This is a genomic window from Streptomyces sp. NPDC043867 (assembly GCF_056435845.1).
Map to the genome: position 1 here is coordinate 1 of NZ_JBWKDS010000020.1, position 57671 is coordinate 57671.

47 protein-coding genes and 5 pseudogenes (1 of these 52 running past the window's edge) are annotated in these 57671 nt (G+C 68.6%); 23 read left to right on the forward strand and 29 right to left on the reverse strand.

Annotated elements, in window-relative coordinates; all coding sequences use genetic code 11:
- Positions 1–1074: 1074 nt before the first annotated feature.
- A complete protein-coding gene (locus AC069T_RS20495) occupies positions 1075–2712 on the forward strand; it encodes a sodium:solute symporter family transporter (RefSeq protein WP_478784103.1) in 1638 nt (545 codons plus the stop codon).
- Between the two features lie 64 nt (positions 2713–2776).
- Here AC069T_RS20495 and AC069T_RS20500 read toward each other — a convergent pair whose 3' ends face one another.
- The 3 genes from AC069T_RS20500 to AC069T_RS20510 all read right to left on the reverse strand — a co-directional run bounded on the left by AC069T_RS20500 (position 2777) and on the right by AC069T_RS20510 (position 8507).
- Positions 2777–3607: a TetR/AcrR family transcriptional regulator gene (locus AC069T_RS20500; protein ID WP_478784104.1), complete on the reverse strand. Its 831-nt coding sequence runs from the start codon at positions 3605–3607 to the stop codon at positions 2777–2779.
- A 313-nt stretch (positions 3608–3920) separates the two neighbouring features.
- The gene (locus AC069T_RS20505; RefSeq protein ID WP_478784105.1) at positions 3921–6047 is read right to left on the reverse strand and encodes a SpoIIE family protein phosphatase; all 2127 of its coding nucleotides are present in this window, start codon (positions 6045–6047) and stop codon (positions 3921–3923) included.
- 717 nt (positions 6048–6764) lie between these two features.
- Positions 6765–8507: a CocE/NonD family hydrolase gene (locus AC069T_RS20510; protein WP_478784106.1), complete on the reverse strand. Its 1743-nt coding sequence runs from the start codon at positions 8505–8507 to the stop codon at positions 6765–6767.
- Positions 8508–8624: 117 nt separating this feature from the next.
- On the opposite strand from AC069T_RS20510, the gene AC069T_RS20515 reads away from it, so the two are divergent.
- Together AC069T_RS20515 and AC069T_RS20520 are read left to right on the forward strand one after the other, a co-directional pair.
- Positions 8625–9269 (forward strand): TetR/AcrR family transcriptional regulator, encoded by a 645-nt coding sequence (locus AC069T_RS20515; RefSeq protein ID WP_478784107.1) that lies wholly within the window; start codon positions 8625–8627, stop codon positions 9267–9269.
- Positions 9266–10330 (forward strand): magnesium and cobalt transport protein CorA, encoded by a 1065-nt coding sequence (locus AC069T_RS20520; RefSeq protein WP_478784108.1) that lies wholly within the window; start codon positions 9266–9268, stop codon positions 10328–10330. Before AC069T_RS20515 ends, AC069T_RS20520 begins: the two co-directional genes overlap by 4 nt.
- A 42-nt stretch (positions 10331–10372) precedes the next feature.
- On the opposite strand, the gene AC069T_RS20525 is transcribed toward AC069T_RS20520, so the two are convergent.
- Positions 10373–11023 carry a TetR/AcrR family transcriptional regulator gene (locus AC069T_RS20525; RefSeq protein ID WP_478784109.1) on the reverse strand — a complete coding sequence of 217 codons (651 nt, stop codon included), beginning with the start codon at positions 11021–11023 and terminating at the stop codon, positions 10373–10375.
- Between the two features lie 114 nt (positions 11024–11137).
- Here AC069T_RS20525 and AC069T_RS20530 point away from each other — a divergent pair, with 114 nt between their 5' ends.
- Positions 11138–11842, forward strand: coding sequence for a hypothetical protein (locus AC069T_RS20530; protein WP_478784110.1), 705 nt, complete (start codon positions 11138–11140; stop codon positions 11840–11842).
- Between the two features lie 619 nt (positions 11843–12461).
- Positions 12462–13052, forward strand: a complete 591-nt coding sequence (locus AC069T_RS20535; protein ID WP_478784111.1) for a hypothetical protein — start codon at positions 12462–12464, stop codon at positions 13050–13052.
- Between the two features lie 473 nt (positions 13053–13525).
- On the opposite strand, the gene AC069T_RS20540 is transcribed toward AC069T_RS20535, so the two are convergent.
- The 7 genes from AC069T_RS20540 to AC069T_RS20570 form a co-directional block, all read right to left on the reverse strand.
- Positions 13526–13837 carry a YciI family protein gene (locus tag AC069T_RS20540; protein WP_478784112.1) on the reverse strand — a complete coding sequence of 104 codons (312 nt, stop codon included), beginning with the start codon at positions 13835–13837 and terminating at the stop codon, positions 13526–13528.
- Between the two features lie 64 nt (positions 13838–13901).
- Positions 13902–15194, reverse strand: a complete 1293-nt coding sequence (locus AC069T_RS20545; RefSeq protein ID WP_478784113.1) for a YhgE/Pip domain-containing protein — start codon at positions 15192–15194, stop codon at positions 13902–13904.
- A 146-nt stretch (positions 15195–15340) separates the two neighbouring features.
- Entirely contained in the window at positions 15341–16108 is a 768-nt protein-coding gene (locus tag AC069T_RS20550; RefSeq protein WP_478784114.1) for an SDR family NAD(P)-dependent oxidoreductase, read from the reverse strand.
- 25 nt (positions 16109–16133) lie between these two features.
- Positions 16134–16757, reverse strand: a complete 624-nt coding sequence (locus AC069T_RS20555; RefSeq protein ID WP_478784115.1) for an acyl-CoA-like ligand-binding transcription factor — start codon at positions 16755–16757, stop codon at positions 16134–16136.
- Between the two features lie 143 nt (positions 16758–16900).
- Complete coding sequence (locus AC069T_RS20560) at positions 16901–17398, reverse strand: MarR family winged helix-turn-helix transcriptional regulator (protein WP_478784116.1); 498 nt, start codon at positions 17396–17398, stop codon at positions 16901–16903.
- 10 nt (positions 17399–17408) lie between these two features.
- Positions 17409–18341: a TIGR03620 family F420-dependent LLM class oxidoreductase gene (locus AC069T_RS20565; protein WP_478784117.1), complete on the reverse strand. Its 933-nt coding sequence runs from the start codon at positions 18339–18341 to the stop codon at positions 17409–17411.
- Positions 18338–19345 carry an Ldh family oxidoreductase gene (locus AC069T_RS20570; protein ID WP_478784118.1) on the reverse strand — a complete coding sequence of 336 codons (1008 nt, stop codon included), beginning with the start codon at positions 19343–19345 and terminating at the stop codon, positions 18338–18340. Before AC069T_RS20570 ends, AC069T_RS20565 begins: the two co-directional genes overlap by 4 nt.
- A gap of 116 nt (positions 19346–19461) precedes the next feature.
- Between AC069T_RS20570 and AC069T_RS20575 the strand changes: the two genes are divergently transcribed.
- The 4 genes from AC069T_RS20575 (at position 19462) to AC069T_RS20590 (ending at position 23706) form a co-directional block, all read left to right on the forward strand.
- On the forward strand, positions 19462–19974 hold the full coding sequence (locus AC069T_RS20575) for a flavin reductase family protein (protein ID WP_478784119.1): 513 nt from the start codon (positions 19462–19464) through the stop codon (positions 19972–19974).
- Positions 19975–20001: 27 nt separating this feature from the next.
- Entirely contained in the window at positions 20002–21027 is a 1026-nt protein-coding gene (locus AC069T_RS20580; RefSeq protein ID WP_478784120.1) for an LLM class flavin-dependent oxidoreductase, read from the forward strand.
- Between the two features lie 77 nt (positions 21028–21104).
- The gene (locus AC069T_RS20585; protein ID WP_478784121.1) at positions 21105–22721 is read left to right on the forward strand and encodes an AMP-binding protein; all 1617 of its coding nucleotides are present in this window, start codon (positions 21105–21107) and stop codon (positions 22719–22721) included.
- A 49-nt stretch (positions 22722–22770) separates the two neighbouring features.
- A complete protein-coding gene (locus AC069T_RS20590) occupies positions 22771–23706 on the forward strand; it encodes a beta/alpha barrel domain-containing protein (protein ID WP_478784122.1) in 936 nt (311 codons plus the stop codon).
- Positions 23707–24012: 306 nt separating this feature from the next.
- On the opposite strand, the gene AC069T_RS20595 is transcribed toward AC069T_RS20590, so the two are convergent.
- Positions 24013–24654, reverse strand: coding sequence for a hypothetical protein (locus AC069T_RS20595; protein WP_478784233.1), 642 nt, complete (start codon positions 24652–24654; stop codon positions 24013–24015).
- Positions 24655–24656: 2 nt separating this feature from the next.
- Positions 24657–25334, reverse strand: coding sequence for an ISL3 family transposase (locus AC069T_RS20600; RefSeq protein WP_478784123.1), 678 nt, complete (start codon positions 25332–25334; stop codon positions 24657–24659).
- Here AC069T_RS20600 and AC069T_RS20605 point away from each other — a divergent pair.
- The 3 genes and pseudogenes from AC069T_RS20605 to AC069T_RS20615 all read left to right on the forward strand — a co-directional run.
- On the forward strand, positions 25324–25524 hold the full coding sequence (locus tag AC069T_RS20605) for a hypothetical protein (protein WP_478784124.1): 201 nt from the start codon (positions 25324–25326) through the stop codon (positions 25522–25524). The genes AC069T_RS20600 and AC069T_RS20605 overlap by 11 nt on opposite strands.
- Before the next feature lie 26 nt (positions 25525–25550).
- Entirely contained in the window at positions 25551–27032 is a 1482-nt protein-coding gene (locus AC069T_RS20610) for an aminotransferase class I/II-fold pyridoxal phosphate-dependent enzyme (protein WP_478784125.1), read from the forward strand.
- Between the two features lie 60 nt (positions 27033–27092).
- Positions 27093–27272, forward strand: a pseudogene (locus AC069T_RS20615) (hypothetical protein); the annotation flags it as partial.
- Here AC069T_RS20615 and AC069T_RS20620 read toward each other — a convergent pair.
- From AC069T_RS20620 to AC069T_RS20655, 8 genes and pseudogenes are all read right to left on the reverse strand, one after another.
- Positions 27272–27463: pseudogene (locus tag AC069T_RS20620) on the reverse strand (hypothetical protein); the annotation flags it as partial. The pseudogenes AC069T_RS20615 and AC069T_RS20620 sit on opposite strands and share 1 nt — an antisense overlap.
- Positions 27464–27551: 88 nt before the next feature.
- On the reverse strand, positions 27552–28631 hold the full coding sequence (locus AC069T_RS20625) for an aldose epimerase family protein (protein WP_478784126.1): 1080 nt from the start codon (positions 28629–28631) through the stop codon (positions 27552–27554).
- 63 nt (positions 28632–28694) lie between these two features.
- Positions 28695–29702, reverse strand: coding sequence for a LacI family DNA-binding transcriptional regulator (locus tag AC069T_RS20630; protein WP_478784127.1), 1008 nt, complete (start codon positions 29700–29702; stop codon positions 28695–28697).
- A 143-nt stretch (positions 29703–29845) separates the two neighbouring features.
- Positions 29846–30904: an ABC transporter permease gene (locus tag AC069T_RS20635; protein ID WP_478784128.1), complete on the reverse strand. Its 1059-nt coding sequence runs from the start codon at positions 30902–30904 to the stop codon at positions 29846–29848.
- Entirely contained in the window at positions 30901–31899 is a 999-nt protein-coding gene (locus tag AC069T_RS20640) for an ABC transporter permease (RefSeq protein WP_478784129.1), read from the reverse strand. Before AC069T_RS20640 ends, AC069T_RS20635 begins: the two co-directional genes overlap by 4 nt.
- Positions 31896–33521 carry a sugar ABC transporter ATP-binding protein gene (locus tag AC069T_RS20645; RefSeq protein ID WP_478784130.1) on the reverse strand — a complete coding sequence of 542 codons (1626 nt, stop codon included), beginning with the start codon at positions 33519–33521 and terminating at the stop codon, positions 31896–31898. The genes AC069T_RS20640 and AC069T_RS20645 overlap by 4 nt, the downstream gene beginning before the upstream one ends.
- A gap of 122 nt (positions 33522–33643) precedes the next feature.
- Complete coding sequence (locus AC069T_RS20650; protein ID WP_478784131.1) at positions 33644–34729, reverse strand: ABC transporter substrate-binding protein; 1086 nt, start codon at positions 34727–34729, stop codon at positions 33644–33646.
- A gap of 812 nt (positions 34730–35541) precedes the next feature.
- On the reverse strand, positions 35542–38877 hold the full coding sequence (locus AC069T_RS20655) for a LamG-like jellyroll fold domain-containing protein (RefSeq protein ID WP_478784132.1): 3336 nt from the start codon (positions 38875–38877) through the stop codon (positions 35542–35544).
- 917 nt (positions 38878–39794) lie between these two features.
- Here AC069T_RS20655 and AC069T_RS20660 point away from each other — a divergent pair.
- The gene (locus AC069T_RS20660; protein WP_478784133.1) at positions 39795–42662 is read left to right on the forward strand and encodes an RICIN domain-containing protein; all 2868 of its coding nucleotides are present in this window, start codon (positions 39795–39797) and stop codon (positions 42660–42662) included.
- Between the two features lie 91 nt (positions 42663–42753).
- On the forward strand, positions 42754–45105 hold the full coding sequence (locus AC069T_RS20665) for an AbfB domain-containing protein (RefSeq protein WP_478784134.1): 2352 nt from the start codon (positions 42754–42756) through the stop codon (positions 45103–45105).
- Between the two features lie 260 nt (positions 45106–45365).
- On the opposite strand, the gene AC069T_RS20670 is transcribed toward AC069T_RS20665, so the two are convergent.
- Positions 45366–45893: a hypothetical protein gene (locus AC069T_RS20670; protein ID WP_478784135.1), complete on the reverse strand. Its 528-nt coding sequence runs from the start codon at positions 45891–45893 to the stop codon at positions 45366–45368.
- Between the two features lie 403 nt (positions 45894–46296).
- On the opposite strand from AC069T_RS20670, the gene AC069T_RS20675 reads away from it, so the two are divergent.
- The 4 genes and pseudogenes from AC069T_RS20675 to AC069T_RS20690 all read left to right on the forward strand — a co-directional run bounded on the left by AC069T_RS20675 (position 46297) and on the right by AC069T_RS20690 (position 49899).
- Complete coding sequence (locus tag AC069T_RS20675) at positions 46297–46797, forward strand: MarR family winged helix-turn-helix transcriptional regulator (protein WP_478784136.1); 501 nt, start codon at positions 46297–46299, stop codon at positions 46795–46797.
- 83 nt (positions 46798–46880) lie between these two features.
- The gene (locus tag AC069T_RS20680) at positions 46881–48350 is read left to right on the forward strand and encodes a DHA2 family efflux MFS transporter permease subunit (protein ID WP_478784137.1); all 1470 of its coding nucleotides are present in this window, start codon (positions 46881–46883) and stop codon (positions 48348–48350) included.
- Positions 48351–48471: 121 nt separating this feature from the next.
- Positions 48472–49467: pseudogene (locus AC069T_RS20685) on the forward strand (aldo/keto reductase); the annotation flags it as partial.
- A gap of 120 nt (positions 49468–49587) precedes the next feature.
- A complete protein-coding gene (locus AC069T_RS20690; RefSeq protein WP_478784234.1) occupies positions 49588–49899 on the forward strand; it encodes a DUF2316 family protein in 312 nt (103 codons plus the stop codon).
- Between the two features lie 199 nt (positions 49900–50098).
- Here AC069T_RS20690 and AC069T_RS20695 read toward each other — a convergent pair whose 3' ends face one another.
- Complete coding sequence (locus tag AC069T_RS20695; RefSeq protein ID WP_478784138.1) at positions 50099–50251, reverse strand: hypothetical protein; 153 nt, start codon at positions 50249–50251, stop codon at positions 50099–50101.
- A 329-nt stretch (positions 50252–50580) separates the two neighbouring features.
- Between AC069T_RS20695 and AC069T_RS20700 the strand changes: the two genes are divergently transcribed.
- On the forward strand, positions 50581–50766 hold the full coding sequence (locus tag AC069T_RS20700) for a hypothetical protein (RefSeq protein ID WP_478784139.1): 186 nt from the start codon (positions 50581–50583) through the stop codon (positions 50764–50766).
- Between the two features lie 649 nt (positions 50767–51415).
- Positions 51416–51741 (forward strand): annotated as a pseudogene (locus AC069T_RS20705) (transposase); the annotation flags it as partial.
- A 177-nt stretch (positions 51742–51918) separates the two neighbouring features.
- Here AC069T_RS20705 and AC069T_RS20710 read toward each other — a convergent pair.
- Positions 51919–52335, reverse strand: coding sequence for a hypothetical protein (locus tag AC069T_RS20710; protein ID WP_478784140.1), 417 nt, complete (start codon positions 52333–52335; stop codon positions 51919–51921).
- An 85-nt stretch (positions 52336–52420) separates the two neighbouring features.
- Between AC069T_RS20710 and AC069T_RS20715 the strand changes: the two genes are divergently transcribed.
- A complete protein-coding gene (locus AC069T_RS20715; protein ID WP_478784141.1) occupies positions 52421–53017 on the forward strand; it encodes a TetR/AcrR family transcriptional regulator in 597 nt (198 codons plus the stop codon).
- Between the two features lie 58 nt (positions 53018–53075).
- Here AC069T_RS20715 and AC069T_RS20720 read toward each other — a convergent pair.
- A pseudogene (locus tag AC069T_RS20720) lies at positions 53076–53356 on the reverse strand (YnfA family protein); the annotation flags it as partial.
- 154 nt (positions 53357–53510) lie between these two features.
- Between AC069T_RS20720 and AC069T_RS20725 the strand changes: the two are divergent.
- Positions 53511–53792: a metal-sensitive transcriptional regulator gene (locus AC069T_RS20725; RefSeq protein WP_010358257.1), complete on the forward strand. Its 282-nt coding sequence runs from the start codon at positions 53511–53513 to the stop codon at positions 53790–53792.
- A gap of 113 nt (positions 53793–53905) precedes the next feature.
- Here the strand turns inward: AC069T_RS20725 and AC069T_RS20730 are convergent, their stop codons facing one another.
- The 4 genes from AC069T_RS20730 to AC069T_RS20745 all read right to left on the reverse strand — a co-directional run bounded on the left by AC069T_RS20730 (position 53906) and on the right by AC069T_RS20745 (position 57126).
- Positions 53906–54481, reverse strand: a complete 576-nt coding sequence (locus AC069T_RS20730; protein ID WP_478784142.1) for a rhodanese-like domain-containing protein — start codon at positions 54479–54481, stop codon at positions 53906–53908.
- Positions 54482–54617: 136 nt separating this feature from the next.
- Entirely contained in the window at positions 54618–55361 is a 744-nt protein-coding gene (locus AC069T_RS20735) for a sulfite exporter TauE/SafE family protein (RefSeq protein ID WP_478784143.1), read from the reverse strand.
- Positions 55358–55723, reverse strand: a complete 366-nt coding sequence (locus AC069T_RS20740) for a rhodanese-like domain-containing protein (RefSeq protein WP_478784144.1) — start codon at positions 55721–55723, stop codon at positions 55358–55360. Before AC069T_RS20740 ends, AC069T_RS20735 begins: the two co-directional genes overlap by 4 nt.
- Positions 55724–55761: 38 nt before the next feature.
- A complete protein-coding gene (locus tag AC069T_RS20745; protein ID WP_478784145.1) occupies positions 55762–57126 on the reverse strand; it encodes an MBL fold metallo-hydrolase in 1365 nt (454 codons plus the stop codon).
- Between the two features lie 179 nt (positions 57127–57305).
- On the opposite strand from AC069T_RS20745, the gene AC069T_RS20750 reads away from it, so the two are divergent.
- A protein-coding gene (locus tag AC069T_RS20750; RefSeq protein ID WP_478784235.1) for a DUF302 domain-containing protein crosses the window boundary here: on the forward strand, positions 57306–57671 show its 5' portion. 21 nt of this gene lie beyond the right edge of the window; 366 of the gene's 387 nt are visible here — the first part of the coding sequence; it begins with the start codon at positions 57306–57308; its stop codon lies beyond the right edge, outside the window.

Here is a 57671-nt window from a genome sequence, read left to right on the forward strand (position 1 = left end):
CGAGCCTGTCAGCCTTGGCCTGCTCATACGCCTCCGCGGTGACATTGGCGTTCGCGGCCAGGTCGGCGGGCGGCGCGAACCTGCGCTCTTCCTTCGCCAAAGCGGCAACCGACGCACCGCCATTGGCTGCTCCACCGTCCTGTGATGCAGGCATATCTGCTCTCATTCATCTTCGGGGGCTTGCCGCGCCAGGCAGTGACCGCGGTTGTTGGTGCGCCGCGAGGTCTCGCCCCGCATGCCACGCGGTCACACCTGCCATCGCTCGGTCGACGGCCCGCGGTGCGGAGGAAGTTGTCTGCCGCCGCCTGGGCCATGGCGCCCAGCACTTCCCTGCACTTGGTACTTCGGTAAATCTATCCTGTAGTCGAGTTTCGGTCCAGAGTTAGAAGCTCATTGAAGAGTATTTGCAGGTCAGACGGGGTGCGGAGCGCGCGGATGCCGCCACCGGTCGTGTAACGAGAGCGTTACGTGCTGTTGCGCAGCTCTTGGCACTGACGCTCAGTACCGCCATGCTGACCCCCGGCGCGGCCCCTCCTCAGGCGTGAACCGTCTCTGTGCCGATGCCTGTGTGCGCCTGTCGCGGCGGCACCGCGCAGTCCACGCGTGCCAGATCCGCTGTTGTCAATCACCCTTCCGCAGGGCGCCCTTTCCCCTTGCTTCCAGCCGGGCCAGCTACCGGCAGACACTTCCCTGAACGTGATCAGGAGACATCGTGGAACCTCTCAGGTTTTCGTCCTCCAAGGCGAGACCGCCCTTCGCCTCATCACTCCCACCGGAGCGGGACGATCCCGGCCTCGTACAACTGCGGGCGGCCATCGGACATTCACGTCGGCGCTTCATCACCGTCAACGCCTTCGGCTGGGCAGTAGCCGTTGGGGCTCCCACGCTCGCTCGGGTGCCGATGGGCGCGGCCGTCGTGGGTGAACTGACGGTCAGCATCATGATCATCGCGCTGCAGAGCTGTCTTGTGCTCGCATCCTCGATACGTCTGGACCGAGCCCAGGGCCGAGCGTACAAGGCATGGAACGAGGGGCGGGGCGCTGCATCGTCCTCCGCGAGCGGAGCGAGTGGACGATGACGCACATAGCCGAACAGTTCCAGGCTGCCCAGGCGTTGGGCGCCGCACCGCTGGTGGCCTTCCTCCTGGTCGTCTGTCTCTCCGTCCTTCTTTACCTGATGTACGGAGCGGACTCTGAGGGCACCACGGACGTCTACGTGGCCGGCAGATCTCTCCGGCCAGTGGGCAACGCCCTCGCCCTGGCAGGGGACTACATCACGGTCATCACCTTGTTGACCGTCACAGGCTCAATAGCATTGGCCGGGTACGACGGCATGGCCCTGGCTGCCTGCGGCGTCGCAGCCGTGGGAGTGCTCCTGTTGCTCGCGCATCCCCTGCACAACATCGGTGGGTTCACGCTCGGTGCCACATGGAGTGCGCGGTTCCCCGGTGCTGCGGCACGCGTCGCAGGCACAGTAGCGACGTTCTGCTTCTGCCTCCCGCTGACGGTGGTGCAGCTGGTGGTGGCCGGCGCGGCGGTCTCCTATCTCCTGGGTCTGTCCGACATCGGTTCGGCGGCGCGTATCTGCACCGCCTTCATCGGCGTGATCATGATCTGCGCCGCGTCCCTCAGTGGGATGAGGGGCAACACGGTTCTGCAAGTGATCAAGACAGTCCTTTTGCTTCTCGCCATGTCACTGCTCGCCGGTCAGGTCCTGGACGTTTTCGGCTGGGACCCGAACCGCCTTCTCGACGCGGCATCCCGCAACAGCGCCGACCCCGCGCAGTTCTACGAAGGCGGCCTGCTCAACGGTGACGGGCCCGCGGGGGCTCTGTCTCGGCTCTCCACATACATCACCGTGACACTCGGATCCGCGGTAGCCCCTCATATGCTGATGCGGCTCAAAGCCTCCGATCGGGGCGCTTCGGCACGCCGCACCGTCAGATACACCGTGGGCCTGGTCGCCGTCTTCTTCGGACTGACGATCATCCTCGGGCTGGGCGCGACGGCGATCGTGGGGGCCAAGAACATCGTGGCTGCCGACCCGGAGGGTATGGCCACCGTTCCGCTTCTCGCCCTGCAGCTGGCCGCCGACGGATCGGGAGGAGGCGCAATCCTTGCTCTGACGGTGTCCATGGTCTTCCTGACCAGTCTCACGGTCGTGGCCTCCCTGACTCTCTCGTCAGGAGCCGCGCTCGCACACGACATCTGCGCTTATACGGTCGGACGAGAATGGTCGATGGCCGCCGAGATCCGGGCAATGCGGTGGTTCAGCGCGGTCATCGGGGCGCTGGCTGTCATGATCGCGGTCGGCCTGCAGGGGAAGAACATTGCCTTCCTCGCCCACTTCGCCGTTGCGTCCGCAGCCGCTGCCATCTTGCCCACACTCGTCTTTGGTCTCTTCTGGTCGGGTTACACGCGCCTCGGCATGCTCTGGAGTGTTTATGGGGGGCTCAGCTGCTGCGTGGTGCTCCAAGTATTCGGGCCGGCCGTGTCAGGACGAGCAGCTTCCACCTTTCCCGACACCAACTTCGCCTGGTTTCCCTTGGAAACGACGGGCCTGGTGTCTATCCCCGTAGGTTTCCTCCTTGGATGGGCGGCGAGCAGGGCAACAGCATCCCGGACCTCGGCAGCCCGACGCGACTTCAGCCAAATTGCAGAACGCGCTCTGACCGGCTCCGCTGCCACATCCCGAGAGCCGGGGGAGGCATAAGTTCTCAGCCTGGGGCGGCGTATGCCCGGCCCCGCACTGGGCACACGCCCGTTCCAAGGCGGAGTCAACTCTCCCTCTCAGGGGCGGGCACAGAAACGGCTCGCAGGAAGGCTTGCGTGAACGTTTGGAGGGTTTCCTCCCTCGTCGGCAGGTCGGCCGAAGCCACTTGGCTCGTGACGGGACGCAAGAGAAAGTGCAGGAGGATCGGGCTGGTCATCTGCTGCACGAGCAGAAGCGGTGGCAGGTCACGAATACGGCCGGCGGCGACTTCTTCCGTGAGCCATGTCCCAAGTCCGGCCAGCATCCGAGGGGTGACGCTTTGGAACACACTCTGGACGTTCTTGTCACCAGGACGGGCAAAGACCTCTGCGAGGAGGGCAGGCAGAACGCGCGGCTCTCTCTCCAAAGCGTCGGCCAGCAACCGGTGGAACCGGCGAACCATGTCCTGCAAGTCGCCACGCGGCCCGGCCAGGAGGGCTTCGACATCGAGAATGGGGCTGTACCGGTCGAACACGGCGCGCATGAGTTCGTCGCGGCCGCCGAAGGTCACATAAAGGCTCGGCACGGAGCACTCAGCCGTGCTCGCGACCCGTTCGAAGGTCAGTGTCCCCAAGCCCTGCTTGCTGATGATGTCGGCCGCGGCCTCGATGGCACGTTCCCTCACCGGCGGCCTTCCCCCCGGTTCAACACCGGCGGCTCGCAGAGCGTCGTTCAGGGCCTGCCGCGTGCCGCCGAGCCGACGCAGCAGTGTGCTGCGGGACATACCGGCCGCTTTGGCAATGTCGCGCAGAGACACATCCGCTACCGGCACGCTGCGTTCCTCCGCGGCCCGCACAGTGGCTTCGAGAATTTCCTGCGGCACAAGAGCCGGTGACACTTTGCTGGCATCTGGCATAGGCTTCAAGTTACTGTCTACTCGAAATCCGGTCCAGGCTCGTGGAAGGCGTCCCGTCGGGCCCTGCTGTGCCGAATCCTGCTGGCGGGCCGTCCCGGCAAGGCCGCGATCCCGCTTCGCTCCACGCCGCCCGAAAGGACGTCCGCAGGTGCTCGCCGGCCGGCCGCCTCGGCGGCAATGCCGCCTCCTTGCAGGTGTCTCCTAATTTCGCCGCAGCAGCGTGCGAGACGCGGCACGCACCCGTGTGACCGTTGCGAACGGCATGCCCCGGTCTCTGGCTGGACGAGAAGGGAACGTGTTTTCGCCCCGCCGGTCAGTGAGCCGGGAGTGACTGCTCGGCCCAGATCGTCTTTCCTGAGTGGCCGTAGCGACTGCCCCACCGGCTGCTGAGCTGCGCGATGAGAAAGAGACCTCGTCCTCCCTCGTCGGTGCTGCGTGCTCGGCGCAACCTTGGCTGGGTGTTGCTCGGGTCGGTCACCTCGCAGATGAGCCCGACGTCGTAGATCAGTCGCAGGCCGACGGGGCCGCCCGCATAGCGGATGGCGTTGGTGACGAGTTCGCTGACAATGAGCTCGGTGGTAAAGGCGGCTTCCTCCAGTCCCCAGGCGGCGAGTTGGCGGGCGGTTGCGCTCCGGGCATCGGCAACCGCTGCCGGATCGGCTGGGAACATCCAGTGAGCCGTGGCCCCTGGCTTCAGCGCATGGATGCGAGCAAGGAGCAGGGCGATGTCGTCCCGCGGCGGCGGTTCGGCGACTCCGGCGAGAAGTCCGAAGCTCAGCGCCTCCAGGGGCTGGGCAGGGCAGTCCAGCTCGGCGAGGCGGCCGGCAAGGTACTGGGCGGCTGTGTCCACGTCCGGTCCGCACCGTTCGAGCAGACCGTCGGTAAAGAGGGCAAGCACGCTGCCGGGGGGAAGGTCGATGGTGGTGGTCTCAAAGGGCAGCCCGCCGACGCCCAAGGGCGGGCCGGGTGAAAGCGGCACCGGGGTGGCAGAACCGTCTGTTCCGACGACGATGGGCTGCGGATGGCCTGCGGTGGCCAGCGTGCACTGCCCGGCAATCGGGTCGTGGACCGCGACAAGACAGGTGGCTCCCACTGTGTCGCGGTGCTCGGGTTCGGCCTCGGCGGCGAGGCGGGTGACCAGGCCGTCCAGGTGCGTCAGCAGCTCGTCGGGCGTCAACTCCAGGTCGGCAAGGGTTTGCACGGCGCTGCGCAGCCTGCCCATGGTGGCGGTGGCGTGCAGGCCGTGCCCTGTGACGTCACCGACGACGAAGGCGGTCCGAAGCGAGGGCAGAGGGATGACGTCGTACCAGTCACCGCCGATTTCCGCGCCCCCTCCGGCCGGCAGGTAGCTTCCCCTGCTCTCCACTGTGGTGGTGACCGTGCGGGTGCGGGGCAGCAGGCGTTGTTGCAATTTGACAGCCGTGCGGTGCTCCCGGGTATAGCGGCGGGCGTTGTCTACGCTCACTGCCGCATGTGAGGCGATACCGGTGAGTAGTTCGGCGTCCTCCGCACTGAACGGTTCCTGCTGTTCGGTGCGCCAAACCGCGACGACGCCCAGGAGCAGGCCACGGGCGTGCAACGGAGCCACGGCGAAGGAGTGACCGTCTTCGGGGACCGTCTGCGGGGCAAGGTTCGCCTCGCGGTGCCGAGCGATGACGGCGCGCCGGTCGAGGATCGCAGCCTTGCCCGCTTCCAGATCCCGGATGAAAGGGGCATCGAGCAGCGCAGGGACCGCTTCTCCGACCTGGACCAGTGCTTGTGGCCAGGAGCCGGACGCCGAGGCCACGGCTACCCGGCGCACATGCGGATCCTGCCCGCCGAAGCCTTTGGCAGGCTCGTCTCCCTGGAGTACGGCTTCTGCAAGATTTACCCAGGCCAGGTCACCGAAGGCCGGCACGAGGATATCCGCAAGATCCTGGGCGGTGCGTACGACATCGAGGGAGCGGCCGGTGTTCTGGGAGGCCAGCTGTCTCAGCTCCTGCCTGCGGCGCGCTTCCCAGTGCTCCGTAGCATCGGTGAGAAAGGTGGCCACGCCCATGGCGCGCCCCTGAGCATCGTCCAGCCGGACAGACGTCGCAGACAACGACCACTGCTGGGCGGGTTCTGTGGACGACCGTACCCGCTCTTCCCGTGCGACCAGGGGGACACCTGTCTCGATGACTTGCCGCATGGCGGCGTCCGCCTTCTCTCCATGCCGCGCGGACAGTGCTTGGTCGAGGCGGGAGCCCACCGGGAAGGTCGGGCCTTCAAAGAGATCGGCCGTGATGTTGCTCCGTACGATGGTCAGCCCCAAGTCCTGGATGAGCACTCCGATCTTGTCCTGTGCATACAGTGCATGTAGGAGGGCGGTTCCCTGCTCCCAATCGGCCGTGCGCTCAATAGGGGCCGCCATGATGAGGACGTCGGTGGAGTCCTCGAGGTCCACAATGTGGAAGGCCACCGGAACCGTGGTTCCGGATCCGTGTCGCAGCACGGTGCGACCCGAGCTGGGGAAGTGACCAGTGCACGGCCCCACGGCCCCACGGCCCCGCCTGGGTCCGTCGGCTTCGCGAGCAGTTGCGTCACGGACCTGCCGCAGACCTCCGCGCCACTACGCCCCGCAAGTTCGGCAGCTGGGCGCGACCACCGCAGCACGACACCGTCGGCGTTGATCAGGGCAGTGGCCACCTCTCCGAAGAGGGAGGGCCTACCGGCTTCATGACTGCCAGAGGAGTTCATCCACTTCACCACCGTTAGACGCGCCCCGCCCGGCATCCCCTTTGCACCAGTATGAACGCCGAAATGCTTGAATAGTCCGTTTTGCTTGGCTGTGGTTCCGTGAGGGTGTTCGAGCGCAGCTTTCGTCGGCCCGGCTCCCAGCTGTCTCATCGATACGGTCAGCTGTCCGCGACGGGTGCCGAACCTCCCGGTGTTGAAGGAAAGCGTGAGGGCCAGCGTGCGACGGCAGCACGGCCGGCTCGGGTGGCGGACCGCTTGCCCACTCAAGTGGAGAGCGGGTCCACGAGGCCCTGCGGGCGCCAGTGTGGGGTGAGCTGCGCGGCGGCGAGCCGTTTGTGGATCCGATCCAGATCCGGATGTCTGCACCACCCCTGCGGAGGGGCAGATGAAGCGCCGCGCGGCTTCGGCCCGCCCCGCGCCCAGGGGCGGGCCACCGGGTTCACGCCTGCTTGACGGGGAGCAGCAGGTGCGAGGCGCGCTCGCCACCGGTGTGGATGATGTGCTGTCCGCTGTTGGCGGGGGTGTACTCGCGGATTCCGGGCATCATCGTACCCAGCAGTGACCGGCCGCTGATGACGAGGCGCAACTGCTCGCCGGGGTAGAACGTAAGCCCGATGGGGAGCAGGTCGATCTCAACGTCGACGACCTCGCCGCAGGAGAGCTTCTCGGCGCGGTCGAAGGTGTGGACCGGGATGTCCTCGGTCGAGAGCTTGTCGTCCAAGTGGCGCAGCGAGACGCGCAGACGTCCGTCCGTTCCCTTGTACCGCAGGATCGAGCCGCCGCGTTCAGTGACGTCGTGGACCCGCGCGCTCTGGTTGGGCACGGTGAACTGCTGCAAGGGCGTGCCGTACACGTCGAGTTTCTGGACGAGGAGGAACAGGTCCATGTCGTTCGCGCCGTCCGCTTCGACCCACAGGTGCGCTTTCGGGTACCCGACGAGCACGGTCTCCTTTTCGAAGCGCGTCACGAACGACACCTCGTCCGGGTTGGAACCGATGGTGTAGTCGGCCGTCGCCCCGTCGGTGGGCGCTGCCGTGCCCAGGGTCCGGGAGCGGCCGTCGAGGTAGTACTTCACCGGTGTGACGTCTGCCGGCGGGAACTGGTCCGCGGGGATGTTGACCTGGTCGCCGCCCTGGAGGTCGAGGAGGGAGTAGCGCACGCGGGGCGTCTGCTCCCATCCGTTGTCCTCGCCCTTGAGGAAGTGGTCGAAGAAGCGGCGCAGGTCCTCGACGTTGGCCTCGTCGTAGTAGTCGGGCCACTCCTGGGTGTTGTGGATGCGCAGCCACTTGTCCTCGGACGCGATCCGGCGCCAGGCGCGGAAGGTGCCGGCTGTGTGGAGCGTGTTGGAGTAGCTCGCGACCACGTACGCGGGCACGTTGATCTTGTCGAACTGGGGGATCTTGTTCTCCCACAGGTCGTTCATCAGCGGATAGCGGTCGGCTTCCGCGATGATGTCTTCCTTGCGGCCCTTGCCCCAGAAGCTGTAGTCCCGCAGCTGCTGGGCGAACCCGTGATCAGGCATGCCGCCGCGCAGCACCAGGTCGCGGTAGACGTCGCTCACGCCTTCCCACGGGTTGATCGCCGCCAGGTGGGGCGGCTGTTCGGCCGCGGTGAACCACTGGGAGACGGCGAGGTAGGACGTGCCGCTCATGGCGACCTTGCCCGTGCACCACTCCTGGACGCCCAGCCATTCGATCAGGTCATGGCAGTCCCGGCCCTCCTGCCGGTCCCACAGGACGCTGTCGCCTTCACAGTTGGCCACACCCCGGATGTCCGGGTTGCAGATGGCGTACCCCTGAGCACACCAGTAGGCGGGGTCTGGGCCTTCGAACTTTGAGAGTCCGGACACGATGCCGTTGTCCAGGCCGACCAGGTTGAACACGCCCATGACGCTGGCGGACGTGCCCTGGCCTTTGCCGTACGGGCTCCATGCCACGATGACCGGCACCCGCTCTTCCCCGGCGGGACGGAAAACGTCGACGTAGATCGTGACGCCGTCACGCAGCGTAACGGGTACGTCCTTGTCCAGCACGATGTCGACGGGCAGCGGCTTGAACGGCGGAGCGATCTGGAAGCCCGCCTCCAGTGTCCGGGTCGCGGGCTCGAAGTCGCTGAGGACTCCGTACCTGGCGCCGGGCTCCAGGGGGCGAGACGGCATGAACACCTTCTGGACGTCACTCATGGTGAGCTCCTTGCTCTCTCCGTCTGCGGACGCGCTCTGCAAACAAGGCGAGCGTACGACTGTGAATCCTTTAAATCAACAGCGGTTGATATTCGACCCGGGAGGTAGTTTCAGGGCATGACCGCGCACACGAATCCGGCTTCTCCCACGCGCCGTGGACGCCGACCGGGGACGAACACGACCCGCCAGGCGATACTCACCGCGGCCCGCGCCCGGTTCGCAGCCGACGGGTTCACAGCGACCACCATCCGGCGGGTTGCGGCCGACGCCGGCGTCGATGCGGCGCTGGTGATGCAGTTCTTCCGGTCCAAGGGCGAACTGTTCGCCGCCGTGATGGCCATTCCCGCGGATGCCCTGGAGCGGTTCAGCGCCGCTTTTCAGGGGACGGACGACCACCTGGGCGAGCGTGTAGTCCGCGCCTTCCTCGAGGTGTGGGAAGAAGATGCCAGGAGCTCCGAACCGCTCATGGCGATGCTCCGGGGAGCCATCGTCAACGATCAGGCGAATGGGCAGCTGCGCGAGTTCCTCCAGGAACGGCTCCTCGTCGACGCCCTCTCGTCGCGCACCGTCGACAACGCCACCCTCCGGGCAGGAATTGTGTCTTCGATGCTGGTCGGGCTCGTGGTGGGACGTGACGTCGTGGGTGTCCCGGTGCTCACCGAGGCGGAACGCGAGACACTCATCGCGCTCGTCGGGCCTGCCGTGCAGAGCGTGCTGGCCCCCACGCCGCCGGCCACCGACGACGAGGGGTTGGGCCGATGACGGCAATTGACGGCCGCATCTACGTGGAAGGGCGCCGCACCGTCTGCCCGCCCGATCTTCAGGACGCCGCCGACCGCCTGGAGCAGTCAGGGGGCGTCGCCTGGATCGGGCTGATGGATCCCGGCCCGAAGGACCTGGAGACCGCCGCGGTCCGGTTCGGCCTGCACCCACTGGCCCTCGAAGACGCGTACAAGGGGCATCAGCGAGCGAAGCTGGAGCGGTACGGCGACACGGTCTTCGTCGTGCTGCGACCCGCCTCCTACGACGACCGGAACGAGCACGTGGACATCGGTGAGGTTCACCTGTTCGTCGGCCCTCAGTTCGTCATCACCGTCCGGCACAGCGCCGTCGACCTGTCCGTGGCCCGCGACGCGCTCGAAGCCGAGCCGGAGTTCCTCAGCACGGGCCCGGAAGCCATGCTCACGGCATTCCTCGACGTCATCGTCGACGGCTACGCCCCCGTCGTCGCCGGGCTGGTGAACGACATCGACGAGGTCGAGGACAGCCTGTTCGGCGCGAGCGGCGTCGACCCGTCGCTGTCGGAACGGATCTACAAACTGCTCGCCCAGGTCATCACACTCCAGCGCGCGATCGACCCCCTCCCCGACATGGTCCAAGGACTACTGCGGGGCGCCGGCCGGTACGGCACCGGCGACGAGGTGCAAAACCGGCTGCGCAACGTCCTTGACCACACCATCCGCGTGACGGAACGCGTCGACGGATCCCGGGCCCTGCTTGAGAACGCCCTGACCGTTCACTCCACGCTGGTGACGATGGAGCAGAACGAGGCCATGCGGCGTATGTCGAGTGCAAGCCTTGCCCAGGGCGAGGAGAGCCGTCGCCTCGCGGAGGAGACCATCGAACAGGGCGAGCAGGTGAAGAAGATCTCGTCGTGGGCAGCGATCTTGTTCACCCCCACTTTGGTCGCCTCGATCTACGGCATGAACTTCGACCACATGCCGGAGCTGCACTGGACCTGGGGCTACCCGTTGGCCGTCATGCTCATGGCCGGCTTCGGTATCGGGCTGTGGGGCGTCTTCAAATGGCGTCGCTGGCTCTGAGCGACCCCGAGCCGGCCGCGGAGTCCTGTGACGCCGGCCGGCTCAGCCGTCGATGGGTCGCCGAGGGTCGGGGGCGAGAAGGTAGGCCATCGCCATGTCACTGAGCTCGTCGGCGTACTGCCGCTGAGCCGACACACCTGCGACGGGATCGGGGCGCACGGAGTTGTGGAAGCAGGCTCCGAGCACGGCGCGGGCCACCACGTCCAGGGCCGCTTCCGGGTCGGAGCGCCGGATCTCGCGGGCGTGAGGGATCGCCGCCGCAAGGAGGCGGCGGTGGATCTCGGCGATGGTCCGTGCCCCACGCTCCCCTCCAGCACCCGCCCGCGCGCGGAGCAACTCGGGGAAGAGGTTGCTGCTGTCGGCGAAGGACTGCAGCAGGGAATGCGCATAGGCATCCATCACGCCGGCGAGTGACGGCTCGGCCTTGGCCAGCTGGTCGGCCACGTACTCCTCACGCCGCTCCAGCATCCGCTCCGTCAGAGCGGTGATCAGCTGCTCCTTGTCCTCGAAGCGGCGGTAGATCGTGCCGACCGAGACACCGGCGGCTTTCGCTACGCCGGTCATCGTCATCTCCTCCAGGCCGACTGAGGAGGCGATCTCCTCGGCCGCCACAAGGATGCGCGCCAGTGTCGCGGCACTGCGCGCCTGCCTGGGCTCCCGGTAGCGGGCTGGGCGAACCGGCTCATCAGTCATGACGCGCATGCTAGCGACGATGCTGTCGACAGGATCTTTTGACAAGGGACGCACTCCTCTGCCTACTCTAAAAAGCGAACGTGAACTCACATTCGCATATTTTGGAGAGTGGGCATGACCGCCGATCAGACCTCGCCGCCCGTAACCGTCACACTCGTCTCTGGTCCCACCGGCCCCGGCAGCATCGACGACTTCGAGCTGTTCTACGCGCGCCGCGCCCTTCACCGCTTCCGCACGAAGCTGGGACGCCAAGGCCTGCTCGACCTGCTGGCCGACGACATCGAGGAGGGCAACGCCTTCCTGCGAAGGAGCGCCCATGCCTCCGAGGGGAGCTTCAAGGCCGCCACGACCGTACTCGCGGCGCAGGGCCTGACCTCGGGCGAATTCCTTGCCTGGATGGACAGGGCCTTCGCCGGCAACGAGGACGCCCTCCTCGCCGGCCACCCCGAGCACTACGTGATGGCTCCCGAAGCCAACGGCTCGTTCAACGTCGTGGAGAACCTCGGCCCCTACGTCTGTTCCTTCTACATGGGCGGCTGGGGAACCGACGCGATGGCCTGGGCCGCAGACGCCGACGAGCTGCTCCCGGAGGCGGAATTTCCGCACAAGATCTCCTCGAACCTCTTCCTGGCCGACGGCACCGTTGTCGGGCGGGCACTGGTCCAGTTCGGCGACACCACGGACGGATGCACCGCGAACCTGACGGTCTACTTCCCCGTCACCTGCCCGGACGAGGTTGTGGAGCACCACCTGCGCCACTACGCCGTCGAGTTCAGGAACTGGATCATCGCCGCTGCGGCAGCCGCACCTCAGCAGTGACGGCAGACATCGCCGCCGGCTGACTTCGTCAGTTCGGCGGCGATGCGGGCACGGCGCCGGGTGAAGGGCCGCTACGGCGGCCCCGGCTTTCGGCGCCGGGCATCCGCCTCCTCAGCCCAGCCGAGCCTCTTCACCCGTGCGGCATCAAACACCAAAGGATCTTCGTGACTCAGCACTCCAGCCAACCGCGTACGGGACGCAAACTGACCCTCGTCGTCCTCGGCCTGGCGGCCCTCATAACCACGATGCTGTGCGCTTTCGCGCTGCCCTCACTCAATAGCGGCCCCCACCACGTGCCCGTGGGCGTCACCGGTTCTCCACAGGCGGTAGACGCCCTCCAGAAGAACCTCGACGGTCCCGAGTGGGAGGTCCGCCTCTACAAGACGTCCGACGCCATCGAGTCCGCCGTCAAAAAGGGCGACATCTCAGGTGGTATCGCGGTCACTTCTCTCACGGCGTCGACACCTATACCGCCACCGCTGGTGGCCCCTCAGCCACCAGCGCCCTCACCTCGCTGGGCGACGGCGTTGCCGCTCAGAACAAGGCGCAGGCCACCGTCCACGACCTGGTGCCGTTCACCGAGGACGACCCTCGAGGTGCCGGACTGACCGCAGCGCTCATGCCCATGATCTTCGGTGGGATCTTCCCCGCCCTCATACTCGGCAGCGCCTTCCCCGGCCATCGTGGGCTGCGGATCCGTCTGGCAGGAGCCGCGCAGTTCTCCATCGTGGCGGGCGCCGCCATCACCGCCGTCCTTCAATTCGGCACGCACTCGATCGACGGCAACTACGGACTGACTACCCTCGGTGTCATCCTCGGCATGACCGCGCTGTCCACGACCCTACTCGGCCTGCAGGCACTGCTCGGCATCGCAGGCTTCGGCCTCGGCAGCGCCCTCATGATGCTGCTCGGCAACCCCCTCTCAGGCCTGGCCACCGGACCGCACTGGCTTCCTGGCGGATGGGCCACCATCGGCCAGCTGCTGCCCCCGGGCGCCTCTGGCAGTCTCCTGCGTGCAAACGCCTTCTTCGACGGGACAGACGCCGGCTTCCCCGCCCTGGTCCTGACGATCTGGGCCGTATTCGGATGCGCTCTCACCCTCATCGCCGACCGACGCGGCAAGCGCACCCCGGCGCACCGCTCTAAGATCGTCGCCACCTCCCACCACAGCGCTGTTGCCCCCTCGCAATCCGAAACCGTCACCCCATGACAGCGCGGTATCGGTAGCACTCGCTTCCCACTGGCGGGCTACTACAGACGCGACCGGCGAGGCTTCGGCTGCTTTCTTGCCGCCAATGCGCGCACGCCCGCCGCAACCGCTAGAAGCTGATCGCCATCGCGCGAGTGTCGTCCGTCGACGACACCGTCCCGCTGGCCGAGGGCCAAGTCGGCGAACGGACCGCGGAAAGTTGCGCCGCGATCGAGCGGGCCTGTCCGGCGATAGGCTGCGAGTTTGTGCACGCCGGGGAGCCCCCTCCGGTGCTGATGGCGAACCTGCGGTGGTTGGCTCGCTACCGGCCCCGTGGTGCACGGCACGGACGCTGAGTCTGGCTTTGGGATGACGGACTTGGTCGTCGCTGCGTCAGCATGGCGGCTCCTCCTGCATATGGGTTTGCCTGGCCGCCGGCCGGTGGCCAGGGCTGCCGGTTCTCGGGGGATCGTGATCGACGTTACGGCTGCAACCTACAACTGGTGGCCGGCATATGACGATTCATCATGGTAGGTCCCGAAGATGGGATCCCACTCGGTGACGGTGTACTCGGTGACCAGCCCTTCGCTCATGAAGGGGTCCTGGGCGAGCACCCCCTCGGCCTCTTCCCGGCTGGACGCTTTGAGGATCAGCATTGCTGTCTTGACGGGCGTTCCGATGAAGGGGCCCGACGCTTTGAGGGTGCCGTTCTCCAGAAGGGCGAGCAGGTAGTCGACGTGGGCGGCGACATGCTGCTGCCATTTCTCCTCGTCGGGATGGGTATAGGTGACGACGTAGAAAGCCATGGTGGTTGGTCTCATTCGTTTTGTGTGCGGCTGAACGGATTTGGCGGCGGTTGCCACCCGTTGGTCACTGGGTGTGGAAGGCGAGGCGGTGAAGTCCCTTGCGGTCGTAGAGGAAGGTCACGGCCACGCCGACGGCCAAGGCCAGGGCGCTTCCTGTCGCGATCATCGTCCAGCCGCGGGCGAGTCCGGCGTCGGCCTGGGCGTCGAAGTAGAGGATTGAGCGGACGCCGTCGCTGAGCTGGCGCATGGGCTCGAAGTGGGACAGGAAGCGGTAGAAGGAGGGGAGGGCCTCCAGGGGGACCGTGGCGCCCGAGGAGGGCAGGGCCAAGACGAAGAAGATGAACATGCTCACCAGCTGTCCCAGTCCCCCGAAGGCGGCGTTGACGGCCTGGACGCCGAGCGCGACAGCTGCTGTGGCGCAGAAGGAGAAGGCGTAGAGCATCGGCAGGTGGGAGGCGTCCATGTCGAGCACCGCCGTGGTAGCGAACAGGACCAGAGCCGAGGTCAGCGCCGCCAAGGCAGTGGACATTGCGCTCTTGAGAGCGAAGATCCGCAGTCGGCTCATGGGCACTGCGGGCCTGCGGGTGTGCCAGGGCCCAATCTCGGTGTCGGCGTAACCCAGCGTGGTGTCCACACCGTTGCTGATGATGTTCGCGCCGAGGAAGCCGGTGAGGATGAGGAGCAGGGTGTAGTAGAAGGCGCTGAGTCCAAGCCCTGAGCGTTCCCCGATGGGGTGGCCCGGCTGGGTCTTCACAGCGATGGGATCTGCGATGAGCAGGAGCGCGGCGTTGCCCGCCCGTGTGTGGCTGGCGGGGGTTGCCGCCGTGAGTGTTTTGCCGAGCTTGAGTGATGCGCGGGCGGCTGCCTGCTGGGCCGTGGTCGTGGCGAGCGAGGAGGCCATGCTGCCGGCGCCGGGGTTGGTGAGGACCGTCATGCCGGGGCGGTGGGGCGTTGAGGTCCCGGTGTCACCCAGTGCGGTGACTGATGCGGTGAAGTCGCGTGGGATCAGCAGGACGCTGTATAGCTTGCCCGAGGCCAGCTGCGCTCGCGCGTCTTCTTCCGTCAGCTGATGCCAGGCGATCTTTTCGTCGGGGTCAGGGGCGCTGGTGACGGCGGAGGCAATTTCTGCGCCCAGGTTCTGTTCGTGCCCGCCGATCCTTGCTCCTTGGTCGGCATTGACCACGCCGACAGGAAGGTGGCGGAGGTCTGCGCGGGGGTTGAGGATGCCGCCCATGTACAGCAAAGGCAGCAGCAGGGCCACCGTGGCGATGATGACCGTAGGTGATATCCAGATCCGGGGGTTGCGCAGCATCTGGGAGATCCGGGCCTGGCCATGGTGGTGATGCTGGGAGGACATGGTGCTCCTGTGTTGTGACGCAGCGCTGGGTGAGTACCGGGTATTGCCCGCCACCGGGATGCCGCGCCGCACAGGGTGTCGACGTGGTTCGCCTGCGGGCTCGCTGCCTCAGCTGCTGGTCTGGCTCGCGCGAGGGAGGTACAAGGTCAGCGTGCCGCGTAGGCACCGTCGACCAGGTGGTAGCTCCCGTGGATGTAGGAGGCGCGGTCGGACAGGAGGAAGGCGGTCAGTTCGGCCACCTCTTCGGGACGGCCCAGGCGCCCAGCCGGATGCAGGGCGATCAGGGCCTGCTTCTGCTCGGGCTCGGCGGCATCGAGCAGCGGGGTGTCGATGAAGCCGGGACCGGCGGCATTGATCCGTACGCCGTGCGCGGCGTACTCCAGGGCAGCCGTCTTTGTTAGACCCACGACACCGTGCTTGGCGCTGGCGTAGGCGGCAGAGCCCGCGAACCCGTTGGTGCCAAGGATCGAGGTCATGTTGACGATCGCTCCGCCGCCCGCGGCGAGCATGGCAGGGATCTCGTGCCGCATGGAGTAGAAGACGCCGTCGAGGTTGGTTGCGAGGACGCGGCGCCATCCGTCGATGGGGTAGTCGCCGGTCGGCGCGGTGGGTCCACTGATGCCGGCGTTGTTGACCGCGAGTTGCAGGGAGCCTAGTTCCTCGACCGTGCGCGCGATGGCCTCGTGTACGGACCGCTCGTCGGTGACGTCCACGCGGACTGCGATGGCACGGGTGCCCTGGGCCTCGAACTCGGCGGCGGCCTTCTCGGCGCCTTCCGTATTGAAGTCGGCGATGGCCAGGGATGCGCCACCTGCTGCCAGACGGCGGGCGACGGCCAGGCCGATACCGGAAGCGCCGCCGGTGATGAAAGCGGTCTTGCGGGCGAATTCCTTGGTGTAGTCGGTGGTGCTCATGTGTGGTTCCTTGTTTGCTGGAAGGTCAGTCCTGGCCGTGGTGCAGCTCGTCGAGGACAGCGGTGAACGCGCACTCGACCAGTTCGGGTAGGTCGTGGTCGGTGCTGTGGACCCAGGCTCGGGTGGCGGTGAACAACGCGGCCACGCCAATGCCGGCAGCGGCGGAGGGGCGCATGTTCCGGTCGGGATCGAGGCCCAGGCGTTTGGAGATGACGGCGATGGACCGCTCCTCCGCCTCCACGCTCAGGCGGCGGAAGACGGCGGTCAGTGTGGGCTCATCGGCTATGAGCCTGAGCAGCGAGCGCACTCCGGGCCGGCGGTGCCAGGCCGGCTCGGTCTCGTCGCGCAGCCACTCTCGGACGGCTTCCCGGTAGGCCTGCACCGGCGTTTCGGACGGGGGACGGCTGTCGAGCGCGTCGTTGATGCGCTCGAAATCGGCTCGCAGGCCGTCTAGGACCGCCTCTTCCTTGGAGCCGAAATAGCGGCTGAAGGTACGGCGGGAGACGTCGGTGAGCTCGGTGATGTCTTCGACCGCCACCGCTTCCAGGCCGTGTTGCAGCACGAGTTCGAGTGCGGCCTGGGACATGGATTCGCGTGTGCGCTGCGCTTTGCGCATCCGGCGGCCGCCGCCGGGGATCTCGTTGACCATGCCCTCACGCTAGCATTTTTGTCCCGCCGAGACAATTGTCCCGGAGGGACAAAAGGAGGAGGGTGTCATGAGCCCGCCTCGTCACCCGATGGTGGCGAGGCGGCGAGGCGGACGGTGTAAAGGGGGCTGGGGCGGATTCCCGGTCAGGACAGGTGGCGAAGCCGGGTTTCGAGGGTCGATGCGCAGGCGCGGAGGGTCTCGTTGAGCTCGTCCGCTCGCTCGCCGGTGAGGATGTCGCTCAGATCGGTACTGATCTTGCTGATCTCCCTGGTCATCCCGCTGAGGGCGGTCTGACCCTCAGGGGTGAGCATGAGGGAGATCGCCCGTTCGCTCTCCGGATGCGGGCTGCGGGCGATCAGCCCACGCTCTTCCAGATTGGTGACGATTCGGGCCATGGTTTGCGGCCGCACGTGGCAACGTCGGGCCAGCTGGGCCAGGGAGAGTTCGGGACGGTCGGCCAGGACCCGTAGGGCCGCGTATCCGGACAGGGTCATGTTCCAAGCTCGCAGGCGCTGGTTCTGGAGCCGGACCACTGCCCGCTCCAGCCGGAAGACGGCGTCCATCAGCAGGCTGGTGCTGTCCAGATGGCCCGCAGCTGCGGCACTGGCGGGAGTGGCTGTTGCGCGAGAGCTGTCGGGCATGGGCTCCACCCTAAAAGATCGGCGTGGGCGCAAGGAGCGTCGGAGCTAGTTCTCGTAGTTGGCGCAGACCTCCAGGGTCGGCGCGGTTGCCGAGAGGGTGAATGGCGACGTGATCGGCGCCGGCATCAATATGGGCGCGAAGGCGCGCGGTGACGGTTTCGACGTCACCCCAAGCGACCAGGGAATCCACCAGGCGGTCGCTGCCCTCACCGGCCACGTCGGCGTCAGTGAAGCCGAGCGCGCGCAGGTGGTTGACGTAGTGGGTCAGCCCCAGCCGTGACTGGACGTGGCGGCGGGCCTTGCGTCGGGCGGCCGTTGGGTCGGACTCGATGAGCACGGCCTGTTCGGGAGCGAGCAGAGGGTCGGGGCCGAGAGTCTGGCGGGCTGCAGCGGTGTGTTCAGGGGTGACGAAGAACGAGTGCATGCCCACGCTCTCGTCACGGGCGAGTTCCTGCATGCGCGAGCGCAGCGCACCCAGGACTACGGGGACGGGTTCGTCGAGCTGCGGGCCGGCATGCCATGTCTCGGCCATGGACTTGAGGTACGTGCGCATCGCGGACAGGGGTTTGCCGTAGGGGCGCCCAATGAGTTCCAGGGCTGCAGCGTGGCTGGCTCCGATGCCCAGGAGGTAGCGGTAAGGGTAGGCGTCGGCGAGGGTGACGGCGGCCGCATGCATGGCCGAGGGGTCACGCAGCCAGATGTTGGCGATGCCGGTGGCCACCGTGATGCGGCGCGTGGCCGCCAGCAAAAGTCCAGCATGGGTGAACGCTTCGCGGCCGCCGGGAGATTCACCAATCCATATCGCGCCGTAACCCAGCTCCTCAACCTGGGCGGCGGCCGACCGTACTTGGTCCGCAGGAGTCTGGTCGAACGAACCCCACCACACGCCGAAGTGGTTGATGCGTTCGCTGATGGCTCGCGCCGGATGTCTCGGACTGTTCACGAGTGCCTTCCCAAAAGCGGTGCGGCCACCTTGATCAACGCCGCGTAGGTGTCATCGGAGACCTCCACGGTGCCGTCACGGCGGCGGCGGCCGCGCTCAGCGGCGGAGCGGTCGAAAGGGACTCGCACCGGCCTGCCCTCATCGGTGGGTCGGGTGGCGCGGACGTGGTCGGCATACCGAGCCGCCCTGTGACGGAAGTCGTCGGCGTCGGTCAGCAGGCCTGGATCCATGACAACCAGCATGAAGCCGCAGTCCGCCACTCCTTGTGGCGCCGTGGCGGCTCCGCAGGCCATGCCCAGCAGCTGCACCACCAGAGCCAGGCCGGATCCCTTGTGGCCGCCCCAGACGGTGAACGCGCCGCCGAACAGTGCGGCGACCGGATCCTGAGTGGGGTGCCCGTTGGGATCGAAGGCCGTTTCAGGGTCGAGGAGGCGACCCTCGCGATGGCGAAGCAGCACTTCACCCAGCATCACGCTGGACGTGCCGATGTCCCAGATCACCGGCGTACCGGTGGTAGGGAATCCGAATGCGAGCGGGTTGGTCCCAAACCGCGCTTCGGTGCCCCCATGCGGGGCGACGATATGGGCGCCGCTGCCGGCGGCCATGCCGATGAAGCCGGCTTCAGTCACCTGCTCCAAGTAGTACGAGAACATTCCTGTGTACCAGGTGTTGCGAGCTCCAACCACCGCCAGACCACCTGCGCGGGCCTTGGTGATCGCCAGGTCGGTGGCCCGCTGGGCGACGAGGTAGCCGACCTGGTCGCCGCCGTCGATCGCCGCCGATACCGCGCTCTCGCGCTCGATGCGCAGCTCTTGGCGCGCGGTGGCGGTGGCCTGGATGCGCTCGATGACGGAGACCGCGCGGGAGAGCCCGCCGAACCCCAGACCACGCAGCTCACAGTCGATCAGGTGGTCGGCGATGACCGCCGCTTCTGCGTCGCTGTGGCCGACGCCGACCATGGCCGCACGGGCCAGAGCCGTTGCCTGGCCAAGAGAGAGGATCACGTCACCACACCCCACTTTGATACCAGCATGCTGGCATTAGAACAGCACGCTGCCGATCTCGCCAGTGGCACGGCTCACTCTTGACGCGATTCTCAGCATGCTGCTTTATTGGCAGCATGCTGATGAATCAGGTCGTGGGCGACCCTCCAGACGTCCTGCCCGAAGCGTTCCGTGACTTCTTCCAGGGACTTCCGGCCGCAGCAACCGTGGTCACCGCCTCGTGGGCGGGACGCCCGCACGCCACCACGGTCAGCGCATTCTGCAGCCTCTCCCTTGACCCGCCGCTGGTACTGATCGCCCTGGGCATCGACTCGCGTCTGCTGGGTGTCGTACGCCGCAGCGAGCGTTTTGCAGTTCACCTCCTCGACCACACCCGGCACCACGTGGCGGCAGTGTGCGCTTCGAAGAGCGACGACAAGCTCGCCCAGCTCGACTGGGAGGAGAACGACGGCCTGCCGGTCATCCGCGAGGCGGCGGGCTGGATGGCCTGTGACGTGGACCGCGTGGTGCCGGCCGGCGATCACGACATCGTCATCGGCCGCCCCCGCAGCGTGCATGCCCCGAGCAACGACAATCCGCTGCTGTACTACCGGCGCCAGTTCCGCCGCCTCGACGCCGCCGCGGTCTGACCGCCTTCCAGATCAGGAGAGCGCCTCATGGTGCAGATCTTCACCACTGACAACCCCCTCCACCCCGGTGAGTCACAGCTGTCCGACCTCGTCGCCCGAGCCCATACCTTCGAGTCCTCCCAGGCGGTGGACGCGGTCCTGGTTGGCTACTCCTCCACCTGGCCGCACAACCACGTCACCGCCCCCTTCGTCTACGCCTCCACTCAACGACTCTCGCTGATCGTCGCTCACCGCCCCGGCGTGATGGCACCGACCGCTGCGGCCCGGTACTTCTCCACCCTCAACGCCCTGTCAGGAGGGCGCCTGGCGGTGAACATTGTGGTCGGCGGCGCCGACAAGGACCTGCGCCGTGAAGGCGACGGACTGCCCAAAGCCGCCCGCTACGAGCGGGCCATCGAATACCTCGACGTGATGAAGCGGGCCTGGAGCGAACAGGAGCCGTTCGACCACCACGGCACCTACTTCGACGCCGAACGCGTCCGCCACGACCTGCGTCCCGACAGCGGCCACATCCCCGTCTTCATGGGCGGCGACAGCGACGACGCCGTGCAGTTCGGCGCCACGCACGCCGACCGCTACATGCTCTGGGGAGAACCACTGGCAGGCACCCGCGAACGCATCGAACGCGTCACCCAGGCCGCCGCCGCCCATGGCCGCAAGCCCTCCTTCTCCCTGTCCCTGCGCCTCTTCGTCGCCGACACCGACGAGGAAGCCTGGCGCCAGGCCCACGAGGCCGAACAGACCATCAAGGAAGCCACCGGCAGCCGCCAGATCATCCGCTCCGCCAGCACGGACACCTCCACCGGCCGCGAACGCCAGCTTGCCTACACCGGCACCGACATACACGACGACTGCTTCTGGTCCGGACTGGTCGGCCTGCTCGGCGGCTTCGCCAACTCCGCCGCCCTCGTCGGCACCCCCGACCGCGTCCTACGCGCACTGGCCGCCTACCGCGACGTGGGCGTCGACGCCTTCCTGCTCACCGGTGGCGTCTACGGCATCTGGGAACCCGCACTGGAAGACTTCGCCGCTCGCGTCAAACGCGAACTGTGAAGGGCCGGACAGCCCCCGGCCCCGCAGCCCGTTCCTCTCTGCTTTTGTGTGGCACCCGTACATGAATGGTGGAACCCGTGAGCAGCACATCCAACCTGCGTGACCTGGGCGGCGGCACCATTGGCGGCCTGCTGGCCGCCCGCGCCGCAGCCGCCCCCGGCAACCTAGCGCTGATCTTCAAGGACCAGCAGTTCACCTACCGCGACATCGACCAGCAGGCCACCGAGGTCGCAGCCGGTCTGCTGGCCCTGGGCCTGCAGCCCGGCGATGCGGCGGCCTCCTTCCTGAGCAACCGTCCCGAATGTCTCAGCAGCTGGATCGGCACCACCCGCGCGGGCATGCTCCAGGTCCCCGTCAACACGGCCTACAAGGGCGCCTTCCTCCAGCAACAGCTAACCCACAGCGGCGCCAAGGCAGTCATCACCGAAGCCGCCCTGGCCGACGCGCTGTGGACGGTGGGGGAGTGGCCACAGGCAGTCAATACGGTGATCTTCCTCGACGGCATTCCCGACACCGTCCCGGACACCGGACTGCACCTGCTGCCCTGGCAAGACCTCCTCGCGCTCGGACAGAGCCCGGCCATCCTCCCCGAGGTTGGCCCCGCCAGCGCCTGCTCGATCGCCTACACCTCTGGCACCACCGGCCACAGCAAGGGCGTCGTCAGCCCTCATCTCGCTGCCGTGACCATGGCCCGCGAGGCCGCCGTGGCCTTCGACCTCACCCCCCGTGACCGGGTCTACTCCTGCCTGCCGATGTTCCACGGCGCCGCCGCGGTCGCCTCCGGTCTGGCCGCCCTCTACGCCGGCGCCGCCTTCGTCCTGTCACCCCGCTTCTCGGCCAGCGGCTTCTGGGACGAGATCCGCGCCAGCGGCGCCACCCAGTTCAACGCTCTCGGTCCCCTCCTGCCCATCCTCCTCGCCCAGCCGCCCACAGCAGCCGACCGCGACCACGCCGTCACCAGGGTCTTCGCCGCACCGGCCCCGCCGGAAGTCCTCTACCCCTTCGAGGAGCGCTTCGGCGTACACATCATCGAGGGCTACGGCCAGACGGAAATCAAAAACGTCCTCTACAACCCCCGTCACGGCCGCAAGGTCGGTTCTCTCGGTAAGCCAACCGCCTCCTCGATCATCGAAATCCACGACGACCAAGGCACCCCCCTGCCGGCCAACACAGTCGGTGAAATCGTCTACCGGCCAAGGCAAGCCGACATCATGCTCACCCAGTACCTCGACGACCCGGCCGCCACCTTGCAGGGCATGACGGGCTTGTGGTGGCACACCGGTGACCTCGGCTACCAGGACCAAGACGGCTTCTTCTACTTCGTCGACCGCAAAAAGGACGCCCTGCGCCGCAGAGGCGAGAACATCTCCTCACAGGACCTGGAAGCAGTTCTTCTGACGTTCCCCGGCATCAACGACGCCGCCGCCATCGCCGTGCATTCCGAACTCGGCGAGGACGAGGTGCTTGCCGTCCTCGATGTCACCGACCCCGACAACTTCGACCTACAGGCCTTGTACCGGCACTGCGACACCGCTCTGCCTCGGTTCATGGTTCCGCGCTACTACCGGCTCACCACCAGCCTGCCCCGGACCCCCACCGGCAAGATCCGCAAAGTCACTTTGCGCCAAGACGGCCTGACCGAAGACACCTTCGACGCACAAGCCGCCGGCCTCTCTCCCACCCGTCAGATCTGAGAAGCGCCGTTCCTCCTGGCATCCTCAGCCCCATCAGGGAAAGTTGCAGATGGCTTCCGTGCGCATTCGCGACATCGCCCCCCGACTCGCCTTCCAAACCCATCTGACTCCAACCACGCAAAAGATCCAACTCGTCGAACGGCTCATCGCCGCCGGGCTCCCTGCCATCGAGGTCTCCTCCTTCGTCAACCCCGACCTCGTCCCCGGCCTCGCCGACGCGGAGAAAGTCTTCGCAGCCATCCCTCGTTCCGACCAGGTCAGCCTCGAAGCCTGCGTCGCTGGACCCGGCGGCCTGCGCCGCGCAATCAACGCGGGCGCGGATCGGGCATGGTTCCTGCTGTCAGTCGACGAGGACTTCTCCCGCATGAACACCGGCCGCACCATCGAAGAATCCCTGACCGTACTCGCCGACCTGCGGCAGATAGCCGACGGCAGCGGCACTCACCTGGGCACCTACCTCATCGCCGCCTTCGGCGGGCCAGCCGGACCACCCCGCGGCCCCCACGACATCCGCCCCCTACTCGACCGGCTAACCGACATAGGCATACACGACTGGATCCTGGCCGACTCCTGCGGCTACGCAGCGCCACAACACATCACTACCATGATCCAGTCCGTCGCCCCCCGGGTCGGGGGCCCGCACAACCTCACCGTTCAAGTCCACGACAGCCGCGGAATGGGCGTAGCAGACGTGGCCGAGCTCGCCCGCCTCGAGATCGGCACCATCGACTGCGCTCTCGCCGGCTCGGGCGGCCATCCTGCCGCTCCTCAGGCGCGCGTCGGCGGGGTCTGCACCGAGGACGTTGTACACATGCTCCACCTAACCGGCATCGATACCGGCATTAACCTGCCCGCTCTCATTGAGACCGCCACCTGGCTCGACACCCTCCTGGGCGTGACCGGCCCTGGCTACACCCGGCATGTCGGGCCCGTACCCGCCCGTAGGGCCGACACTACCCCGCACCCCGCCGTCATCTGGGCATGACCTGTACGGACAGAGTGAGGCATGACCCCTTCGGTACGGGTTACTGTCCCGCCCCCGGCCCGGGCACCAGTAACAACCTAGGAGTGCACACGACCTCCCCCGCCGCGACCAGACCGACATCGGCAGCACCCTTCCGGCTGAGGCGGAGAACCACGCCTGTGGAAAGGCCAACTGGCTTTCTTCACGAGAGCCCGGCGCTATCAGCTGTGTGGTGTGCTCCTTATCTGGTCGCCGGCAACCGCTGCCACAGGTCCACAGAAGTTGTGCCAGAGCCAATTCGGGCTCCGGCACAGATTTCGTGAGCGGTTACGGTGCGTGTTGGCCACTGGTACCCGGCAGTGGTGCACTGATGGCCAGATCTTCGTCGAGTCTGGCTGCCAGGTCCTCGGCGAGAGTCGGAACATGGCGAATGGCCCACTGCTTGGTCAGAGAGAGAAAGCCTTGCAGTCCCTCCTGCACGGTATGCAGGATCCCCGGTAGGTCACCCACCACGATCTCGATGGGCTGCCCGGAAGGGGTTTCCTGAGCGTCTACGCTGTCCTGCCACAGCTGCACGACCTCGTCGGCATGCTCAAGCCTTGGTGAAGGGTCATGGCCGAGCCACAGCGTCTCTCCGTCTGCGACGTTGAGCCACTCGCGCCAGTCCTCCAGCCCACAACAACATCCCGGCCGGACGGTGACGTTGGTACGGGTGTCGTGGACGCGCAGCCCTCCTGGTGCGATGATTTTGTCTGTCTCCAGCAGATGGCGAATTGCCTCGCTGGCGTCCATCAAAGGGCGATCGTCGTCACCTGTCCCCGAGTTGTAGTCAGCCAGCATGGCCAGCGCGCTGCCGACTTCGAGCGGGGACATACTGCTCGACAGAGCCATGAACTGGTACGGAGGCAGGTCAGCCACCGGCCAGAAAGAGAAGTCAACGGTGTCTGGGATTTCCAGGACGGCATTCACGATCAAAGCCGCGTCATTCTCGCCTGGGGCGGTTCAGCCCGCTTCGCAATTTCTCCCGGGGCTCCCCACACCAAGAGAACGCGCTTCTGGAGGAGGTTCAAGCCGGCGCGGCCGAACATCTGCCGCTCGAGCATCTTGATGCGGTTGACGTGCCCTTCTACGACTCCGGAGCTCCAGGGCAGGGTGAGGCCGGCAGCGACGGCGTCACGGTCGCGGTCGATGCCCGCGGCGAGGGTGTGGAGACCGGGCAGGTCATCTTGGCGGACGGCATCGAGCCACTCGGGCAGCTGTTGACCCTGTCGCTCGGTGAGGATCTGGGCGAAGGAGCGGACATGTCCGGTGAGGGCTTCCAGTTCGGGGAAGTGGGCCAGGACGGCCTTGAGTCGGAGCTTCGACCTCGGAGAGGGAGTCGGGGTGGCGCAGGATCCAGCCGGCGACGGTGCGGGGTGAGGGCCGGGGGTGCGGTGACCGGGTCGGCTGAGAGGCGCTTGGTGCGGAAGTAGGCGCGAACTCGCTGGTAGCTGCCTTTGTAGCCGAGTGGCACGATCTCCTCCCATGCCTTCCAGGCGTTGGTGCAGCCCTGGTTCCAGCGGTCGTCCAGGGGCCGAGCCCCGCACCGGCCCGCGGGATGATCGGGCTTGATCGTGGATCTCCGGGTATCCGGCGGGTATGCGCGACATCGACCCGCGCCCGACCGGGCGCAAGAAGCCGACCCAGACCGCGACGGAAGAAGCCCTGGAAGAGGTGAAGGAGCTGGGCGAGCAGGAGGACACCGACACCACCCAGGGCGCGCCGGAAGGCACCGGCGATCCCGTCACCCCGAGCCGTCCCGCCAATCGGAAGAGCGCCGAGGGGCACCCCTCCATCTGACCCCTCGCCGAAGGAGCACGTACACCGTGGATCACACCCGAGCGCCCGTGCTCGACGCGCTGCGGCGCTATCACGACCAGGGAGAGCTGTCCTTCACGCCGCCGGGACACAAGCAGGGACGCGGCGCCGACCCGCAGGCGCGGGCCGTCCTCGGAGAGGGGGTGTACCGCTCCGACCTGCTGGCGTCCGGCGGCCTCGACGACCGGCGCATGACGGGCAACGTCCTCAAGAGCGCCGAGGAGCTGATGGCGGACGCGGTCCACGCCGAGCACACCTTCTTCACCACCTGCGGCAGCTCCCTCTCCGTGAAGGCGGCGATGCTCGCGGTCGCGGGCCCGAACGAGAAGCTCCTCGTGGGCCGCGACGCCCACAAGTCGGTGATCTCCGGACTGATCCTCGCCGGCATCCAGCCGGTCTGGGTCGACCCGCGGTGGGACGAGGAGCAGCGGCTGGCCCACGCACCGGACGCGGCGGCCTTCGAGGAGGCGCTCGCCCGGCACCCCGACGCCAAGGGAGCCCTGGTCACCAGCCCGACGCCGTACGGCGCCTGCACCGATCTCGGCCGGATCGCGGACGTCCTGCACGCCTGCGGGCTGCCCCTCCTCGTGGACGAGGCGTGGGGCGCCCACCTGCCCTTTCATCCCGAGCTGCCGTCCTGGGCGATGGACGCCGGCGCTGACGTGTGCGTGACGAGCATCCACAAGATGGGCAGCGGCCTGGAACAAGGTTCGGTGTTCCACCTCCAGGGCGACCTGATCGAGGCGGAGTTCCTCCAATCGCGGGCCGACCTGTTCGGCACGACCAGCCCCTCCGTGCTCATCTACGCGGGGCTCGACGCCTGGCGCCGCCAGATGGTCCTGGACGGCGAGCGGCTGCTCGGCGAGGCCCTGGCGCTGGCGTCGGACGTGCGCTCCGCCGTCGAGAAGACCCCCGGCCTTCGGGTGCTCGGCCACGACGACTTCGTGGGCAGCGGCCTGTCCGTCGACTTCGACCCGCTGCCCGTGGTCATCGACGTGACAGGTCTCGGCACGACGGGCTATCGGGCCGCTGACTGGCTGCGCGAGAAGCACGGGATCAACATGCACCTCGCCGACCATCGGCGGATCAGCGCCCAGATCACCCACGCCGACTCGCCCGCTACCACCGACCCGCTGCTGGACGCCATGCGCGACCTGGCCGACCATGCTGGCGAACTGGCCGCCGGCGTACCGGACATGGTCGTACCGTCCGGGTCGCGGATGCGGCTGGAACAGGCGGCGCGCCCCCGGGACGCGTACTTCGGCCGGGCTGAACCCGTGCCGCTGGAGCGGGCCGCGGGCCGGGTCTCGGCGGAGATGATCACGCCGTACCCGCCCGGCATCCCGGCTGTCCTCCCGGGGGAACGGCTCACCGAGCCCGTACTCGACTACCTCCGCACCGGCCTGAAGGCGGGTGCGAACCTACCCGACGCCGCCGACCCGGAGCTGCGCACCATCCGCGTACGGGTGAACGACGGACCGCCCGCCTGACCGGTGGCGGGCCCATGCGCCGGTGCCGGGCGGGGGCCACTCCCGCCCGGCGCGGGTCCCCGTGCGTCAGCCTGCGAGTCCCACCGCCTCCATCGCCGAAACCCGCAGCATCCGCCGGGTCGTGCCCAGCGTCGGCGCCGCCGCGACCGCGACGAGCTTCTGCAGATCTCGCCGGTCCTGCCGGGCCGCGCTCATGATCTGGCCGCCGCACGCACCCACCGCATCATCCGAATCTGCGACTTGGTCCGGCCCACCAGGACCACGTGACCTCGACCACGCCCTGGACGCCGAGGCCGGGCATGTGGGCGAAGTCCTCCGGTGTCGGCAGGGCGCCGATCCGCTGCGGCCACCGCCGCCGCGATCGGGTGCTTGGAGGCGTGCTCCAGGGCTCTCGCCAGCCGCAGCACCTTGTTCTGGCCGGTGCCTTCGGCAGCCTCTGACCAGACTCGGCCGCCCCCGACCGCTGCGGCCTGTTCCGCGGACCGTCTCCGACCGGTGGTCCGCGCGTCCGCTGTCCGGTCACCTGGTCAGGTGCGGGAAGCGCCACTCCGTCCGGCTGCGCGCGGTCTCGCCCGGCCGCAGGACCGTGCTGGGGTAGTCCGGCCGGTTGGGGGAGTCGGGCAGATGCTGGGTCTCCAGGCAGACCGCGGCGTGCCGCTCGTGGGGGCGGCCCGCGCCGTCGGTGAGCGTGCCGTCGAGCTGGTTCGCCGTGTACACCTGGATGCCCGGCTCGGTCGTCCAGACCTCCATGACCCGGGTCGCCCCCGGCGTGGCGAGCCGCGCCGCCCGGCGCAGGCCGCCCTCCTCGGGGCCGGCGGTACCGCCAAGCACCCAGCAGTGGTCGAACCCTCCCGCCGTGCGCATCTGTTCGTCCGGCTGCCGGAGGCACTCGCCCAGGACCCGCGGGGTCGTCAGGTCGAACGGCGTGTCCCGCACCCCGGCCGGTGGCCCGAGCGGGATGCCCTCGGAGTCCACAGGCAGGTACGTCTCCCCGTCCACCTGCAACCGCTGCCCGCGCACGTCGCCCTCGCCGGTCAGGTCGAAGTAGGCGTGATTGGTGAGGTTGACGACGGTGGGCCGGTCGGTGACGGCGGTGTAGTCGGCCGAGAGGGTGCCCGATGCGCTGAGCGTGTAGGTGACGGACACGTCCAGCGCGCCGGGGAAGCCCATGTCCCCGTCGGGGCTGCGTAGGGTCAGCGTGAGGGAGGCGCCCTCGTCCGTGACGTGGGCCGCGGCCTTCCACACCCGGGTGTGGAAGCCGTCGGGCCCGCCGTGCAGGGCGTGTCCCCGGTCACTGACGGGGACCTGGTGCACTGTCCCGTCGAGGGTGAAGCGGCCGTGTGCGATCCGGTTGGCGTACCGGCCCACGACGGCGCCCAGGTAGGGGTTCTTGCCCGTGTAATCGTCGATCGTCGCCAGGGAGAGGACAACCGAGGCGTCCCCGCCCGCGGTGTCGGGCACGATGAGGCCGTGCAGGACAGCCCCGTAGGTCAGTATCTTGGCCCGGACGCCGCAACCGGAGTCGAGGGTCCAGACCTCGGTCTCCGCGCGCCCGTGGGCGGAGCCGAACGGCTTGCGGTGCACGGTAGGGCGGGGCATCAGGGATCCTTGCGGAGGAGCGGACGGCCGGCGTGGGGGCATGGGGCTGCCGGGGCGGGGCCGTCAGGGGCGGGTGGATTCGCGGACGATGAGGCGGTAGCCGGGGCGCGGACGCCGGGGTTCGGCGACGGGTGTGCCCGCGAGGCGCTCGACCAGGCTGTCGACGGCCAGTCGGGCGATCGCCGCCTTGTCCGGGGAGACGGTGGTCAGGGTGGTAGTCCCGTAGCGGCCCTCCTCGATGTCGTCGAAGCCCACGACGGCGATGTCGGCCGGGACGCGAAGCCCGCGGGCGGTGATGGTGCGCATCGCGCCGATGGCGATGAGGTCGTTGTAGGCGAAGACCGCGTCGGGCCGCTCGCCGCGGTCGAGCAGGGACGCCATCGCAGTGGCGCCGTCCTCGCGGCCGTAGCCGTCGGTGACCACGACCAGCGACTCGTCCGGCGTGATGCCCGACGCCGTGAGCTCCTCCCGCCAGCCGCGCAGCCGCAGGTGCGCGGGCTGGCGTTCGCGGCCGGTACGGGAGCCGAGGAATGCGATCCGGCGGTGCCCGCCCTCGACAAGGTGGCGGACCGCCGCTCGAGAGGCGGCCACGTTGTCGATGGCGATGTGGTCGTACGGGGCCTCGTACTCGCGCTCGCCGAGCAGTACCAGCGGCGCGGTCTCGGCGCGCGCCATGAGGTCCTCGGTCTCCAGGTGGATGGGGCTGAGGATCAGGCCGTCGATGACGTGGGACCGGAACCCCTGGCTGACCAGGAGCTCCTTCTCCCGCAGGCCGGCGGTGTGGTCGACCAGGACGGTGTAGTCGTGTCGGGCGGCCGCGTCGACCACCTCCCCCGCCAGTTCCGCGAAGTAGGGGTTGCCGAACTCGGGGACGGCAAGGGCGATGATGCCGGTGCGGCCCTTGCGCAGATGGCGGGCAGTCAGGTTCGGCCGGTAGCCCAGCTCGTCGATCGCCTGCTGCACCTTGGCGCGCATCGCGGGAGTGACGTGCTGGTAGTTGTTGACCACGTTCGACACGGTCTTGATGGACACGCCCGCCAGCTGCGCGACGTCCTTCAGGCTGACGCCCACGGCACTCCTCGGCTCGATCGGTTGGGACCCCGGGCCGGCACGGACTGCCGCGACCCGGACTGTTGCGCCCGGACAGTCGCGGCCGCGCTGCTCCGGCCGCGACAGATGCGTCGCGGACGGTCCCGGCACGGACTGACGTTTCGTCAGGTACTTCGGCGGCTGCGCGCCAGGTAGCGCTGCGCCACGACGACAACGATAAGGAATCCGCCGCTGACCACTGACTGGTAGGAGGAGTTGAGCGAGCCGATCTGGTTGATCAGGTTCTGGATGACAGCGAGCAGCAGTACGCCCCAGAGGGTGCCGCTGATCGATCCGGCGCCGCCGATGAGCAGCGTGCCGCCGATGACGACGGCGGAGATGGCGTCGAGTTCCATGCCCACGCCTACGATGGTGACGCCAGAGGAGAGCCGGGCCGCATTGAGTGCGCCGGCCAGCCCGGCCAGCAGACTGCTGAGGGTGTAGACGAGGAGCCTGGTGCGGGCGACGGGCAGGCCCATCAGGGTGGCGGCGTCGCTACTGCCGCCTACGGCGAACAGGGTCTGTCCGAAGGATGTGCGCTGGAGGACGAGGCCGCCGATGCCGAAGAGCACCAGGGCGATCAGGATCGGGTAGCCGAAGCCCCAGACGCTGCCCTGGCCCAGGTCGGCGAAGGCCGAGTTCTTCTCCACCAGGTACGTGGTGGCGCCCTCGTCGGTGAGAGCGAGCAGGAGGCCGCGGGCCGCCAGCAGGGTGGCGAGGGTGACGATGAAGGGCGCGAGGTTGCCGCGGGCGATCAGGAAGCCGTTGAGGAGTCCGATCGCGCCGCACGCCGCCAGGGGGACGAGGAGGGCGGGGAAGAACCCCCACTGCGAGGCCCAGGCCGCCAGGACGCCGCCGAGGGCGAAGACCGAGCCGACCGAGAGGTCGATGCCGCCGGTGATGATGACCATGGTCATGCCGAGGGCGACGACGGCGAGGAAGGACGCTTGGATGGCTATCCCGCGCGTGTTGTCGAGGGTGGCGAAGGTGGGGTAGACGAAGGACGAGATGATCACGACGGTCAGCAGGACCGCCAGCACGCCCTGGCGCTGGAGGAGTTCGGCCACCCGCTCCTTGGAGGACGGCTTGGGACCGGGGGCCGGGCGCGAGGGGCTGCCCCCGGGTGCGGGGGACGGGCGGCGGGTCGTGGTGGCGGCCGCGTAGGGCGAGGTGGTTTCGTTCATCGGGACCGACGCTCCCGGGCGACGTAGACGGCGGCGATGATGATGGCCGCTTGGGCGATCTGTGCGGTGGAGTCGGGCAGGTCGTGCTTGATGAGCGTCGCGCGCAGCAGCTGCATGAGCAGTGCTCCGGCGACCGTGCCGAGCACGCGGACGGAACCGCCGTTGAGAGGGGTGCCGCCGACAACGACTGCCGTGATGGCGGAGAGCTCCATCAGGGTGCCCAGCGAGGAGGGGTCGCTGGCGGACAGGCGGGCCGTGGCGAGGACCCCGGCGAGCGCGGCGAGCATGCCGCACAGGATGTAGACGCCTATCAGGACGCGCTTGACGGGCAGCCCCGCGAGGGAGGCGGCGGCCCGGTTCCCGCCGACGGCGACGATCTGCCGTCCGAAGGTGGTTCGCCGGACGAGGAAGGCGACGGCGACGGCGAGCACGGCCGCGATCAGCACGACCAGCGGGATCCCGAGGAAGGAGCCGGTTCCGAGCGAGAGCAGGTCGGGGTTGACGATCTGCTTGAGCTGGCCGTCGGCCACGACCAGCGCCAGCCCGCGGCCGCCGACGAACAGGGCGAGGGTGGCGACGATGGGTTGCAGCCCGACCAGCGAGATCAAAGCGCCGTTGACCGCGCCCACGACCGTGCCCGCGAGCAGGGAGACGACGAGGGCGGGGATCAGCCCGTATCCGAGGTACAGCGGCAGGAACGCGGCGGCCAGGGCCATCGTCGAGCCGACGGACAGGTCCACGCCCTCGGTCCCGATGACCAGGGCCATGCCCAGCGCGACGATCACGATGGGTGCGACCTGAACGAGCTGGGTGCGGAAGTTGTCGGCGGTCATGAAGTGGTCGGTGAAGACTGCGTTGAAGACGAGCACAACGGCGACGGCCACGTAGACGCCGTACTCCTGGTACCAGGCGGGGTTGCGGAGCTGGGCGAGCGGGTGGGCGGACTTCGCCGGCTCGGTGGGGAGGGCGGGGGAGGGGGTGGTGGTCTGGGTCATCGGAGGTCCTTCTGAGCGGCCGGGGCCTCGTCCGCGTCCGCGGGGTCCCGGGTCGCCGGTGCGTGATCGGCCAGCACTTCGAGCAGTCGGCTCTCGTCCACGTCGTCGCCCGACAGTTCGCCGGCGACGGAGCCGCCGCGCAGGACGACGATCCGGTCGGCGCCTTCGATCAGTTCCTCGATGTCGGAGGAGATGAGCAGGACGGCCAGTCCCTCCTCGGCGAGGTCGTCTATGAGGGTCTGGACCTCGGCCTTGGCCCCCACGTCGATGCCTCGGGTGGGCTCGTCGAGGAGCAGGACCTTCGGTTCCAGGCAGAGCCAGCGGGCGAGCAGCACCTTCTGCTGGTTGCCGCCGGACAGCTCGCCGACCTTCTGCTCGGGGCTGGACGCCTTGATGCGCAGGCGCTTCATGAAGACGTCGACGATCGCGTCCTGCCTGGCGCGCGAGACGACGCCGGCCCGGGAGAGCCGGGGCATGGCGGCCAGCACGATGTTCTCGCGGACGGACAGGCCGGGGATGATGCCCTCGGCCTTGCGGTCCTCGGGGAGCAGACTGATGCCGGCCCGGATGGCTGCGGCCGGGCTGGGCCGGCGCAGGGTGGTCCCGGCGACGGTGATCTCGCCGCTGTCCAGGTGCAGTGCCCCGGAGAGCGCCTTCGCGGTCTCGCTGCGGCCGGAGCCGAGGAGCCCGCCGAGGCCGAGGACCTCGCCCGCGTGCAGCGACAGCGAGACGTCGTGGAGCTCGTGGCGGCTGGTGAGACCGGTCGCGGTGAGCACGGGGGTGCGGGCGGTGCCGTGGCTGCCGGCGGCGAAGCCGGTGACGCCGGAGCGGCGGACCTCGGCCATGTCGCGGCCGAGCATCATCGACACGAGCTGCATCCGGTCGAGTCCGGCGAGGTCGCCGGTGTGGATGTGGCGGCCGTCGCGCAGCACGGTGACGCGGTCGCAGATCCGGTAGAGCTCGTCCATCCGGTGGCTCACGTAGAGCACCGCGATGCCCTGCCCGCGCAGGTTCTCGATGACCCGGAAGAGGGTCTCCACCTCGCGTGGTTCGAGCGAGGAGGTGGGTTCGTCCATGACGACGACCCGGGCGTTGACGGACACCGCACGGGCCAGGGCGACCATCTGCTGGGTGCCGATGCCCAGGGTGCGCAGGGGGCGGCGGGGGTCGGCGGACACCCCGAACCCGCCCAGCAGTTCGGCGGTCTCGCGGTGCATCCGGGCGAAGTCGATGAGTCCCAGGCGGTTGCGAGGCTCGCGGCCCAGGAAGATGTTGCGCGCCACGCTCATGAGCGGGACGAGGTTCACTTCCTGGTAGATGGTGGAGATACCGGCCTGTTGGGCTTCGAACGGCCGGGCGAACCGTACCGCCTCCCCAGCCATCTGCAGGCCCCCGTCGTCCGGGTGGTACACCCCGGTGAGAACTTTGATCAGGGTGGACTTGCCGGCGCCGTTCTCACCGACCAGCGCATGGGTCTCGCCCGCGCGCAGACTGAAGGAGACGTCGTCCAGCGCGACGACGCCGGGGAACCGCTTGCTCACCGAGCGCGCTTCGAGGACGGGGGGTCCCGCGGGAGCCGCGACCGCCTGCGCCGCCTGAGGTGCTGTTTTGGGTGGTGCCATGGGTGCTGGCCTTCCGGTGTGCCGGGGTGGGGCCGGCCGGCCGCCGTGGCGCGGGGGAGCGACCACGGCGGCGGCCTGCGGGACGCGGACCTGGGCCCGGGTCCGGCGGGGACGGGTCGGGATCAGTACGCTCCGCCGAGCGATTCCTTGGCGTTGGTCGCGTCGTAGGAGCGGTCGGAGATGATGACGTTCTCCGGGATCGCCTCGCCGCCGTAGAACTTTTGCGCGGTCGCGAAGGCCAGCGGGCCGAAGCGCGGGTTGGACTCGATGACCGCGTTGTAGTCGCCGTCGGCCAGGGCCTGGACGGCGTTGCGGGTGCCGTCGATCGAGACGATCTTGACGTCCTTTCCGGGCTTCTTGCCGGCGGCCTTCAGCGCGGTGACCGCGCCGAGGCCCATCTCGTCGTTCTCGGCGTAGACGGCCGTGATGTCCGGCTTGGACTGGATGATCTGCTCCATGACCTGCTGGCCCTTGTCGCGGGCGAACTCACCGGTCTGCTGGGTGACGATCTCCATGTCCGGGGCCTCGGCCCTGATCTGGTCGACGAAGCCCTTGGTACGGTCGGTGGTGACGTTGTTTCCGGACGCGCCGAGCAGGATGGCTATCTTGCCCTTGCCGCCGGTGGTCTTGATCATGGCGTCGGCGGCGCGCTTGCCCTGCTCGACGAAGTCGGAGCCGAGGAAGGCGACGTAGTCCTTGCATGCCGTGGAGTTGACCTTGCGGTCGATGGTGAGGACCGGGACCTTCTTGGCCGCGGCGGCCTTCAGGGCCGGCTCCAGGCCGTCGGAGTTGAGCGGGGCGACGATGAGGAACTGCGCGCCCTGCGACAGCATGTCCTGGATGTCGCTGATCTGCTTGGACAGCTGCGACTGGGCGTTGGTGGTGAGGAGCTTCTTGACGCCGATCTTCTTCGCCTCGTCCTTGATGGACTGGGTCTCAGCGATACGGAACGGGTTGGCCTCCTTCTCCGACTGGGAGAAGCCAACTACGGCGTTCTTCAGGTCCAGCTTCGGCGCGCCGTAGGTCTCGAGCTTGCATCCGTCGCCGGAGGTGGCCTCGGGGCTCTTGGCGGCCTGAGCGCCCTGACTGCTGTCGGTGCCGGAGGGCTCGGAGGTCTCCGACTTTGAGCAGCCGGAGGCGGCCAGCGTGGCGGTGGCGGCGAGCAGGCAGGCCGCGGCGAGGGTACGGGATCGACGCTGGATCATCATGCGCGGAACGCTCCTTGACGGGGTGACGGCACGTCGTGCGGCGTGCGGTCGTGGCGTGGCGTGGCGTGGCTGATTTGCGCTCGCGAGCCCGCTGCGGTGCTGCGTGGCTGCGACGGAAACGCGCGGTCGAGAGGGTTCGAGGGGGTTCGGTCGACCCCTCCGCGGCTAGGTTTACAACGTTATATAAGCGGGGTGGCGCAGGTGGCAAGAGGATGGCCGCTGCGTTTCCGAAATGTGTCGCGAGCGGTGGTGGCGGGGCACGGTGACGCGCCCGGCCGGAGGATTTCCGACGGGGTCGCCGGGTGGGGAGGGAGGCGTGGCCGCCCGGGCGGGCCGGTGGGCGCCGGTGCGGCGGGTCGGGGGCGGGGCGGCTTCGGATGCAGGCCGGTTTTCGCGCGGTTTCGGTACAGACTGAGGTTGGGTGGCTCGGGTGCGGATCGGGGGCCCGGGCGGCCTTCCGGTGCGCGCCTGGGTCCGGTTGGTTCCGGTATGTGCCCGGGTCCGGGGTCCGGTGCTGTACGGCTTCAGTACCTGCCTGGGGCCGGGGTGGGGCGAGGGGCTGTACGGCTTCGGCGCGTGCCGGGGCGAGACGTTGCGGGGGCTGGGGCGGGGTACGGCCGGTGCCGATGGCCGGTTTGCCGGCTTCGGGTCCGCATTCCTGGCCCCGGGGCCCGTACTCCCCGTCCCGATGCCAGGACCCACGACTTTCCGCCCCTCCCCGGGTCCTCCGCGCCCCCTGTACGTCGCGGGTACGGCCCCTGTCTGGGCCGTACCCGCCTTCGCCCCGCCCGTCTCCCGGCGGGCTCTTCCTCCTACGGCTGTTCGCCGTCGTGGAGGGCCGTCACCTCCTGCGTGGTGAGCGCTTTGTCGTAGACGCGGACCTGGTCGACGGAGCCATTCCAGAAGTCGCCGTTCTGGCCCGACCACTTGGCGCGGCCCACGGCGAGCGGTCCGGTGCTGACGTCGGCGGGTCCGGCGGCTGCCGTGGCGGCGGGCTTGCCGTCGACGTACAGGGAGATCTCGTCGCCCTGGCGGACCCCGACCAGGTGGTACCACCGGTTCAGCTCGGGCTTTACCTCCAGGCGGGCACGATGCTCACCGGGGGTGGAGAAGGCGAACGCGCCCTGTCCGTACTGCAGGTAGAACGGGTTCTCCCGGCGTCGGCCGTCCTGACTGACGGCGCTGGCGTAGTTGCCGGGCAACTCGTCGAGGGTGACCCAGGCCGAGACCGAGTAATCCCCGGTGGTATCGACGACCGGACCGCCGGTCTGGGCGTACTGTCCCGAGCCGTCGAAGTGCAGCCCGGAGCCCTTGACGCCGGGCGCCCAGGTCGTGCCCCCGGCGAGGGTCAGGTCCTTGCGGTTGGGGCCGCTGTCGACCGCCGTCGTGCCCTTGCCCTCGTCGAGGGACCAGGTGCCGCCGCCCTTTAGCTGGTCGCGCTCACCGGCTGCCGCTCCGGCCGCGATGACCTCCTGGTTGATCTTCCGCACGGCGGCGGCGTCGACCTTGATCTCGCGCCGGTCGTAGGTCCAGAGCCCGTTGAGCTCGTTCTCCAGGTCCGTCACCTGCGTGTAGACGGAGCCGGACAGCTCGGCGCCCGCCGCCTCCAGGTAGTGGGTTCGGGTGTTCTCGACGTACTTCGCCGTCAGCGCGGCCTTGTCCGCGACGCCGCTGTAGATGGCGGTGGGGGCGCCCGGCCACATGTGGCCGGCGGTGCGCAGCGTGAAGCCGCCGTGCTCGCCGTCCATCGCCGCGCGCTTCGCGTCGGGGAAGGGCGCGTCGGTGTTGTTGTAGTCGTGGTGGTCGATGATCTCGCCCCTGCCGGAGTCGCCCTTGGAGTTGCAGCAGTTGACCCCGCTGTGCGCGTTCACGACCCGGGAGGGGTCGTCCGCCTTGACCGCCTCGGCGATCTCACCGGTCCGCGCTCGGTCCCACTCGCCCCAGCCCTCGTTGAAGACGATCCAGCCGCCGATCGCCGGCGAGTTGTGAAGCTGGCGCATCATCTCCTTGCCCTGGCCGAGGAACGCCTGCTGTCCGGCCTCCTTGGTGAGGTCGCCGGAGACGAAGTCCTGCCATACCAGCAACCCGAGCTTGTCCGCGTGGTAGTACCAGCGCGGCGACTCGACCTTGATGTGCTTGCGGACTGAGTTGAAGCCGAGGTCCTTCTGCGCCTTCAGGTCGAAGGCGATGGCCGCGTCGCTGGGCTGGGTGTTCAGCCCGTCCGGCCAGAAGCCCTGGTCCAGCATGGCCAGCGAGAAGAACGGCTTGCCGTTGAGCGTCAGCTTCTGGTAGCCGCCGACCTTCTCCACGCGCAGCGAGCGCATCCCGAAGTAGCTGTCGACATTGTCCTTCGAACGGCCGTCCTGGAGCGTGACCTTCAGGTCGTAGAGGTAGGGGTCGTCCGGTGTCCACAGGTGCTGCTTGCCGACTGGCAGGGTCAGCTCGCGGTTCGCTGGCCCGGAGACGGTGCCGACGGTCCGTCCCCTGCTGTCGCGGGCGACGGCGGTGACCCGCGCGGAGGCGGAGGCGCTCGCCGAGTTCACCTTCAGGGCCAGCGCGCTGCTGTCGATGTCGGGGGTCGTGGTCAGGCTGTCCACGGCCGCCGGGGCGACCGGCTCCATCCAAACGGTCTGCCAGATGCCGGAGGACGCGGTGTAGAAGATCCCGCCGGGGTTAGCGGACTGCTTGCCCGTGGGCTGGTCGCGGCCCGTGGTGTCGGTGACCGCGACGATGATCTCCTGCGGGTCCTTGCCCGTGACAGCGTCCGTGATGTCGGCGCTGAAGGCGGTGTAGCCACCGGTGTGCTCGGCGACCTTCTCACCGTTCACCCAGACGGTCGCCCGGTAGTCCACGGCCCCGAAGTTCAGCTTCAGGCGCTGCGCCTTGGTGTGCTTCTTCCCGATGGACCAGTTCGCCGGGACCGTAACGAGCTTCCGGTAGAACATGTGGTCCTCGTGCCGCTCCAGACCGGAGAGCTGGGACTCCACGGGGTACGGCACGGTGATGCGCTCACGGAGTTTCTTGCCGAAGACGGGCTGTTCGTCGGCTTCGGCGCCGGCGAATTCCCAGGAGCCGTTGAGGTTCTTCCAGCGGTCGCGCACCTGCTGCGGGCGGGGGTACTCCGGCAGCGGGTTGTTCTTGTCGACCCCCTCGCCCCAGGGGGTGAGGAGCCGGTGGGTGGAGAGGTTCTTCGCGACCCGGCTGATCTCCGGGACGACCTCGCCGCCGGCCGTCAGGCCGCCCTTGCCGTCGTAGGCGACCCTGACCCGCTGGTTCTTCTGGACGGGCGCGTCCAGGGTGACGAGGAGTGCCTTGGGGTCGTTGGAGGCGCGCGTCACCGACTTCACCGGCATGGGCGAGGTGTCGGCCTCCAGCGTGAGGTGCTCCTTCACCCCGCCGATGTCCTCGACCTTCTCGTCGAACGTTGCCTGGAGCTTCCGCCCGGTGCTGTCGACGGTCAGCGCGACGGGATACACCTTGAAGTCGGCCGGTGGCGTGAACGCCGACTCGGGCACGATCTGTTTGGCGAGCCCGGGGCTCGACCAGCGGAGGAACATGTTTGCCCCGCCGATGTCCTGGAACATCTCGAGGCGGAAGGTGTGCTGCTCACCGGCGGTCAGGGCGATGGGTTTGCTCGTCTGCTCGTTGTCCCAGTCCGGTTCCCAGTGGTCGATGACGGCTTTGTCGTCGATGTAGAGCCGGAACCCGTTGTCCCCGCTGGCCGCGAACGTGTACTCGCCGGTCTCGGGAGCCTGGATGAGGCCCGTCCAGCGGGCGGTCGTGTGCTCGGTGCGGCCGGTGGCGGACTCGAAGGCCCCGGTGAGACCCGCGAAGTTGATCTCCGGGTCGAGCGCCGTGCCACCGAGTTCGGCGAAGTCGCGGGCGCCGGGCGCGGACATCCGGAAGTACTCGCCCTTGAGGCCGTGCACCTCCGTGGAGGGCCGCTCGGCGGCGAAGGCGGCGGCCGTCGCCCCACCGGCGGAGGGGGCGGCGACAGCGGCTGGCGCGAGCAGGACTCCCGCCGGGAGCAGCAGCGCGGCAGTACAGGCCAGTGATCTGAACAGGGTCCGGGTACGGGGTACTTGTCGTATCAAGGCGTCGTCCTCGTCGAAGATGCCGGGTGCCTCGATCGGCGAGGCACTGCACATGATCGAACATTGAGTCACAGCCGCAGACGGGTGACAACGGGTCTGCACGCACAATTTTCAACGATAGAAAACTGAGGGGCCGGGAGGGCGGGCAGCAGTGAGCTGGTGCGGCCCGTGAGGGATCCGCGTCCGGAAGGGTCGGGGACCGGAGTGTCGTGAGGAACGGCTCGACCGCGTGAAAGCACAGGTCAATGGGTCATTTCCGAGTCCTTCTTGCGAAAGGGCGGAGGCTCTGTCGCGGTGCTGGTCTGCGGGTCGGGGAATTGGTCGCGGGAGTCGCTCGGGCCGCAGACCGGGGCAATGTTCGGAAGTGTGGACTCCGGGCCGGGTATGGTCGGGGCCGCGGAAGGGTGATTTCGTGCCGATCCGGCGAGGGCGTCGGCGCCGGGGTGGATGCGGACGCGGGCTGGGGGCGCGGCTGCCGGGGGCGGACCCGGGGCCGTCGCGGTACGTGCCGGGACGCCTCCTGTCGACTTCTGACGATCCGCCATTCCTGCCGTCCGCGCCCCTCGATCACCCGCCCGCGGACCGCTCCCGCTCCCCCCGTGCGAATGCCGACACCTTCCGGACGCCGCTCCACGAATTTGTGCGCGAGGCATGGACATGCCCAAGAGTGCGTGCTGTCATTCCACATGACACCAGTTTTCTAACGTTGGAATCCGCCCACGCCAAGGGTTCCGACCGCGATCCTCCTCGCACCGTGGCTCCCTGAAGCCCGCCCGGGACGGTGGTCCGGGCCCGCGGGACGTGGCTCGCACGCTCATCGCGTCGTCGGATGCCCGGCACCTCCCCGGGGCATTCCGGCGCCCTGCGATCGCGCGTGTCCCGCCCCGTGCCCCGCCTGGACCGCCACCCCGGACGGGCCCTCACCGCGCACCTTCCCCGCGCGGATCCGCCCCGTTCCCACGGAGAGCACCATGTCGTTGACCCGCCGTCAGTCCATCCTGCTCGCCGCCTCGGTGGCCGCCACCACCAGCGCCTTCGGCCAGGCACTGATCTGCCCCGCTGCTGCTGCGGGCATCCGGCTGCCGCCTGCACCGGGAGGCCGCTACCACCCCAACGCAGCTCCGCTCCGGCCCACAGCGCTGCTTCGGCTGCCCACCACCGCCGTCACCCCCCGCGGCTGGCTGACCGGACAGCTCCAGCTCCAGCTCGACGGCCTCTGCGGCCGCCTGGACGAAATCTCGCACTTCCTCGACCTCGACACCTCGGGCTGGATCAGAACCGCCCGCGCCGGCTGGGAGGAAGTGCCCTACTGGCTGCGCGGCTACGTCGACCTCGCCATCGTCACCCGCGACGCCGACGCCCTCGCCACCGCGCGCCGCTGGATTGACGGCATCCTCGCCACCCAGCGCCCGGACGGGTTTTTCGGCCCCGAACCGCTGCGCACCTCCCTCGGCGGCGGCCCGGACTTCTGGCCGTTCCTGCCCCTGCTCCAGGCGCTGCGCTCCTGGCAGGAACACACCCTGGACAGCAGGGTCGTCCCGTTCCTCACCCGCTTCCTGCGCTACATGAACGCACAGGGCCCTTCCGCCTTCGACCAGAGCTGGGTCTCCCTGCGCTGGGGCGACGGGATCGACACGGCGGTCTGGCTCTACAACCGCACCGGTGATGCCTTCCTGCTCGACCTCGTCGACAAGATGCACACCCTGGGCGCCGACTGGACCGGCGCGCTGCCCGACAGGCACAACGTCAACATCGCCCAGGGCTTCCGCGAGCCGGCCCAGTTCGCCCTGCGCTCCGGTGCGGCGGCGGACACCCAGGCGGCCTACACCACGTACGACACGGTCATGCGCCGATACGGGCAGTTCCCCGGCGGCGGGTTCGCAGGGGACGAGAACATCCGCCAGGCGTACACCGACCCCCGGCAGGGCTTCGAGACCTGCGGGGTTGTGGAGTTCATGGCCAGCCACCAGCTCCTCACCCGCCTGACCGGCGACCCCGTGTGGGCCGACCGCTGTGAGGAGCTGGCGTTCAACGCGCTGCCGGCCGCCCTCGACCCGCAGGGCAAGGCCGTCCACTACGTGACCAGCGCGAACAGCGTCGACCTGGACAACGCCCCCAAGACGATGGGACAGTTCCAGAACGGCTTCGCCATGCAGTCCTACCGGCCCGGTATCGACCAGTACCGCTGCTGCCCGCACAACTACGGTATGGGCTGGCCCTGGTTCACCCAGGAACTCTGGACGGCGACCCCCGACAACGGCCTCTGCGCCGTGATGTACGCCCCCTCCTCGGTCACCGCCGAGGTCGCCGACGGCGTCACGGTCACCGTCCGGGAGGACACCGACTACCCCTTCGACGACACGGTCACCTTCACCGTGACCACGCCGAAGCCGGTGACCTTCCCCCTGGTCCTGCGCATCCCCGGCTGGTGCGCCGACCCCGTCCTGAATGTCGCCGGGCAGGACGTCACCGCGCCCGCGGGCCCCTCCTTCACCACCGTGCGGCGCGCCTGGACGAGCGGCAACACCGTGCGGCTGCGCCTCCCGCAGCGTCTGGCTGTCCGTACCTGGACGGCGAACGGCGGCTCGGTCACCGTCGACCGCGGCCCGCTGAGCTACGCCCTGCGCGTCGGCGAGCAGTACGTCCGCACCGGCGGCACCGACACCTTCCCCGAGTACGACGTGCACGCCACCACCCCGTGGAACTACGGGCTCGCCCTCGACCCCGCGAACCCCACCGGCGGGCTCGCCTTCACCGCTGCCGGCGGGGCGCTGCCCGCCAACCCGTTCACCCAGGCCACCACCCCCTACCGCGTCACCGCGCCCGCCCGCCGGATCGCCGAGTGGCAGGCCGACAGCCAGCATGTCGTCACCCCGCTCCAGCAGAGCCCCGCGCGCTCCTCCGCCCCGGTTGAGACCGTGACGCTGGTGCCGCTGGGCGCGGCACGGCTGCGGATCTCAGCCTTCCCGCTCGCCTCACCGACCGGACAGGCCTGGGCCGTGCCCGGTGCCGCGTTCCGGGTCGCGAACCGCGTCAGCGGCAAGGTGCTGGGCGTCGACGGGATGTCGCAGGCGGACAGCGCGCAAGTCGTGCAGTTCGGCGATACCGGCACCGCCGACCACCTGTGGCAGCTGCTCGACGACGGCGGCGGCTGGTACCGCGTCCGCAACGTGCACTCCGGCAAGGTCCTGGGCGTCGACCGGATGTCCACGGCCGACGACGCGCGGGTGGTCCAGTTCGGCGACACCGGCACCGCCGACCACGTGTGGCAGGTCGTCGACCAGGGCGACGGCTCGTTCCTGCTCCGCAACCGCAACAGCGGCAAGGTCCTCGCCGTGCTCGGCGCCTCGAGCGCGGACAGCGCGCCCGTCGTGCAGTACGCGGACGACGGCGCCGCCGGTCATCTGTGGCGGTGGCTCCCTGACGGCGACGTGCGCCTGGAGAACAAGAACTCCGGCAAGGTCCTGGGTGTCAGCGGGATGTCGACGGCCGACAGTGCGCAGGTCGTGCAGTTCGGCGACACCGGCACCGCCGACCACCTGTGGGCGTTCGTGCCGGACACCGACGGCTGGTTCCGCATCCGCAATCGGCACAGCGGCAAGGTGCTGGGCGTGGACGGGATGTCGCAGGCGGACAGCGCGCAGGTCGTGCAGTTCGGCGACACCGGCACCGCCGACCACCAGTGGCGTCTCGTGCATGACGGCGGCGGCTTCTTCCGCATCCGCAATCGGCACAGCGGCAAGGTGTTGGCCGTGGACGGGATGTCGAGGGCCGACAGCGCGCGGGTCGTGCAGTACGCCGACAACGGCACCGCCGACCACCTCTGGCGCCTGCGCTGACCCGCACCGGTATGCGTACGCGCACCACCCCCCGTCGGCACCACCTGCACCACCGCATCCGTACCGTTCCATTCGACAGAGGAGCTCTCCCATGCCCCTTGCGTCACCATCGCCCCGCAGACCCCAGCTGGGCCGGGCGACCGCCTGGCTGAGCACGCTCGTCCTGCTGTGCTTCGGCCTCATAGCCACCGGCGGGTCCGCGCAAGCCGCGCCGCTCGCCGCCTGGACACCGAAGCCGTCCCCGATGACCACGCCGTGGACCGGGCAGGTCCCGGTCGACAACCCGCTGCCCGAGTACCCGCGTCCGCAGCTCACCCGTCCCGACTGGACGAACCTCAACGGGATCTGGGACTTCGCGGTGACCGGGGCCGACGCCGGCCAGCCCGCTGTCTTCCCCGACCAGATCCGGGTGCCTTTCGTCGCCGAGTCGGCGCTCTCCGGCATCCAGCGGAAAATCACCCAGAACGACAAGCTCTGGTACAAGCGCACCTTCACCGTCCCCGCGGGCTGGAACGGCCGCCGCGTCCAGCTCAACTTCGGTGCGAGCGACTGGCGCACCACGGTCTGGGTCAACGGGCAGCAGGCCGGAGCCGTCCACACGGGTGGTTTCGACGCCTTCCGCTACGACATCACCCCGCTGCTCAACGGCGGTACCAACACCGTCGTGGTCTCCGTCTTCGACCCCACCGAGACCGGCAACCAGGCCGTCGGCAAGCAGCGCATCCGCGACGTCGCTCCGCACTCCGGCGGTGGCATCTTCTACACCGCCGCGTCCGGCATCTGGCAGACCGTGTGGCTGGAGCCGACCGCGTCCGCCCATGTCAGCCGCCTCGACATGGTGCCCAGCCTTTCCGACAACAGCCTCAAGGTCACAGTCCGCGGCACCGGGACCACCAACCAGACAGCCAGGGTGACGGTCTCCACCGGCGGCGCCCAGGTGGGCACCGTGACCGGCGCGGTCGGCAGCCAGATCTCCGTGCCGATTCCGAACCCGCACCTGTGGTCTCCTGAGGACCCCTTCCTCTACGACGTGAAGGCCGACCTGCTCGCCGGGAGCGCCACCGTCGACTCCGTCGGCAGCTACGCAGGTATGCGCTCCATCTCCGTCGGCAAGGTCAACGGCGTCCAGCGCACGCTGCTCAACGGCAAGTTCGTCTTCCAGACCGGCACCCTTGATCAGGGCTACTGGCCCGACGGCATCTACACCGCGCCCACCGATGCGGCCCTGAGGTCCGACCTCCAAAAGCACAAGGACCTCGGCTTCAACATGGTCCGCAAACACATCAAGGTCGAACCGCAGCGCTGGTTCTACTGGGCGGACAGGCTCGGCCTGCTCGTCTGGCAGGACATGCCCTCGATGGACAACACCCCGTCCGACACCGCCCCGCGCGACCAGTGGGAGGCGGAGTACGACCGGATCATCGACCAGCACCGCAGCTCGCCGTCCCTGGTGATGTGGGTCGATCAGAACGAGGGCTGGGGCCAGTACGACCAGGCGCGCATCGCCAACGAGGTCAAGGCGTACGACCCGTCCCGCCTCGTCAACAACATGAGCGGCGTCAACTGCTGTGGCTCCGTCGACGGCGGCAACGGTGACGTGATAGACAACCACATCTATGTCGGCCCCGGCAGCACCACGCCCACCGACACCCGTGCGGCCGTCCTGGGCGAGTTCGGCGGACTCGGCCTGCGCGTCGCCGGCCACGAGTGGTTCCCCGGCGGCGGGTTCAGCTACGAGGACCAGGTGAACGCCACCGCGCTGAACAACCGATTCGTCGGCCTCCTCGACTCGCTGCGCCAGAATCAGATGCCCGCGGGCCTTTCGGCCTCGGTCTACACGGAGATCACCGACGTCGAGAACGAGGTCAATGGACTCTTGACCTACGACCGCCAGATCGTGAAGGTCGACGCCGCCCGGGTGAAGGCGGCCAACCTCGCCCTCATTGACGCTTCCCGCAACCCCCCGCCGCCGGTGACCCTGCCCACCGACCAGAACAAGTCGCTGCGGGTCACCACAGCGGGGCACACCAACAAGTACCTGCGCCACCAGGACGGCCAGGCGTTTACAGAGGTCGTCGACGCGAACAGTTCCGCGCTGCTGAAGAACGACGCCACCTGGCGTATTGTCCCCGGCCTGGCCGGCATCGGGTGTTACTCCTTCGAGTCCCGCAACTACCCGGGCCAGTACCTGCGCCACCGCGACTTCCGCGTGTACAAGGAGGCAGGCGACGGCTCGGCGCTCTTCAAGGCCGACGCCACGTTCTGTGCGATAGCCGGCAACGGAGGCGTACGCTTGTCGGCCTATAACTTCGCCGGCCAGTACCTGCGCCACATCAACTCCGAGGTGTGGCTGGCCACCCCCGGCGGCACGCACGCCTGGGACAATCCGACCAGCTTCACGCAGGACACCACCTGGTCGGTGGACGCCCCCTGGGCTCCCTGACCGGAGACGTCCCCGCTCCGCTCATGACTGCCGCACGCGCTCCGCGCCTCGGGCCTTTCCGTGCCCGGGTCGCGGAGCGTCCGCCGTTCCAGGACCCCGCCGGCACCAAGCGCGACGACTGCGGCGGCGCTGTCACCGAACAGCCTGGCGGCGACCAGGTTCGCCAGGGAAACGTCGGTGTGCTGGAAGGTCAGCCACGCCGGAGGTCTTCGCCATGATCAAGCACCAGCGAGTGTCAACAACGCTCGTGATCAATACACCTAGGACGCTGCCTCACGGATGGGTGTGCCCTGCTCTGTCAGAGATGGCTTTGAGCGTATGGCGAGCATGATCAGCCAAATGATCATCAGTGCGCCCGCCGGCTGCAGGAGGGTGCGCGGCAAGGATGCTGAGACGAAGGTGTATAGGCCCAGCCACGCGCCTACGATGGTGCCGAGGATGCGGATGGCGCCGGAGGACAGCAGGGCGGTGCTGATGAACCAGACGGCCGCGAGGACGTGTCCGCCCAGGCGTATGTAGATCGCGGTGTCGTAGGGGATGCCGTTGATCACCAGGGAGCCGGTGGCGATGTCGAGGGCGAGCCAGCCGTAGGCGGCACCCTTGGCCCAGTCCGGAGCGTTGAGGCGTCCGACCAGGAACAGGAACGCGACGTGGAAGAGGATCCCGCTGTACTCGGGGGCGGTCGAGCCGGGGGCGACGATGTAGGAGACGAGGGTCGGCAGGAACAGCACGACCGGCAGGAGCGCGAGGGTGCGGGTGGCGAGTATTTCTTTGCCTGGATTGATCACTTGGCAGTCCTTGTCGTAGTTGCAGGTCACGAGCCCTGTACCGCTGGTCTTCGCCGACTGTCCATCGGCTAGGCCGGGCATCCATGGGGGCTGCCGGGTTCGGCGAGCAGGTCGCAGTTGGTGATCAGGGCGCGGCGGTCCGGCGACCGCGACCGCACCGGCCCCGGTGGCGCCTAGATCGATACTGACCTAATCCCCTGGAATGTTGAGGGCCCTCATGAAGTTGTATCAGTCATGAGGGCCCTCAACAAGTGGCCAGTAAGGAACGATCCCCGTCTGACGCAGCCGTCTCAGCTCGCACCTTCAAGGGTGTGGCTCGAACCGGAAAAGCATGGCATCGGTTTCCCTGATTTAGTGAGCACCCTCAATATGAGAGTAGAATGCTAAGTGGAGGTGGTCGTAGGTGGACGAGTTCGAGTTGTCTGAACAGCTGCTGACCTGTGTGACGAAAATCCGACGGGTGCTGGACGAGCGCTTGAAGACCTACGGGGTGTCGGTCGCCCGGAAACGGGTGCTGGGAGCGTTGGTGCCGGGTCCGATGCGGCAGGGGGCACTGGCTACGGCGTTTCAGGTCGCGCCGCGCACCATCACCGAGCTGGTGGATGGTCTGGAGCGCAACGGCCTGGTGGAGCGGCAGGAGGATCCCAAGGACCGGCGGGCTCGGCTGGTGTACCTCACCGCGGCGGGCCGGCGCGCGAACGAGCTGGCCATGGCCGCTCGCGCGGAAGTGATCAAGGAGATCTTTGCAGACCTCTCCGCCGAACAGCGCGTGGCGCTGTCGCGGATGCTTGGCGCCGTCAGCGACCGCGTTACCGAAATGACGGCCGAGCCGGAAGCGGATCGGGCCGCACCAGGTCAGGGCATTCCGCTGGATGCCCTGACCCTCTCCGACGACACGCGCTGAGCAGTGTTCGTCGCGCCGGCGACGGCCCGGCAGAGGTCTCCCGGCAGTCGTCCCTGACCTGCATCACCCACAGGAGTATCTGCATGTCCACGACCGCACCGGCGCCGATAGCGCCGCCCTCCACGCACGACCATGCCAAGCGGTGGCTGGTCCTGGCCGTCATCGCCGTCGCGCAGCTGATGGTGGTGCTCGACATGACGATCGTGAACATCGGCCTGCCCCAGGCCCAGGCCGATCTGGGATTCGCTGACAGCCGACGGCAGTGGGTCGTCACCGCCTACGCGCTTGCTTTCGGCAGTCTGCTACTGCTCGGTGGCCGTCTGGGTGACCTGTTCGGCCGCAAGTGGACCTTCGTCGGCGGCCTGATCGGCTTCGCAGCGGCTTCCGCCCTGGGGGGTGCGGCCGGCTCGTTCACCGTCCTGGTCACCTCACGTGCACTGCAGGGCGTCTTCGGCGCCCTGCTGGCCCCCTCGGCGCTGGCGCTGCTGGCCACCACCTTCACCGACCCGAAGGAACGCGGTAGGGCGTTCGGTATTTTCGGGGCCGTCGCCGGCGGCGGCGGGGGTGTCGGGCTGCTGCTGGGCGGGCTGCTGACCGAGCACGCCTCATGGCGCTGGTGCTTCTACGTCAACCTGTTCTTCGCGGCCGTCGCCGTGACCGGAGCGCTCCTGCTACTGCGCAACCCAGCAATCCGGCAGCGACCGCGGATCGACCTCTTCGGCGCGATGCTCGCCGGATCCGGCCTGTTCTGCGTGGTGTTCGGCTTCTCCCGGGCAGAGAGCGAGGGCTGGGGCGCCGCGCTCACTGTCGGCATGCTCACCGCAGCCGCCGCGCTGCTCGTGTCATTTGTGCTGGCCGAGTCGAAGATCGCCAGTCCGCTGCTGCCGCTGCGGATCATCCTGGACCGCAACCGCGGGGCGTCGTATCTCTCCGTGGCCCTCCTGGCGATCGCCACGTTCAGCGTCTTCTTGTTCCTGACGTTCTACCTGCAGCAGATCAAGCACTTCTCCCCGGTCGAGACGGGCCTGGCGTTCCTGCCCATGATCCTGTGCGCGCTCACCGGATCAATGGTCGTCAGCTCCAGGCTGCTGCCGCGCCACGGCGCCCGCCGCCTCGTCACCGCCGGCATGCTCGCCGGTGCCGCCGGCCTGTTCTACCTCGCGCAGCTCACCCCCGCCAGCGGGTATGCCGTACGCATCCTGCCCGCCCTGATCATCATCGGTATCGGTTTCGCCCTGGTCCTCGCCACCGCGATGAACACCGCCACCCGCGGCGTCGCGCACGGTGACGCGGGTGTCGCCTCCGGCATGGTCAACACCATGCAGCAGATCGGCGGCTCCATCGGCACCGCCCTGCTGTCCACCGTCGCCGCCAGCGCCACCACGAGCTACGTCAGCGGCCACCACTCTCCCACCGCGTACACCGTCGGGGCGGTGCACGGCTACGCCACGGCCTACCTCGTCGGCGGATTCCTGTTTCTGGCCGGCGCCGTCATTGCCGCCTGCCTGTTCACCCCTGCCGTCCGGCGCAGCCCCCAGAACCAGCACCGGTGACCGTGCCGGGCGGGATCCAGCACATGACAGAGCCGGCTCGCGCAGGCTCGCTGCCACACCCCTCAGCCATTCAGGTCACGACCAAGCGACGTCGGTGACCGCCCTCCCTACGGTCGGAGTCATGGAAACACGCACCCTCGGAACGAATGGCCCCAGCGTTCCGGCGATCGGACTGGGCTGCAGAGCGATGTCGGGCACCTACGGCGCGGCACAGGACGCGGACGGCATCGCGACCATCCACGCCGCGATTGACGCAGGTATCACCCTGATCGACACCGCGGACTTCTACGGCATTGGTCACAACGAGTGGCTCATCCGCCAGGCCCTGCGCCCCGGCGACCGCGAGAAGACCGTACTGAGCGTGAAGTTCGGCGGGCTGCGCGACCCCGACGGAAACTGGGTTGGCGTCGAAGGACGCCCTGCCAATGTCAAGAGCGCCCTGGCGTACTCCCTGCAGCGCCTGGGCACCGACCACATCGACATCTACCGGCCCGCTCGGCTCGACCCGGACGTCCCGATCGAGGAGACGATCGGCGCGATCGCTGAGATGGTGCAGGCCGGACACGTACGCGCCATCGGGCTGTCCGAGGTCGGAGCCGACACCATCCGCCGGGCCCACGCCGTCCACCCGATTAACGACCTGCAGATCGAGTACTCCCTCTTCAGCCGCGGCCTCGAAAACGGCATCCTCGACACCTGCCGGGAACTCGGCATCGGCATCACCGCCTACGGAGTCCTCTCCCACGGCCTGCTCACCGGCACCTACCGCCCCTCCACCGACGGCAGCGACCCCCGCTCGCACCTGCCGCGCTTCCACGGCGACAACGTCGAAGCCAACCTCGCCCTCGTCGAAAAGCTACGGAAGATCGCAGGCGCCCACGGCGTGACCGTGGCCCAACTGGCGATCGCCTGGGTCCTTGCCCAGGGACGACAGCACGGCGACATCGTCGCGCTCATCGGAGCCAGGCGCCCCCACCGCATCACCGAGGCGCTGCCCGCGGCCGAACTCGTCCTCACCGGGCAGGACCTGGCCGCCATCGAGCAGGCCGTGCCCGCCTCTGCGGTCGCCGGCGAACGCTACGCCGCCCCGCAGCTCGCGCAACTCGACAGTGAGCGCCGAGCTTCACATCCGCAAACGCGCGAACCTGCCTCACGCGCGTTCCCCGATGCCCCGTTCAGCAATTCACCGTGCACCGCACACACTTGTCCGCTACTGCAAGCTCCCCGAAGGGACAACATGTCGCTGAACGACGAACAGCGTGCCCGCACCAGAGAGGAACTGCTGGCCAACTTCCAGCTGGCGCGCACGACGTCTGAAGACGTCCAAACCGAGCTGGACTTCACTGCCCAGCAGCTCGATGACACCCTCAACGTTCGTGAACAGTGCAGGCCGCAAGACGTGTGGCTCTTGCGCGACCATCTGGAGAACCTGGTCCAGGCCCGCGGCGAGACCCCCGTCCCCTACAGCGTCCTCACTCGGAGAGCGCGTCTGTCCGCAGCCCTCTGGTTCCCCCTGCGCCGCCCTCCGAGCGGGCGGCACCGTTCCTGATCGTTGCTGATCACAGGCCGGCCGCGGCGACCTGGACCCGTTCCCCCCAAGGCCGCGTGTCAAGGCTCGCACCCAGCTGCATCACGTCCGCCCCACCCAGCCCAGCGGTCTGCTCTGCCTTCGTTACCCCCTGGTGGTGAGTGCAGACGGCGTACGGCCGCCTGCACTGAGATGAATCTTGTCCCGGTGGCCGGGCGCCCTACCGCCGGTCTCCGGCCGGATGTTCCTCGCCGGGCTCGCCCTGGTCCTCGTCCTTGCTGTCGTCGGGCCAGCGGCCGAACGGTCCGAGGCGGCCAGAGCCTTCGGCGCCGAGTACGCCGGGCCCCTTCGTACGGTGCGGCGTGCGGATCATGCGTCCTCCCCTTCGCGTCGGGCCTGCGCCCCCAGCGCCGCCACGACGTCACGACTTCTCGCTGGACCACCTGCCCAACCAGCCGCTGCACGTAGTCCTCGAACTCGCTCGCCGCCTCGACCTCCACTTCGGCGACCTCACCCCGTACGCCGCTGGCGTCTACGACAACGCCCTCCACTTCGACGCCCAGTTCCCGATTGAGCCCGCCCCCGGCACCGATACGGATGCCGTCGCCGTCCTCAACGCCCTCGCCCACGCCGGCCGCCCGATCACCGCCGACTTCCTCGCCGAGTCCCTCAGCTGGGACCTCGACCGCGTCAGCGACGCCATTGAACGCTCCTGGGCCTTACCCCCACCTCGCCGGGCCGTACGCCCTACGGCGCGCGGCCCCCACCCACTTCACCCTCAGCCCGCGCCTGGACGTCCTCACCGACCGGCAGATGAACTGGGTCCACCCCGCCAACCACACCGAGCCGTGGCGTCACCCGAACGATGCGCACTACCGGCCGCTCTAGCGCGACGTCCTCACCAATGAGGACGCAGCCGTACTGTTCCAGGCGTCGTACGAGGGCTCCGTCTCCACCGATCCCGAGGAGCCGACCGCGGCCACCGTGCGGGCTGCGCGACGCCGGGCTCCTGCTCAGCGCCGACGACGGCACCGCCGTCCTGGCCGACGACGTCCGATACGGCCTCCGCCCAACCGACGCCGACGGCAACAGCACCTACTGACATACCTCATGGCAGAACCACTGACATCCAGCGGCAGACTCCGCTGACGTTCCGATGGCAGCCGACACCGATCGAGGGGACTGGCCAACTATCGAACGAGATGGGCACCTACCGATCGGCGACACATAGGCATCCATGTGGCCGTGGTCGCAGCGGTTACTGCCGGGGCGATACCCGCGGCGGCACCGCACTTCCTCCGCCCGCGGTGGCGCCGCAGTGGCCGCCCCGGTGCGGTGCGGGCTGCCCCCGGGGTCGAACTTCGCCGAATCCAGATCTGCCCACACCCTGCCTCCGATGTGACCCTTGGACCCGAGTCCAGGCGTGCGAACTGCGTCAGCCGAGATCACCAATCCGTGCTCGGCCAAACCCCATTGGATTCAGCTGACCGTACAGGGCGCCCAAGTGCTGTGCTTAGGAGGGTTCGCGACCTTGTCCGTCTGGTCGAGAACTCGTGTCTGGGGCCGCCTGCATGAAGCCGTGCTGCACCTGCTCGACGACGCCAACCTCATCGACGTCACCCGCGTCGTCCTGGACACCGCCCACGTGCGGGATGAAAAGGAGGCGAACACACAGGTCCGAGCCCTGCGGACCGGGGCAAGCCGGGTTCCAAATTGCACGTCCTGTCGGACGCGAACGGGCTGCCCCTCTTCGTCGGTGTCTCGGCTGGCAACGCCCACGACAGCGAAGGGCTGAAGCCCGCGGTGGCGGGTCACCAAACGAGACACGGCCCCGACCGCGGCCGCCACGTCAAGCCCCAGCGCCCAGGCCCGTGCCTCTGACCTTGCCCCGTAGTTCGCCCCTGTTGGGCCATCGGGATGGTTCCCCCACCGTGACGAATCGGTGCAGCGGTTGATGGAGAGGGTTCTGTACCGCTGTGGGACTGGCTCGCGCGCGGCGGATGCGCTGTACCGGTCCTCTCGGTTCGGCGCATCGGTGCGTCAGGCGTGCGTGTTGTGTGCAGCACGACAGGTGTGACGGCGGGGCGCACCCTCGCGTGCCCCGCGGGTTAGGGTTTCCACGCGAGGGCGGAAGGCACGCATGCGCCCAGGTGTGAAGTGCGGTTGGAGCAGGGAGCGCATGCGGACGTGGTCGGCCTTCTCGGTCGCGTAGTTGCCCAGCGGGCCGCCGAAGAGGGCCGACCCGTTGGAGCGGGCGGCGGATTCCGGGCAGGGGTGGGAGCGGCCGAGACGGGGGTCGTCAAGGAGTCGGCGCACCTCGTCGTATCCGGTGACCAGCCAGGCGTCGTCGCCGACGCGGGTGCGGATCTTGTGCACGGCTCCCTGGGCCTGCAGTTCGCGCAGCAGAGGCGGGACCTGCAAGGGACCGGTCTGTTCGAAGGGCAGCTGGGAAGTCACAGCAGCTCCTGAGTAGACGCATGCTTGTATACTCCAACGTAAACAAACGTTCTGTATACTCACACGTAAACAAGAGGAGAATCGGGTGGCAGGGCGAGCGGGCTCCGCGGGCATCGAGCCGGTGAAGCGGTTGCGGCGGGCCGAGCGGCGTGAGCAGATCCTGGATGCCGCCACCCGGGCGTTTGCACGCGCCGGCTTTGCCGGCACCGGCCTTGATGACGTCGCCGTCGAGGCGGGCATCACCCGGGTGATGCTCTACCGGCACTTCGAGTCGAAAGCCGACATGTATCGGGCGGTCCTGGACCGAGGCTGCGCCCGGCTCGCGGACAACGTGGGCAGCGACAACTTCGACGAGAACTCGGTGCCCGCCCTGGTCCGTGCCGCAGCGGCCGACCCCGACGCCTTCCGGCTCCTGTTCCGCCACGCCGCCCGGGAGCCGGAGTTCCGCGACCTCATCGACACCCTCACCGCGGCTTCGACCGAGACCGCCCAGCGCAACCTCGCCGCACTCCTGCCCGCCGGACCCTGGCTGGACTGGGCGGCGCGGGTGATTCCCGCATTCACCATCGAGGCCGTCATCGGCTGGCTGGACGCCGGACAGCCGGACCCCGAAACCGCGGCGGACCGGATCAGCCAGGCCATCCACGGCGTCATCGAGGCCGCACGCCCGGCTGGCGACTGAACCCCAAGCTCGCCGCCCGGCGCAGGGGCCAGAGACCGGCTTGCCGACTCAGCCAGTGGCCGCGCGGGGCGTACATGATCACGGCCATCCCGGCGGGGCACACCAGGGTGCCGATGACGTCGAGCGGTCAGGCCGGCAGCCGTCGGCGACCATGCCCCAGGCGATCGGTCCGGCGACGAAGATCCCGCCGTATGCAGCGAGGATGTGTCCGAAGTTCGCGTCATGCTGCCAGGTGGCCACCACCCCGTACAGGTCGAGGGCGATGACACCGGCGCCGATCCAGACCCGGCCCCTGTGCTCGTGGATGCCCTGCCAGACCAGCCACGCGCCTCCGATCAGTGCACACGTCGACGACGGTCAGCTCGTGCAGGTGGGCGCTGGCCTGGACGACGGTGAGGGCGGTGGTGGGTGCCACAGGGGACTTTTCTTTGCTCGGTTGGCGGTTACCCCTTCGGTAGGATACCCAAGGGGGTATCTCGAAGGAGTGTGGGTTGTGGAACTGGCGATGGCGGCTGAGGAACTGAAGACGGTGGTCAACCGGCTGCGCCGGGCGCAGGGCCAGATCGCCGGCGTGATCAAGATGATCGAGGAGGGGCGGGACTGCGAGGATGTCGTCACCCAGCTCGCGGCGGCGTCTAGGGCTCTGGACAAGGCCGGTTTCGCGATCATCGCCACCGGGCTGCAGCACTGCCTGACCGATGCGGACATGGCTGCTTCTGGTGACAGGGAGCAGATGCGTACTCGGCTGGAGAAGCTCTTCCTTTCTCTGGCCTGAGCTGTGGTGCCGCGGTGCCCGATCACTCGCTCGGTTCGGGGTGTTTGGCCACATGCCTTGGCATACGAATGGGGAGGGATCCGGCTCAGGATCCCTCCCCATTTGCGCGTGGCTCAGCGGTTGCGCAGTGCGGCCAGCGTGTGGTCGAGTTCGGCGGCGTGGGGACGGTTGTGGGGGAGCTTGGCGAGCATGGCGGCCATGCCGCAGGTGTTGGTCAGGGCGGAGAAGACCAGACCGCCCGCGATGCCGGCGGAGAGGAGCTGGAAGGCGGGGTGGACGACGTACCCGAGCAGCAGGCCGAGCAGCACGATCGCTCCTGCGGTGAGCCTTACCTGCCGCTCCATGCCCCAGGTGGCACGGGAGGCGCCCTGGGGGCGGTGGAGCTCGTGGCCGTCGGCCGCCCAGGCGCCGGTGCCTCCCGACAGGGTGACGGCGGTGATGCCGTTCTCCACGAGGATCTTGCAGGCGTTCTCGGAGCGGGCGCCCGAGGCGCAGACGACCAGGACGTCACCGCGGTCGGTGGCATGCCGGATGTCGGGCAGCGCGCGCTGGATCTGGTCGAGGGGGATGTTGAGCGCGCCGGGGAGATGACCGCTGGCGTATTCGCCCGGGGTACGCACGTCGATGATGGTCAGTTCGTGCAGGCGGGTGCGCGCCTCGTCGGTGGCGAGGGCCGTGGGGGTGGTCATGGCAGAGTCATCCTTGCGTGTCGGAGTGTGCTGGGGCTTGATCTGACGGGAGCCGGACTGAAGGCGGTCCTGAGATGCGCGGCCGGCTGGAGAAGCTCTCCCGGTCCCTGTCCTGAGCCGGTGGCGGCCCTCGTTTTCAGACGATCACGTCAACGAGCATGAAGGCCGCCACCGCCAGCAGGACACCGGCGAAGATCTTCTGAAGGGTGGTGCCGGGGATCTTCGTCGCGAGCCGTTTGCCGTCCCAGGCGCCGAGGATCGCGGCTCCGGTGAAGGGGCCGATGATCTCCCAGTGGAGCCCGCCACCGGTGCCGGTGCGAGCGACGAGCGCGGCGAGTGAGTTCACCGTGATGACGAGCAGGCTGGTGCCCACCGCCCGCCGCATGGCCAGTCCCAGGACGCTCACCAGGGCGGGCACGGCGAGGAATCCCCCACCGACCCCCAGGAAGCCCGTCACGGCGCCAAGTCCGGCACCGGCACCGGCCGCCTTGCCGGGACGGATCCGGTCCGGCGGCTCGGACGCGGACGGCCGCAGCATACGCAGGGCCGCCAGTGCGGCGATGACCGCGAACGCCGCCGTCAGCACGGCTTCGGGCAGGCGCCCGGCGGCAGCGCCGGCGAGGAAGGCGGGGACGATGCCCGCCGCGGCGAACAGCGCCCCTGTCTTCCATGCCACGTTCCCGTCGCGGGTGTGGGCGTACAGGGCGGTGGCGGAGGTGGCGGTAACGATGATCAGACTGGCGGTGGTGGCGGCGGCCGGGGTGAAGCCGAGCAGGTAGATCAGTGCCGGTACGGCAAGGACGCTGCCACCGCCGCCGAGGGCTCCGAGGGCGAGACCGATGACGGCCCCGGCGATGAGGGCGAGAACGAGTACGGTCACGCTATCTGGCCGCTGTTCCCGCGTTCGTCGACGACCGGGTGCCCGGCGGCGGCCCACGCGTTCATGCCGCCCTCGACGTCCACCGCGTGCGCTCCGCGTTCGGTGAGGAGCTTCGCGGCCTGCTGGGAGCGGTGACCGCTGCGGCAGATCACCACCAGCGGACGGCCCTGCGTCTCGACGGGCAGGGTGGCGCCGGCGACCAGTTTCGTCAGCGGCAGGTGGACGGCGCCCGGGGCGTGGCCCGCGGTCCATTCGGGCTTCTCACGGACGTCCAGCAGGACCGCATCGGGCTGATCGCCGCTGGTACGGCTGCGTGCCTCGTCGACCGTGACACGGGGCCCATTTCGGCGACAGAGGAACATCACACGCTTCCTTCCTTGCGAGGGGGAACGGCCGACATTCAGCCGGAGGCCAGGGACAGCCCGGCATCCGCCGCGGCGTCGAAGCCGTCGTCGACGGCGACCACGGCGCGGCCGGCCGCATCCAGCAGGGAGGCGGCGATCGCCGCGCGCATCCCGCCGGCGCAGTGCACCCACACCGTCCCGTCCGGCACCTCGCCGATACGGCCGTGCAGCTCGTGGATCGGGATGTGGACCGAGCCGTCGATGTAGCCGCCCGCGCGCTCCGAGTCCCGGCGCACGTCCAGGACGACCACCTCGTCGCCGCGCTCGCGCGCCTGGGCGAGGTCGGCGAAGCGGGCACGCTGGAAGGAGGCGAGCTGCTCGCCGGCGCGGATCCAGCCGGCCGGGTCGCCGGTGGTGGCGGTGGCCGGGCGGTCGATGCCCACCCGCGCCAGTTCCCGCTGCGCCTCGGCGATCTGCTCCGGGGTGTCGGCGAGCAGGGTGACGGGCTTGCCCCACGGGATCAGCCAGGCCAGGTAGGTGGCGAGCTTGCCCTCGCCCTCGAAGTTGAACGATCCGGCCACGTGTCCCTCGGCGAAGGCCATGCGGCTGCGCAGGTCCACCACCCATTCACCCGCGGCCAGTCGGGAGGCGATCTCCTCGGCGTCCGCGCGCCTCGGCGGGGTGAGGTCGACCGGTGTGGGGCCCGCGGCGTTGGCCGGGCCCATGTGCGCGTAGTAGGCGGGCACGTCCTCCAGCCCGGCGAGCATCCGGGCGACGAAGGTGTCCACGTCCAAGGTCAGCGCGTCGTTGGTCTTGCGCTCCTTGCCGATCGTCGTCGCGTCCCCCTCGGCCTGGGAGGAGGAGCAGAAGCTGCCGAACCCGTGGGTGGGCAGCACCGGCACCTCGTCATCCAGCTCGTCGGCCAGGCGGTGGGCGGAGGCGTGCTGGGCGCGGGCCAGCTGCTCGGTCAGCCGTGGTTCGACCAGGTCCGGACGGCCCACGGTGCCGATCAGCAGCGACCCGCCGGTGAACGCCGCCACACCCCGCCCGTCCTCGGTAAGGGCGTAGGAGGTGTGGTGCGGGGTGTGCCCCGGGGTGGCGATCGCGCGCAGCACCAGGCCCTCGTCCACCGTCACCGTGTCGCCGTCGGCGACGGGGGTGCGGTCGAAGGATACGTGCGCCCCGGCCGGCACCAGGTACTGGGCGCCGGTGACGCGGGCCAGCTCCAGGCCGCCGGTGACGTAGTCGTTGTGCACATGGGTCTCGGCCACGAAAGCGATGCGCACCCCGCGGCGGGCCGCTGCGGCGATGACCTGGTCGATGTCGCGCGGCGGGTCGATGACCACCGCAGCACTGGGTCCGCCGGCCAGGTAGCTGCGGTTGCCCAGGCCCTCGAACTCCAGGGTGTCAACGAAGAACACGACGCACGACTCCTCTCGAACGGTGTACCCCGGGGGGTATCTGATACTCACCCTAACAGCTATACCTAGGGGGGTATTTCGTGAACGGAATGCACCCCGTTCAAGGCATCGCCTCACGCCTTCCGGGTACCCGGCGGGGTATACAGGAATCAGCCGTTCCGCACTATCCGGGAGTGTCCGTGCCCTACGACCGCACCGTCCGCCTCGACGCCGACTTCGACACCGCAGTCACCGCCGTACGCAAAGCCCTGGCCGACCAGGGCTTCGGCATTCTCACCGAGATCGACGTCAAGGCCACCCTCAAGGCCAAACTCGGCCACGACATGGAGGACTACCTGATCCTCGGCGCCTGCAACCCGCCGCTCGCCCACCAGGCCCTGGAAGCCGACCGCAGCATCGGCCTGCTCCTGCCCTGCAACGTCGTCGTCCGCCGCGACGGCCAGACGACACTCGTCCAGGCCCTCGACCCGGGCACCATGGTCACCCTCACCGGCCTGCCCGCCCTGGAGCCGGTCGCCACCGATGCCACGGCCCGGCTGGACAAC

Bases quoted from the DNA above. Each gene is read 5' to 3' on its own strand.
- AC069T_RS20495 (WP_478784103.1), top strand. From the start codon at position 1,075: ATGACGCACATAGCCGAACAGTTCCAGGCTGCCCAGGCGTTGGGCGCC.
- AC069T_RS20500 (WP_478784104.1), bottom strand. From the start codon at position 3,607: ATGCCAGATGCCAGCAAAGTGTCACCGGCTCTTGTGCCGCAGGAAATT.
- AC069T_RS20510 (WP_478784106.1), bottom strand. From the start codon at position 8,507: ATGAGTGACGTCCAGAAGGTGTTCATGCCGTCTCGCCCCCTGGAGCCC.
- AC069T_RS20515 (WP_478784107.1), top strand. From the start codon at position 8,625: ATGACCGCGCACACGAATCCGGCTTCTCCCACGCGCCGTGGACGCCGA.
- AC069T_RS20520 (WP_478784108.1), top strand. From the start codon at position 9,266: ATGACGGCAATTGACGGCCGCATCTACGTGGAAGGGCGCCGCACCGTC.
- AC069T_RS20525 (WP_478784109.1), bottom strand. From the start codon at position 11,023: ATGACTGATGAGCCGGTTCGCCCAGCCCGCTACCGGGAGCCCAGGCAG.
- AC069T_RS20530 (WP_478784110.1), top strand. From the start codon at position 11,138: ATGACCGCCGATCAGACCTCGCCGCCCGTAACCGTCACACTCGTCTCT.
- AC069T_RS20535 (WP_478784111.1), top strand. From the start codon at position 12,462: ATGCCCATGATCTTCGGTGGGATCTTCCCCGCCCTCATACTCGGCAGC.
- AC069T_RS20540 (WP_478784112.1), bottom strand. From the start codon at position 13,837: ATGGCTTTCTACGTCGTCACCTATACCCATCCCGACGAGGAGAAATGG.
- AC069T_RS20545 (WP_478784113.1), bottom strand. From the start codon at position 15,194: ATGTCCTCCCAGCATCACCACCATGGCCAGGCCCGGATCTCCCAGATG.
- AC069T_RS20550 (WP_478784114.1), bottom strand. From the start codon at position 16,108: ATGAGCACCACCGACTACACCAAGGAATTCGCCCGCAAGACCGCTTTC.
- AC069T_RS20555 (WP_478784115.1), bottom strand. From the start codon at position 16,757: ATGGTCAACGAGATCCCCGGCGGCGGCCGCCGGATGCGCAAAGCGCAG.
- AC069T_RS20560 (WP_478784116.1), bottom strand. From the start codon at position 17,398: ATGCCCGACAGCTCTCGCGCAACAGCCACTCCCGCCAGTGCCGCAGCT.
- AC069T_RS20575 (WP_478784119.1), top strand. From the start codon at position 19,462: ATGCTGATGAATCAGGTCGTGGGCGACCCTCCAGACGTCCTGCCCGAA.
- AC069T_RS20580 (WP_478784120.1), top strand. From the start codon at position 20,002: ATGGTGCAGATCTTCACCACTGACAACCCCCTCCACCCCGGTGAGTCA.
- AC069T_RS20590 (WP_478784122.1), top strand. From the start codon at position 22,771: ATGGCTTCCGTGCGCATTCGCGACATCGCCCCCCGACTCGCCTTCCAA.
- AC069T_RS20605 (WP_478784124.1), top strand. From the start codon at position 25,324: ATGCGCGACATCGACCCGCGCCCGACCGGGCGCAAGAAGCCGACCCAG.
- AC069T_RS20600 (WP_478784123.1), bottom strand. From the start codon at position 25,334: ATGTCGCGCATACCCGCCGGATACCCGGAGATCCACGATCAAGCCCGA.
- AC069T_RS20625 (WP_478784126.1), bottom strand. From the start codon at position 28,631: ATGCCCCGCCCTACCGTGCACCGCAAGCCGTTCGGCTCCGCCCACGGG.
- AC069T_RS20635 (WP_478784128.1), bottom strand. From the start codon at position 30,904: ATGAACGAAACCACCTCGCCCTACGCGGCCGCCACCACGACCCGCCGC.
- AC069T_RS20640 (WP_478784129.1), bottom strand. From the start codon at position 31,899: ATGACCCAGACCACCACCCCCTCCCCCGCCCTCCCCACCGAGCCGGCG.
- AC069T_RS20645 (WP_478784130.1), bottom strand. From the start codon at position 33,521: ATGGCACCACCCAAAACAGCACCTCAGGCGGCGCAGGCGGTCGCGGCT.
- AC069T_RS20650 (WP_478784131.1), bottom strand. From the start codon at position 34,729: ATGATGATCCAGCGTCGATCCCGTACCCTCGCCGCGGCCTGCCTGCTC.
- AC069T_RS20655 (WP_478784132.1), bottom strand. From the start codon at position 38,877: ATGTGCAGTGCCTCGCCGATCGAGGCACCCGGCATCTTCGACGAGGAC.
- AC069T_RS20660 (WP_478784133.1), top strand. From the start codon at position 39,795: ATGTCGTTGACCCGCCGTCAGTCCATCCTGCTCGCCGCCTCGGTGGCC.
- AC069T_RS20665 (WP_478784134.1), top strand. From the start codon at position 42,754: ATGCCCCTTGCGTCACCATCGCCCCGCAGACCCCAGCTGGGCCGGGCG.
- AC069T_RS20680 (WP_478784137.1), top strand. From the start codon at position 46,881: ATGTCCACGACCGCACCGGCGCCGATAGCGCCGCCCTCCACGCACGAC.
- AC069T_RS20690 (WP_478784234.1), top strand. From the start codon at position 49,588: ATGTCGCTGAACGACGAACAGCGTGCCCGCACCAGAGAGGAACTGCTG.
- AC069T_RS20695 (WP_478784138.1), bottom strand. From the start codon at position 50,251: ATGATCCGCACGCCGCACCGTACGAAGGGGCCCGGCGTACTCGGCGCC.
- AC069T_RS20730 (WP_478784142.1), bottom strand. From the start codon at position 54,481: ATGACCACCCCCACGGCCCTCGCCACCGACGAGGCGCGCACCCGCCTG.
- AC069T_RS20740 (WP_478784144.1), bottom strand. From the start codon at position 55,723: ATGTTCCTCTGTCGCCGAAATGGGCCCCGTGTCACGGTCGACGAGGCA.